Raw genomic sequence first — 55,503 nt, 5'->3', positions numbered from 1 at the left:
AGGCTCTTTGCCGAAGGAACGGCCCGCATCTACTTGGCGACGATCACTGGTTCACAGCGACGGTTCATTGTCTCCCTCTCCGAAGACCTCACCCGCTCCGTCGCCTGCATGTAGCAGGCGCTCTGCGGATCACGATGAGGGCGACGGCGTACTCGCCCTGGACTGACGGTGCACCGCATCCCAGGGTTTGCGCGACCTATTCCGTAGTCATATGCCTCCGTGCGCCGGGTGTGTGCCCCGGCGCGCCCGCCCCCTGAGTGAACGACGGATGGGACAGGCAGCCGTGACCGGTCAAGGATGATCACTGGCGGCCCATTCCGGACAGGCTTCTTACTGCTTCTGGCGATGTGTACCGGCCGCCGCCCCGTGTGCGAGTCCTCCCACGGGGCCCTCTGGCTCGAACGAGGTAGGAACCATGACTGAACAGCAACGTCCGCACCGCGTGGAGAAGGTCCTGGTCGTCGGGGCCGGCGTCAGCGGCCTCACCACCGCGCTGGAACTGGCCCGGGCCCGCGTGGACGGCAAGCAACGGTTCAACGTCCAGGTCGTCGCCGAGCGGCCCGCCGACGAAACCGTGTCCGTGATCGCCGGCGCGCTGTGGGAGTTTCCCCCGGCCGTGTGCGGCCAACACGGCAACCAGTTGTCGATCATGCGCTCCAAGCGCTGGTCGGTCGAGTCGTACAAGGAGTTCCGCAAACTGGCCCCGAACGCCGGTGTCCACATGGTCACAGCCAACTCCTACTTCGGCATCAAGATCGAGGATGACTGGCTCGAGCACACGAAGATGCAAGAGCTGCAGAAGCTCTCCGAAGACGAGGAGATCGACGGCTTCCGCCGGCTGACCCAGGACGAGATCAAGCAAGTTCCCCCGTCCTTCCAGGTGAAGGACGGGTACCAGCTCCACGTACCGGCCATCGACACCCCCATCTACACGCGCTGGCTGCGCGACCAGCTCGACCAGTGCGACAACGTCACCGTCACCTACGGCAAGCGGATCACCGATCGCCTGGTGCCGCAGAGCGCGAAGATCCGCAAGGACTGGGGCGTGGACGCCATCGTCAACTGCACCGGCATGGGCGCCGCTGAGCTGGCCGGCGCCTGCATGGTCCCCCTGCGCGGCGCCCTCGTGAGGGTGCCGATGTCCCGCTGGCCGAAGGGCAAGCAGCCCAAGACCGCGTACGCCATCTCCAAGACCGCGCACCAGCAGGACATGGTCTTCATCGTCCCGCGCGAGACTCACCTGATCCTTGGCGGTCTGGTGGAGCCCAGCGAGTACGACACCCACATCGGCAAGGAATACACACCGGTCAAGGAGATGTTCGACCGCTGCAAGCGGTTCGCGCCCGAGCTGCTGAAGAAGGTCCAGCTCACCGACACAGACGTGGACGTGATCGCCGGGCTGCGCCCGTACCGCGTGGAGAACGTCTGCGTCGAGAAGGAGTACGGCTTCAACATCGTCCACAACTTCGGCCACGGCGGCAGCGGGTTCAGCCTTTCCTACGGCTGCGCCCGGGAGGCCATCGGACTGCTTGACAGCATGGAGGGCGCCTCCTTCCGGGTCGTCGACCTGCGCCCCGCGGCGCTGCACCAGCACGCTGACGCCTACACCGGCCTCGAGACACCCACATTCACCACGGCCCGGCTCGACGGGCAGGAAGTCTCCGTCGAACAGCCCCTCTACGCCTGATCGGCACCCCCCATGGCGGCACCGGGGGGGGCGCCGGTTAGGCCTGGGGCGGGCGGATGTCCTCACGCCGCCCGCCCCGCAATAGAGAGCGATCGTGTCCGGCGGTTGCAAAACGAAGGGGTCTCCGCGACCAGCTCGGGGACAACCAGAACCGGGTCGAGATGTTCGCGGCTGCCCCAGGAGGCGGTGATCCGTACGCCGTGCTTGTCGCCCGACCACACCACGAGCTCACTATCAGGACGAGGCCGTGCGGCAGTTACTCCTTCTCCGGGGACTGAAGCCGTTGCAGCGGGCAGGAGTCGTCAAGACCCGTGACCAGGTCAGTCGGGCCGGCCCCGGTGCTGCAACTGACGGTTCGCTGCGTTTCGAACGCGGTGGGTTCGTCCGTGCTCGGCCAGCAGCCTGATGGCCTCGGGTGAGGTCAGGATCTGCGTGGTTGCGGCCATGCGCTGCAACCAGTCGGATGCGCTGGTCAGCTCCTCAGCGGCCCACGGCTTGCCCAGAGCGATGGTTCTGAGCAGGGACCACTCACGCAGGCGGCGGGTGAGAAAGTCGCGGTCCCCGATCACCTCGCCGAGAGTGTGTGCCCAGGCCGTGAAACGAGGGTCGGTCAGCAGCTCGGCGGCCCGGCGGTCCAAATGACGGCCCACCGCGCTGTCCGCCATCGTCGCGTCCTGATCGCGTAGGACGGCGGCCACCAGTTCGGCCTCGTCCGCCTCGGCGACGGCCTCCAGCGCCTCCAGATAGCGGGCGAAGCGCCGGTGCTCGGCAGGTTCGTCGTGGGTGTGGGGGCCGGTCATGCCGCGATCCCTTCGGGCCGCTCAACCAGCCGGCCGCGCTTGAAGCAGGTACACGCCCACACCAGGGCAACCGGGTGGGGCGCGTTGACCGCCCACCAGCGGGCCCGCGCGGACTCGATCAGCTTGAACACCACCAATAACGTCGCGTTGGCAAGCATGGTCATGGCGGACAGTCTCACTCACCGGCAACCGATCTGTGCGACGGCCTTCGGCAGGTGGCCGGAAGGGGCCCGTGGCGGCAAAAGCCGACCGGGACGAGGAGTACGCCTTACTCCGCTCAGTGATCCGCTTCGGACCCCTGCGATCCCTGCGGACGGTGGTCGCCATCGCTCGGCGCAAACGCTCCTGCGGCCGGCCGACTACGGCACGCCAGCGACCATCCGCAGGACGCACAGCCAAGCCAACGGTACGGGGTTGCCCACGCGGGTCGACCTGCGGTGCGGCTCTCGTTCAGTCCAGGACAGCAAGGTGGTCGGCGGCGCCCCCGCGCCACTCGATCAGAAAAAGGGTCGCGTCATCGCTGGTGCGCCCGCCACGTTCCTGCTTCAGAGTTCGGGAGAGCCGCAGCGCCCACGCCCGCACGCCTTCTTCCGTATGCTCGATGCGGTTGACGCAGCGGATGAGTCGTTCCTCGCCGAACGGTTCTCCGTCGGCATCGCGCTCCTCGATCACGCCGTCGGTGTAGCACAGCACCCGGTCGCCGCGCTGCAGTTGGTACTCGCTGATCGGGGGGTGTTCGCCGCCGAAGCCGACCGGCAGGGTGGTGGGGCTCTCCAGTTGCCGGTCGACCTGATGGTTGCGGACGAGCAGCGGTGCCGGGTGACCGGCATTGACCCATTGCAGAAGGCCGGTCGTGATGTCCAGGTCCATCATCTGCGCGGTGACGAAGTGGTCGGGCCCGAACTGCTCCGCGATGGCCCGGTCCATGAACGCATAGATTTTGGACAGGTCAATGCCGGAGCGCCTGGCATGCCGGTAGGCGCCGATCGCGACGGTCGCCATGGTGGCGGCGTCCAGGCCGTGGCCCATCGCGTCGATCACCGCGGCGTGAAGGATGTCGTCGTTGAGGGCGTAATCGAAGCTGTCACCAGCGATGCTGTAGGCGGGTTCGACGGCCCCGGACACGGCGACCTGCGGTACGGACATCGTCAGCGGCGGCAGCAGGGACCACTGCATCTCCGACGCCACGCTCATCGGTTCGCGCCGCCTGGCCTGAAGAACCGGTCGGTGTAACCGTGCTTGGTGACCAGCATGTCGGCGACGAGGCCGGCGAGCCTGCGCAACAGCCGCCGGTCGTCGCCATCGATGGTGTCCAGGGTGAGGGCCATGACCCCCACCTCGTCGCTGCCGTCCAGCAGCGGCAGGTACACCCGCACGCCGTCGGCCTGCCGTACCTGGACCGCTGCCGCGCGCAGGAAGGCCGTGCCGGCGGGAGAACCACTGATTGCCTCGGGCTCGCCCACAAGCAGCCTCTTGCCCGGCAGCGGCACGAGAAGTTCCTGCGCGTAGTCCTGGAGGAGGATGGAGACGTCGCGGCCGCCGATTCTGGCGACCTCTTCCGCGATCAATGGAGCGATCAACTGCGGCGGCATCTCATGCGCCCGGTCCAGCAGCACCCCCAGCAGCCGCTCACCGAACCCCTCCGACCGGTCCACCATGCCCCGCCCAGGCCCCCGCTCACCTTCCACGACGACCGCCCCCCGTGGGCCAATACCGCTGGTCGAACATCGCCTTCACGAGGCGGTCGTTTCGCCCCACACGCGTTCGCATCACCCGATCATCACCCGCCGATGCCTGAGTCCCCGGCAGAATGGGCACTAACTCAAGTCCCACCCCCTGAATGGTGCACAGAGGACGGGGACACTATCGACCGTATAGTGGCGCTGGTCGACGCGACGCCGCGAAGCGGCATGGTCGCTACTGCGGTGAAACCCCACCACCTGGGCGAGTGAGCAGCCAGGCGCCTTGGCGATCCGCTCGACCTGACCGAGCAGTGCCCGACCACCGGCCCGGCGTCGGTCGGGCCTGCGTCTGTACAGTGCCCCCGGAGCGCACCCCGTATCACCCGAAATTCGCCGTACAGGTACCAGTTGTCCGCCTGGCCGGGTAGGAGTGATCTCCGTACAACCTTCCGGTCTCGCCGGAGGTCTGGCTTCTCGCAACTGCTTTCTGGCAGATGCTTTTGTTCGCCTACATGTCACACATAGGGACCCGCATGAAGAACGCCCTTGCCTACCGTCGCTCGCTGCGCGGTGGAGTCGGTGCGGCCGGTGCCGCCGCCCTGGTCGCGCTGGCGGCCGCCCCCGCCCTCGCGGACGAGGCCGGGCCGGACATGGCCGTAGGGAAGCTCGCTCCGATAACCGGGGTGAAGCCCGCGAGCAGCCCGGAGATACCGCTCTCGTTCAAGAACAACGGCACTGAGCGGGCCGAGCGCGTCTGGGTGTATCTCCACGGCTCCGCGGGGCTGGACTTCGCCAAGCAACACTCCAACTGCACATACGCGGAGTCGGGCGGCTACGACGAGATGCCGGACGGGTACGACGCCATCTGCGCCGTGGAGCAGGCGCTTGAACCCGGTGTGGTGTACGTGCCCGAGAAGGCGCCGCAGTACAACGTCCAGGAGAGGGCGCTGTACGAGAGGTTGGGCGTGTCGGTCCACCTGAAGGATCCGGGCTGGTCGGACCCCGACGGGACCGGCGAAGAGGTGCAGGGCACCGGGCCGGCGCTCAAGCTGGTCGAGCGGAAGGCGGCCGAACCGGCCTCCGACGAGGACTACAGCACTGCGTCGACGCACGCGCTCGTGACCGCCGACAACACGGCCGACTTCTCGCTGACCGGCGGCGAACTGAAGGGCAAGGCGGGCGAGACGATCACCGCCTCTTTCCAGTTCACCAACAAGGGCCCGGCCTGGGTCGACATGAACCGGGTGGTGAGCACCGGAGCGCTGACGATCAAGGTTCGGATTCCGGCCGGTACGACCGTGACGGAAGCGCCGCGCGCGTGCGAGAAGGTGAAGGCGGGCGAGTACGCGTGCATGAACCACATGGGCTGGGTGAGTGAGAAGAGCAGCTGGCCCTACCGCTTCCGTCTGAAGATCGACAAGGTCGTGACGGGTGCGACGGGCACTGCGTCGTTCGTCAAGGCCGAGACGCCCTTCGACACATACCTGGCGAACAACACGGCGGAGATCGTGCTCAACGCCGCGTCGGGGACCACCAGCGGCGGTTCCGGATCCTCGTCCACGGGAGGCTCCTCGTCCACCGGCGGCTCCTCGGTCACCGGCGGTTCCGACTCCTCGTCCACGAGCGGCTCCTCGTCCACCGGCGGCTCCAATTCCGCCTCCGGTGGCGGTTCCGACTCGTCGTCCGGCGGCAGCTCCGGCTCCGCGTCGTCATCGGACGGCGGTTCCTCATCCTCGTCCACCGGTGGCCCGGGCACCTCGACGGCCGGTGGCGACCTGGCCGCCACCGGCTCGGACAACACCCTGCCCATCGCGGGCGCGGGAGCCGCGGCGCTGGTGGCGGGTGGCACCGTCTACTTCGCGGCGCGCCGCCGCCGCGCGTCGTAAGGCCCGGCACAGAAGCCGGCACAGGAAACTGGCGCAGAACGGGGCCCTCCTATGCCCTTGAGTCCATGGGAGGGGCCCGCGCGCCCACTCGCGTCCAGGGACAAGCCGGGCCAGGCGCCTCCTCCTCCCCCGCCCACCGAGGCGTCCATGGCGCACTCGAAGAGGTGGCGCACGTCGTCCGCGCTCGCGAGGTCGCCACAGACGTATGCGGCTCCAGCAGGCCCGGTGCAGATCCCGGGCACGGCGGCTGCTTCAGGCGCCGTTCCCACAGGCTTGGGTCTCTCCGACGCACGCGTTCGTACAGGCGTAGCTGGAGGTGGTGGGTCCGTGGGGCGACGCGAAGGCACTACCGTACGGCCCATTAGGGTGCTAGATGCCCCGCCTGTACCAGATATGATGCGGTTTGTGATCATGCCTGGACGGCTCCGGCGCCGTCGTCCCCCCTACGGCGGCCGGTGGGAAGCTGCCTGGCTGTCACCGGTGATCCTTACTGCCCTCATCGCGGGCCTGGCGTTCTCCACACCGAGGGAGATCGCCTTCAGCCGCCTCCTGCCCGCCGCTCCCGCCCTCGCCGCCGCGATGTGGCCCGTGCTCCCCACGATTCTGCTGGGGGCGTTCTGCCTGCTGGTCATGATTGGGCTCAGCTTCGCCTACACCGACCTGGGGACGCCGTACACGGCGGCTGCGATCATCACGGTCACTTTGGCGGCCGCATACGCAAGCCATGTCCGGCTCCAGCGGGAGGAAGCTCTCTTTCACATCCGGCTCGTCGCCGACGCGGCCCAGAAGGTGCTGCTGCGTCCCGTGCCACGCCGCATCGCGGGCGTCGAGATCGAGTCGCTGTATCTGGCGGCCCAGGAGCAGGCCCGGATCGGCGGCGACTTCTACGAGGCGGCCGACACACCGTACGGGGTCCGGCTGCTCATCGGCGACGTACGCGGCAAGGGCCTGTCGGCGGTGGGGGCAGCCTCGGCGGTGATCAATTCCTTCAGGGAGGCGGCGTACGACGAGCCCGACTTGAGGGGCATCATCCATCGCCTGGAGGTCAGCATCACCCGCTACGGCACAGCCTTCCCCACCCAGGACCTGCCCGAGCGCTTTGCCACCGCTCTGCTCGCTGAAATCCCCCATGGCGGCGGCCACGTCAGGCTCCTCAACTGCGGGCACCCTCCGCCGCTGCTCGTGCACCGCGGAGAGATCCGTGTCCTGGAGCCCACCACCGCCTCTCCGCCCCTCAACCTCGCGACACTCCTCGGCGACCAGTACTGCGTGGATACCGTCGCCTTCGCCCCGGGCGACCAACTGCTGCTCTACACGGACGGTGTCACAGAGACCCGGGACCGCACCGGCGAGTTCTTCCCGCTGCCGGACTGGATGCGGCAGGAAGGCACGATGCCACCCCGTGAGGTGCTCGACCGGCTTCACCGGGCCCTGCTCCACTACAGCGGCGGAAGGCTCGACGACGACATCGCGGCCCTCGCCGTGCAACGACGTGCGGATGCCTAGTTAGGCCGTACAGAATTGCGGGTCCTTGAGCGGGTGGCGACGCCCGGTCGAGAAGCGGTGCTCCGTGGGTCTCAGCATGCTGTGTCAGGGTTGCGAAACCCGGAAACCACTGAGGAAAGGCGTGCCCCAAGGTCGGGCACTGCGAGATTCTCGTGGGTGTGCGTGCGGTGCCAACAGAGCGACTCCGGCGACGCTTGGCCGGTGACCCGGGGAACATTCGTACAAGACCCGCGGCCGTAAGGCACGCGAGGGTGGGGTCATGCGCAGTCACGATTGCATTGCCATCGCCGGGAATCTCTCACCGTCCGGTTTTCGGGGGCTCGCGCCGTTCGCAGAGCGCCACGTTCTGTATGTACTACGGCGGCCGGCTCGGCCGGTACGACCGGGAAGTCCGCCACGATGCCAGCGAGTTGATGATGGTCCTCTAGGACAGCGTCATACCGGGCACCACCATGGATTCCGCCGCCATACAGCCGCCGCGGTTCCCTTCGGCTCCGGCGGATGCATGAGGTCGTATCCAGGCACCCAAGACAGGAGTATGTGACATGGATCTGCGTGGCGCGAAGGTGCTGTTGACGGGCGCCACCGGCGGGATCGGGCAGGCACTGGCGGCGGACCTGGCCGCCCGCGGCGGCGAGGTGGTGCTCACCGGGCGCCGTACCGATCTGCTTGAGCCACTGGCCGCGAAGCTCGGGGCCCGGGCCATCCCCGCCGACCTGGCCGACCGGGACGCGATCGAACAACTGCTGGCCGAGGCGGGCGAGATCGACGTGCTCGTGGCCAACGCCGCGCTGCCGGCGAACGGTCTGCTGGCCGACTACTCCATCGGCGAGCTAGACCGCGCACTCGACGTCAACCTCCGCGCGCCCATCGTGATGGCGAAACTGACCGGGGAACGCATGGCCGCTCGCCGCCGCGGTCACCTGGTCTTCATCTCCTCGCTCTCCGGGAAGACCGCGTCCGGGCAGGCCTCCCTCTACAACGCCACCAAGTTCGGGATACGCGGCTTCGCCCTCGCACTGCGCGAGGACATGCGGCCCCACAACGTCGGCGTCTCCACCGTCTTCCCCGGCTTCATCAGCGAGGCGGGCATGTTCGCCGACTCCGGCGCCACTCTGCCCCGAGGGATCGGCACCCGTTCGCCGCAGGACGTGGCGCGCGCGACCGTACGCGCCATAGAGAAGAACCTCGCCGAGATCGACGTGGCACCGCTGAACCTGCGCCTGATCGCCCTGCTCGGCGGCGCCGCCCCAAGCCTGACCGCCGCCGTCCAACGCCGCATCGGCGCCGACAAGACCACCGAACAACTCGTCAAAGGCCAGCGCCACAAACGCTGACACTCCGGGCTTCAGCGTGCGGGCATCCCGGTCACGGCGCCAGCCTGGGCTGGGCTGGCGTTCAGACGACTCGGTATCGAATCGGCGAAGATCTTGGCTTCAGCGCGTGGCCCGGTCTGCTGCCTCTCGGGTGACATCGGCGTAGAGGCGGAAGAGGACTGGGCGGGCTTCGCCGTGGTCGCGGTCGTGCAGGGCCGCCCAGCACCGGGCGATGAGCTCCCTGGCCCGGGTGCCGGGCCAGGGCTGGGGCAGGAGCTGAGGCGGCAACAGCGGGTCGGGGTCCATGGCGCGGGTGAGTTCGGCGGCCAGCTCGACCGCGATGGTGAGGAGTGCGGAGGGGGAGAGTCCGGCAGGGTCGTTGAGTCGGTCGAGGCGGGGCTGGGCGATGAGGCTGAGGCGGTGGTAGCGGTCGGCGATCTCCTGCAGGGGCCACAGGCTGCGGGTGAGTTCGGCGGGGTCACGGGTGTCACCCCTGCGCAGGTCCGTCGTGGTGAGGAGGGTGAGTGAGCCGTGGGCGCCGAGGCGGTGGGCCGCTTCTTCGACGTACGGCTCCCAGGAGTTGGCGCAGACGTACAGCCCGCCCTGGAGCGGGGCTCCGCCGAGGTGGACGAGCGTCTCGCGCAGGGCGTCGCGGGACGTGCGTGCCGATTCCGGCACCGCGAAGGCTGCCAGGTGCCAGACGCCGTCCCAGGGGGCCAGCCCGGCGTCCTGGCGGAATGCGTGCCGCAGGAAGTCCGCGTTGGGCGTGAAGGCGTGCGTGGTGTCTTCGGTGGCGTGGAGCAGTGCTTTACGGCCGCGGCCTTCGTGGGTGAACCGGTTCTCGGCCACGAGGCGTTTGACGCACAGCCGTACCTGCTGGTCGCTCATGCCGAGGGTCGCGGCGACGGTGTAGAGCTCGTCCGCGCTGACCGTGCCGTCCTCGCGGATCAGTGCGTGGACGAGCATGCGGGTGGGGATCTCGACGTGGTCTGTCACGGTGTACGCAGTCCTCTCGGCCCATCCGCCTCGACGGGGCGGTGCATGGTGGTCACCGCGCCGAATCCCAGCAGCCCGCGCAGGTACGGCGTGTGCTCGGTCCGTACGGCCGTGAAGCCGCGCCGCTCGTACAGGGCCCTGGCGCGCGGGTTGGTGTCGATCACGTCCAGTCTGACGGCCCGGCAGTCCTGCTCCGTCGCGACGGCGGCGACTTCCTCAATGAGCAGGCTCCCGACGCCACGGCCGCGTATGCCCGGGTCCACGGCGATGCCGTCCATGACGAGTTGGCCGGGGGCCGGGCGGCGTTCGAACAGGGCGAGGAGCAGGAGTCGGTGCAGTCCTCGCAGGTGTCCGTACGTGCGCAGCACTGCGGAGGCCGATCCCCCGGTGAGGGCCCGGCCGCCGAGTTGGTAGCCGGCGAGTCCGACGAGCTGCCCGTCGAGGAGCGCGCACACCGCGCGATCGGCGTTCAGGTGGGCGGCGATGAAGGGCACCGCCTTGTCCGGCGGGTTCAGTGCGGGGCCGAGTTTGCGGCCGAAGGCCTCCCAGTACAGCTCGGCCGCCCGCCGCTCGGCGCCGGCCGGAACGCCCCGCCGGACTGTCACCGGTCCCGGCCCCCTGCCTGTGCCTGTGCCTGTGCCTGTCGCATCCAGTGCCATGCCGTGCCCCTTTCTCGCTGCAACCTCAACTCAAAGCTATCATCCTCGTTACGATCGTTCTCGCGATGATAGTTTTCGTCTTGCGCGAACCCGAACAGAGGCGGTCAGATCCCATGGGTCCGAAGATCAAGCCCCGACGGCGCGGGCTCCGCATCGCCGTGTGGTCACTCGTCGCAGTCCTGGTCGTGGCCGCCGGCCTCGCCGGTGTGGTGCTGTGGCAGAACTCCTACGACATGGACGAGCAGCGGGTCTCGATCCGCCACGGCGGCCACACCCTCAACGGCGTACTGGTAACCCCCAAGGACGGCCGCAAGCACCACGGCCTGGTCGTGTACGTCCACGGCGACGGCCCCGTCGGCGCCACCCACGACGACGGTTACAAGCCCATGTGGGAAGCGCACGCGAAGGCCGGGTACGCCTCCCTGTCCTGGGACAAGCCCGGCGTCGCGGGCGCACCCGGCGACTGGCTCGGCCAGTCCATGGACGACCGGGCCAACGAGACAGCCGCCGCCATCGCCTGGGCGCGCGCCCGCCCGGACATCGACGGCGACCGGATCGGGCTCTGGGGCGCCAGCCAGGCGGGCTGGGTCCTGCCGAAGGTCGCCGCCAAGACTCCCGTGAGCTTCGTCATCGCCGTGTCGCCCGCGATCAACTGGCTCCGGCAGGGCCGCTACAACCTCCTCGCCGAGCTGCGCGCCGACGGCGCATCGGCTGCCCGCACCGAGGCCGAGATCGCCAAGAGCGATACCACCCGCCGGCTGCTGAAACGCCACGCGACCTTCGAGGAGTACGTCAGTGCCAGGGGCGCCGAGGCGGACGGCATGACCGCCGATCGCTGGGGCTTCATCTCCAAGAACCACACCGCGGACGCCACTCAAGACCTCCGTGCCCTGAGCGGCGTACCGGTGTTGCTGACCCTCGCGGGCCATGACATCAACGTGGACACCGCCGACACGGAGCGCGTCTACCGCAAGCTGTTGGAGGCAGACGGCGCATTGACGGTAAAGCGCTACCCGGACGCGGCCCATTCACTGGTCAAGCAGTCCATCGAGCAGTCGGACCTCAAGACCACGTACACCGCGCTCTTCTCCCCCCGCTTGCTCTTCGCGGACGGATTCCTGGAGGACCAGCGACAGTTCCTGAAGGATGTCGGCCGAGGCGGCGCCGCGCCGTGGCGTCTTCACACCGGCCCTCTTCGGCTCATGCCGCGATGTGGCAGCTCCTGTGGCCGTATCTGACAGAGAATGGTCATTGCGGCCGCACGCATATGCCTGAACCATGAGCGGCATGCCCGAAGCACGCAGAGTCGTCATCGTCGCCTTTCCCGGCGTGGAACTCCTGGACGTCACCGGTCCGGCCGAGGTCTTCTCCGTCGCCTCCGGCATCGCCGGGGCAGGCCGTCCCGGCTACCGGGTGGAGATCGCGGCGGCCCGCGCCGGCGAAGTGCGCACCTCCAGTGGGGTCCGGGTGGTCGCCGACGTCGCCCTGGAGGAGGTGGGCGGTGAGGTGGACACACTGCTCGTGTCGGGTGCGATCAAACTGGTTGAGGAGGGCGTCGAGCCAGTGATCGACGCCACTGTCGTCGAGTGGCTGCGTACTGCCGCACCCAGGGCCCGCCGGACAGCCTCGGTGTGCGCGGGTGCACACCTGCTGGCCGCGGCGGGGATCCTGGACGGACTGGCCGCCACAACCCACTGGCTGACAGCCGACCGGCTCGCCGCCGACCATCCGCAGATCGTCGTCGACCCGGACCCGATCTTCATCCGGGCCGGGCAGGTGTGGACCTGTGCGGGTGTCACCTCCGGAATGGACATGGCCCTGGCGATGGTTGCCGAGGACCATGGCCAGGCGCTGGCGCTCGCCACCGCCCGGATGATGGTCATGTACGTCAAGCGCCCCGGTGGGCAGAGCCAGTTCAGCGTGCCGCTGTCGATCCACTCACCCGCGGACGACCGGATCGATGGGCTGCGCCGGTGGATCGCCGACCATCTCGCGGACGACCTGTCCATCGAAGTACTCGCCGAGCGGATGCACCTGAGCGTGCGCCACGCCGCGCGGCTGTTCCGGCAGCGCACCGGCAGCACGCCTGCCTCCTACATCGAAGCCGCCCGGGTGGAGGCCGCACGACGCCTCCTGGAGGAGACCGATCGCACCCTGCCCGAAGTCGCAGCCGCCAGCGGCCTCGGATCCGTGGAGACCCTGCACCGGGCATTCCGGCGCCGACTCGTCACCACGCCGGCCGAATACCGGCGCCGCTTCCGTTCGCCGTCCGCTGCCGAGACCGACGGCGCGGTTCCTCTCGGCTCTTCCCGTACGCACGACGCGCCGGACTTCGGCGCGCCCCGAAGAGCGTGAGCCGCGCTCAAGCCGGGGCCCGAACACACTATGGAGGACCATTCATGTCCGATACGAAGATCATCCCCATGCCGGTCCTGGGAAAGCACGCGATCAACACCTACCTCGTGCTCGGCCGACGCCCGGTCATCGTCGACGCGGGAACGCCCGGCAGCGGCCGCAAGATCTATGACCAGGTCGCCCAGCACGGAGTCGATCCCCAGGACATCGCCCTCATCGTCCTGACACACGGCCACATCGACCACTTCGGCTCCGCCGCCGAACTGCGCCGGCTCACCGGTGCGCCGGTCGCAGGCCATGCGGCCGACCTGGGCCCGTACCGCAGGGGACGTTCCCGCCAGCCGTACCTGCCGACCGGGGCGACCGGACAACTCATGAAGCGGAGCAAGGCCATGCACGTCACCGTGGAACGGGTCGAGCCCGATGTGCTCCTCACCGGAGAGACGAGCCTGTCGGACTACGGAGTCGAGGCCCGGATCATGCCCACCCCCGGGCACACCGCCGGCTCGGTGTCCGTCCTCACCGACATGGGGGATCTCGTCGCCGGCGACCTGGTGGCCAACTCCTTCATGGGCCTCATCACCGGCAGACCGGCCAACCCGCCCTTCCACGACGACCCGCTGCGCAACCTCGCCAGCCTGCGCGAGATGCTCGCGCTGAAGCCGGCCAGGCTGCATGTGGGCCACGGCACCGCGCTCGACCCCGAGCGCGTGCGCCACTGGGCGAACAGGGAAGAACACCGACTGCACAAATTGGCAGCGAAGGGCCGCCTGCTTCAACGAACAGAGCCGGTGGGCTCGTAGACGGCACCCGCCTGATCGCCGGCGCCGGCGCTGATCAGCCCCTGCTCATCCAGGCGGCCGAGCTGGTAGGCGACCGGACCCGTACTGCACAGGTTGAGCAGCGTCGCCCCGCATGCCGTGACATCGTGGTGCCATGACCATCGAGGTTCGCCCGGCTTCGGTCTTCGAGGATGTACGTGCCGTACTCGGCCCGAAATCGCCGGGAGCCAACGTCTGCTGGTGCCTGAGCTACCGGATCCCGTCCAAGCTCAACAACGAGCTTCGCGGGCCGGCCCGCGGTGAGTACGTCGCCGAGCTGTGCCGTACACAACCCCCTGCGGGCGTGCTCGCCTACGAAGACGACGAGCCGGCCGGCTGGGCCGCCGTGGCACCGCGCTCGGACACCTCCTTCGCGCGCAACCGTAAAATCCCGCACATCGACGACCTGCCAGTCTGGTCGCTGTGGTGCATCCGCGTACGCCCCGGTCATCGAAAGCGGGGGATCTCGCACGCCCTCATCGCCGGCGCGGTCGAGTTCGCCCGCGCCCACGGCGCACCGGCGATCGAGGCGTACCCCCTCGACAACGGTGACGCCAAGGTCGACATGACGATGGCGTACGCCGGGCTCCGGAAGAACTTCGAGCGTGCCGGGTTCACCCACGCAGCCGACACCACCTCGGTACTTGCCGGTCACCCGCGAGTCCTGATGCGGCTCGATCTGCGCTGAAGACCAGCCCTGAGCCCCGGCGGCCGACATCACGTACCGGCGAACCGTTGGGTGACAACGCTGAAGCTTTGCAGGCACAGGACGGTTCTGAGACAGCCCTGACCGAGGAGACGCGGCTCGTGGGCGATGACGCCGGTGGAACCGGGAACGTCGAAGTCACTTGCGGCCTGTCAGGTCCGGCGTCGACCTCACTCGCAAATTGCGGACAACGGGCCTAGCCTCGGCGGGTGCGATGTTCGACGCGGCGGACTTCCTCCGGGCGCTGACCCCGCACCTGTCGGTTGAGCTTCCGCCCTGACCGGCCACGCGCGTTCCGCACCGGCGAGCGCTCGCCCCCTGCCCCTCGGCCGCTGGTGTCAGTTCCGGGGAACCAGCTCTCGGGCCCGGCCGTCTTCGTCTCGCACGATCTCCATCAGCCCGACCACCGCGTCGCGGTTGACGGGCCCCAGGACACGCGGAAACAAGGCTCCGGGCGCCTGGGCCAGCGGCGAGCCCGGAGCAGGGGCCACCCACTTCACGGAGGCATCGAGCCTCGTCTCATCGATGAGCAGGGCGACGAGCGGACCGGTCACCCCGCCGTGGAAGCGGGTGGCGGCTGCCAAAGTCGCTTCCTCGCTGGGAGAGCAGTGCACGGACCCGTCCTTCGCCAAAGAGGCAGGTGCGTAGGGCAGGTGAGCGTCGGCAAGCCAGTTACCGAGAGCGACTACGTGATAGAGCATGAGCCAGTTATAGCGGGTTCGGCTGCCATGCGTCCGGTACGCCGACACCGCCTCATCCCGGGCGCGCTCTGGTGACCACACCGGGGTCCGCACGGCGTTCCCGCAGGTAAAACCGGGTCGAATCCCTTCATACCCGCCGCGGCGCCCTGGCCGCACGCCGCTTACGGACACTCCGACTTGCTGGCCGTCCGCAAACGCATTCCAGTCACGACCCTGTTGTGTGGCTGAAAGCAGTGCAATGCTGTGACGGCGGTGATCCTCTTTCCCCCAAGGCAGAGATCCCTCACCCTGGCCCGCCCGTGTGCCGCCACGTGGGCGGAGCCACGCCGTCCCTCCCGGCCTCCCCCCGGGAGGGCCGACGTGTGCCCCGAGGGCGGTGGGTGCGCCGTTGTACGTCGCCGCGGCCTTGCCGGCACGGCCGTCCGCACAGCGCTGGCCTCGTACGAAGAGGCGTACCGCGTGACTGCTCACGACGCTCACCACGGACCAGCTACCCGACTCTGTGAACACGACCTGACAACTTTCAGCCGCCAATGTCCCCGATTTCGCCGATCCCGTCGAAAATGCCGTCGAAGTCGAAGTCGAGGTCGTCTTCGTCATGGGGAGCGGCTAGTTGTGTGTGCTGCCCGCCCTTTGGGGTGAGGGGCTGGGCTGTGGCCACGTTGGACAGGCTGAGCACCGCAGCCGCTGCCAAGGCCGCAGCTGCAGTCGCTCTCACGATGTGCTTGGACATCTGGTTCTCCAGTGGGTGCTGGACAGGGTCTCCCGGCCAGCCGATCACCCGTCCCTTCATGCGGCCACCTCGGCGAAGCAGAAGAGTGAGCACCGGAAGAGAGCCCGCCTGCGGCGTCGCGCTACTCCATGCCGTCACGGAGCCGTGTGCGGCACCACCTTGAACTCCGCGTGCAGCCGCCGGTGGTGGTCCACTTCCCGTACGGGTCCGGTCAGCGTGGCCCGTGCCGTCAGCCGCGGATCGGTGCTCGACGCGCTGAAGCGCAGCTCCAACTCCCCCGGCTCCACAATGCGCCGCCCCTCGCGACCGGTGAACGACGCCACGTCGGCGGGGATCGTCGCGTGGATCCGTGCGGCCTGGCCGACGGCGAGGTCCAGGCGGACGTAGCCGATGAGCCGCTGGAGGGGCTGCACCACCGAGGCGACGGGGTCGTGCAGATACAGCTGTACGAGCTCGGTGCCCTCGCGCGTACCAGTGTTGCGAACAGTGCAGGCAAGCCGGAACTCGCCGTCCGTGGCCGCCACATCGCTGTCCACGCCGAGGTCGGTCCACTCGAACGTGGTGTACGTCAGCCCATGCCCGAAGCCGAAAGCCGGCGTCGGGTCGATGCTGGAGACCTCGCTGGAATGGCCCAGGCGCGCCGCCAGGTACGTCGAGGGCTGGGCGCCCGCGTGGCGCGGGACGCTGACGGGGAGCCTTCCGGCCGGGGCGGTACGTCCGCTGAGTACGGAGGCGATGGCCGTCGTACCCTCCTCGCCGGGGAAGAAGGACTGGACGACGGCGGCGGATTCCGTCGCCGCCCGGCCCAGCGCGTACGGCCGCCCGGCCAGCAGGGTCACCACGACCGGTGAGCCGGTGTCGAGCAGCGTGTCGAGCAGCTGCTGTTGTACGCCGGGCAGGGCAAGGGACTCGGCGTCGCACCCCTCGCCGCTGGTGCCGCGGCCGAAGAGGCCGGCACGGTCGCCCAGCGCGGCCACCACGATGTCCGCGCCCCGGGCCAGTTCGGCGGACTCCGCGAACCCGCCGGTGTCGGTGCCGTCGACACTCGCACCGGCCGCCACCACGATCTCGCTGCCGGGGAACTCCGCCGCCAGTGCCTCGCGCAGGGTCGGCAGTTCGATGCCCAGGGGGAACTCGGGGTGCTGGCCGCCGACGTGGACGGGGAAGGCGTAACAGCCCAGGACCGCTGTCGGGGCCTCGGCGTTGGGGCCGATCAGCGCGATCCGGCGCGGGGGCGCGGACCGGTCGAGCGGCAGTGTGCCGTCGTTGTGGAGCAGGACGACGGCCTGTTCGGCGACGCGTCGGGCCAGGGCCCGGTTGGTGTCCGTGTCCAGGTGGATCGTCCCGCGCAGAGCGCCCGCCTTGTCGCCCGCGCCCCCGTCAGGCCCGGTCAGCGCCTCCGGCACCGGGCTCCAGTCCGGGTCGAGGAGGCCGAGCTGCGCCTTCTGGACCAGTACCCGCCGTACCGCGCGGTCCACGAGCGCCTCGTCCACCCGGCCCGCGGCGACCGCGTTCAGCAAGGGCTCGCCGAACGTCTTGACCGTGGGCAGTTCCACGTCGACACCCGCGCCGAGCGCGGCGCCCGCCGCCTCCCCGAAGGTCGCGGCCACACCGTGCAGCGTCTTGAGGAAGGCGATCCCGAAGTAGTCGGCGACGACCGTTCCGGTGAAACCCCAGGTGTCCCTGAGCAGCCCGGTCAGCAGGGCTTCGTCGGCGGCGGAGGGGATGCCGTCGGTGTCGGTGTAGGCGTGCATGACCGACCGTACGCCGCTCTCGCGTACGGCCATCTCGAACGGCGGCAGGATGATGTCGGCGCGCTCCCGTGCCCCCATGCCGACGGGGGCGAGGTTGCGTCCGGCGCGGGAGGCGGAGTAACCGGCGAAGTGCTTGAGGGTGGCGATGACGCCGGCGGACTCCAGGCCCTGGACATAGGCGGTGGCGATGGTTCCGACGAGGTACGGGTCCTCGCCGATGGTCTCCTCGACCCGGCCCCAGCGTGCGTCGCGTACGACGTCGAGGACCGGGGCGAGTCCCTGGTGCACGCCGACCGAGCGCAGGTCCCGGCCGATGGCCGCGGCCATCTCGCGGATCAGCGCGGGGTTGAAGGTGGCGCCCCACGACAGGGGAACCGGGTAGGCGGTGGCGCCCCAGGTGGCGAAGCCCGCCAGGCACTCCTCGTGGGCCAGCGCCGGAATGCCGAAACGATTCGCCTCCGCGATGCGGCTCTGCGTACGCAGCAGGGAGAGCGCACCGAGCGCCGGGTCGACTGGGGCCGTACCGAAGGGCCGGGTCAGCTGGCCGAGGCCGTACGGCAGCAGGTCGTCGAGGGCTACCGGTTCTTCCATGTCGTGCTGGAACGGGGCGACTTCGGCGCCCTCGTCGGACGCCCCCACCCAGACTCCGAAGAGCTGAGCGATCTTCTCCCGGAGGGTCATCGCGGCGATCAGGGCGTCCGCGCGGGTCTCCGCGTCGAGGCCCGGATCGCGCCAGGGGGCTTTGGTCTCTACGGACACGTTGTCGGTCACTTTCCTCCGACTCCCATCAGGCCCTGGACCAGGGCGCGACGGGCGAACAGGTAGACAAGCAGGATGGGGAGCATGGACAGGACGACGGCGGCGAGCAGGCCGGGGATGTCGACGCCGTGTTCCGTCTGGAAGTCGTACAGGCCCATGGTGAGCACCTTGGTCTCGGCGGACTGCGTCAGAACCAGCGGGAAGAGGAAGCCGTTCCACGCCTGGAGGGCGGCGAACACCACGATCGTCGACAGGCCGCTCCTGGAGAGCGGGACCACCAGCTGGAAGAAGATCCGCCGCGAGGAGGCGCCGTCCACGGTCATCGCCTCGTACAGCTCCGGCGTGATGTCGCGCATCACCCCTGTGAGGATCAGCGCGCACACCGGCATGGCGAAGGCTGCGGTCGGCAGGATGACGGCGATGAGGTTGTCGTACAGACCAGCCTTGCTGAACACGTAGAACATGGGGACGATCACGGCCTGCGAGGGCACCGCGAGGCCGAGCAGGAACAGCCGGAAGACCGTGGTGGTGGTCCGGCTCCGGCTTCTGACGATGGAGTACGCCAGCGGCGGCACCAGGAGCACGACGATGCCGACCACCGACACTGTGACGATCACGGTGTTGAGGAAGTACTGCGCGAAGCCGCTGTTCAGGTCGTTGATGTAGTTGTCGAGGGTGAAGTGCTCGGGGAAAGCGAGCGGGCCGTTCGCCGCGTAGTCGGCGCGGGTCTGGAAGGTGGCGATCAGCATGACGTACAGCGGCAGGCCGACGAGGAAGAGCCAGACGAGCGAGCCGAATCCCGCGAGGTAGTTGGGACGCCTCTTCATCACACGCCCTCCATGGTGCTGCGCATCTTGTCGTAGCCCGACAGCCGGACCATGACCAGTGAGACGACGGAGGCGACGAGGACGAGGAGGAGGGCGATGGCGGAGCCCGTTCCGAAGTCGAAGCTCTTGAACGCCTTTTGGTACATGTAGTAGGCGCTGATGGTGGTGTCGGTGCCGGGGCCGCCCTGGGTGAGGATCAGCACGGTGTCGAAGGTCGTGAGCCCGCCCACCACCATCAGGATCACCGAGGTGATGATGCTGTTGCGCAGCTGCGGCAGGGTGATGTGGAAGAACTGCTGGACTGTGCCCGCCCCGTCGATCTGCGCCGCCTGGTAGAGGACCTGCGGGATCGCGCGTGCCGCGCCCTGGTAGAGGAGCGTGTGCAGCGGCGTGAACTGCCAGGTGCTGACGAAGACGAGGACGCCGATGGCGCCGCTCTGCACACCGAGCAGATTGCCGTCGCCGAACAGCCACTTGGCTTGCGAGGGCACACCGAAGTTGGGGTCGAGTACCGCTCGCCACAGCACGGACACGGCGGTGATGGACAGCAGCAGCGGGACGAAGTAGATGGCGGACAGGATCGCCCGGTTGCGCTGGTGGCCCGCGGCCCAGACGCCGAGCAGCATGCTGATCGGCGTCTGGACGACGACGCCGAGCACGGTGAGGAGGAGGCTCAGCCAGAGGCTGTTGAGCATGACGGGGTCGTCGAGCAGCTTCTTCCAGTTGTCGAGTCCGGCGAACTGCGGGGAGCCGAGACCGTTCCAGTTGGTGAAGGCCAGCACGAAGACCATGAGCAGCGGGAGTATGGCGAACAGTGCGAAGAACACGGCGGCGGGCGCCGCCCAGGCGAAGCCCGGGCGGCCCACCCCTGTGCCGGAAGCATTGGTCATTTTCAGGTGATCCCAGGGGGGTCAGGCGGCCGGCAGAGCCTGCATGGCCTTGATGAAGCCGTCCGCGTCGATCTGTCCGTTGAAGAACTGCTGGATGGCGGTGTGGAGGGTGGTGGTCGCCGCGGGCGGGAATGCCTGGTCCCACGAGAGCTGGAACGTGGGGGCCTTCTTGACCAGGTCGTACTGGAACTTCGAGTAGTCCGGGTTGGCGGACCGGTCCAGGAAGGCGGGGGTGTTGGACGTCGTGGGCAGGTTGCCGACTTCGAGCTGGGCCTCGACGAACTCGTCCGAGTACATGAGCTTGAGGAAGTCGGCCACGGCTTCCGGGTGCTCGGTGTTCTTCAGCACCGAGTAGAAGTTGTTGGTGTTGCCGGCAAGGTTGTCCGGGTCGCCCTTGCCCCCTTCGACGGTCGGGAAGGTGCCGTAGCCGAGGTCCTTTTTGACGAAGTCCGGGTAGGCGTCCTGGAGGGTCGCGTACTCCCAGGAGCCCATCAGCTCGAATGCGGCCTTCCCGGTGGCCACCAGGGCCGGCGAGCCGCCGTCGGTGAACTTCACCGAGTCGTAGTTGGTGCCGAACGCGCCGGCGTCGATGAGCTCCTTGAGCATGCCCAGCGCCTTCTTGCTGTCGGTGCTCTCCCAGGCGCTCTTGTCGCCGTCCAGGACCTTCTGGAACAGCTCGGGCCCGGCCACGCGGTCGTATGCGTACTGGAACCACATCTGCGTCGGCCACTTGTCGCCGCCACCGAGCGCGATCGGTGTTTTGCCCTTGGCCTTGAGGGTCTTCACCGCGGCGAGCAGGTCGTCCCAGGTCTTCGGCGCGGAGATGCCGGCTTCCTGGAGGACCGCCTGGTTGTTGAACAGCATGACCGGCTGGGTGCCGCGCATGGGTATGCCGTACGGCTTGCCGTCGACCACGGCCGTGTTGAAGACGGACGGCAGGAAGTTGGACTTCAGGCCGGGGTCCTTGGCGATGAAGTCGTCCAGCGGCATCAGCAGGCCCGCGTCGACGTACGGCTTTATGCTTCCGCCGCCCCAGTTGAAGAAGACGTCGGGGGCCTGCTTGCTGTTGATGATGGTCTGCAGCTTGGCCTGGTAGTCGGCGCCCGGGATCGTGTCGAGTACGACCTTCACCTTGGACGTCTTGTTGAAGCTCTCGACGAGCCGCTTCTCCACCTTGTTCGTCGCGTCCCCGTAGACCAGGACGTGGATTTCGCCGGACCCTCCGCCGGCCGAGCCGCCGGAGTCTCCGCCGCACGCGGACAGAGAGAGCACGATGGTCAGTGCCACGCTGCCGACGGCAGCAGTCCGCAGGAACCGCGCGCGTTGCTTCATCGCCTCGCCTTTCGAAATATTTCGGCACCATTACCGAAACTTCACGAGTCGGGACGCTAGGTTCACCCCGCCAGGGCGGTCAACCCTCGAACGTCGAGTTATCAAAGCGTTACGCTGCCAGGGCAGTTGAACGTGCCTTATGCTCCTCACCATGCGCGATGACGAGGAGACGGGTCGAATCACCCTGGCACAGGTGGCCCAGCAGGCGGGCGTCTCCATTTCGACAGTTTCGAAGGTCCTCAACGGCCGGCAGGACGTGGCCGCACCTACCCGCGTGAAGGTGGAACGCCTCCTGGAGACCCACGCCTACCGGCGGACCACGCGGTCGAGCCGGGAGGCGCCGCTCATCGAAATCGTCTTCCACGAGCTTGAGAGCATCTGGGCGATGGAGCTGATCCGTGGGGTGGAGAACGTCGCCAAGGCCAACCAGGCCGGCGTGATCCTGACCGAGAGCGGAACCCGCCACTCACCGAGTCCCGACTGGATCGAAGGGGTTCTGCAGCGTCGGCCGATCGGTGTGGTGCTGGTCTTCTCAGCCCTTCCGCAGACAGTCAAAGAGCAGCTCAGGGCCCGTTCCATCCCCTTCGTCATCATCGACCCGGCCGGCGACCCGGACCCGGATGTGCCGTCCGTGGGGTCGGCGAACTGGAACGGCGGACTGGCGGCGACGCGCCATCTGGTCGAGCTGGGACACCGGCGGATCGGCATCATCACCGGCCCCGAGGACATGCTGTGCTCACTGGCCCGCCTCGACGGTTACCGGTCGGCGATGAGCATGGCCGGCCTGGAGACCGATCCAGCACTCATTCAGTACGGCGACTTCCATGTCGAGGGCGGGTACGAGCGGGCGATGGAGATGCTGAGCCTGCCACGGCGGCCGACTGCCATCTTCGCGGGCAGCGACCTGCAGGCGCTCGGCGTCCTGGAGGCGGCGCGGGTCAATGGGCTGCGCGTGCCGCACGACCTTTCGGTGGTGGGGTACGACGACGTACCGGTCGCGAAATGGTCGAGCCCGGCGCTCACCACGGTGCATCAGCCGCTCCGGCAGATGGCCGAAGAAGCGGCGCAGATGCTGCTGCGGCTGAGGGCCGGTGAATCTTCCGCGACCAGGCTGGAGCTTGGCACCAGTCTGGTGGTCAGGAAGAGCACGGCGGCGCCGCAGGAGGGCGCGGACACGTAAGAGGCTGTGCGGCAGACCGGCCGTTGAGGGGGACGGGGCCGGCCTGCCGCACGCGCCTCAGGGGGCGGTCAAGAGGCCGATGCCGTGCAGGGGCCTATGGCGGGGGCAGCCGGGCTGCCGTTGGTCATGACCGTGAAGCCGAAGCTTGTTGATGCCCCGGCCGACAGGTTTCCGTTACCGTTCGGCTTCATCGTCATGACGTTGCCGCTGCTGTCCCAGGTGGGCGAGCCGTTCCAGGTCGAAGAGATCTTCTGCGGGGAGGTCAGCGTGACGTTCACGCTCCAGCTGCTGATCGCCGAACTGCCCGCGGTGACCGTCACCCTGCCGTTGTAGCGGTCGCTCCACGTGTCCGTCTTGGCGTAGGACACGCTGCACGTGGCGCCGGTGCCACCACCGCCACCGCCACCGCTGGTACCGCCGAGCGCGGAGAGCACCGCGTCATAGGCCGGCTTCTTGTTGTAGTTGCCGTCGAAGAGCAACGGTGTGCCGCTGCTGCGCCAGGAGTACTTGTCGGTGACACCCCAGACCGTGATGCCCGTGCAGCGGGTGACGGCCAGGCATGCCCGTACGACGTTGCTGTACGCGGCGGCCTGGGTGCTGCCGGAGCCTTCGATGTCCAGCTCGGTGATCTGCACGTCCACGCCGAGGTCGGCGAAGCGCTGGAGGTTCTGCTGGTAGTCGGCAGGAACCGGAGAGGCGCTGTTGAAGTGCGACTGGAAGCCCACGCAGTCGATCGGCACACCGCGCTGCTTGAAGTCCTTCACCATGTTGTACACCGCGTTGCTCTTCGCGTTCACACCGTCGGTGTTGTAGTCGTTGTAGCAGAGCTTCGCGCCGGAGTCGGCGGCGCGGGCGGTGCGGAACGCCTCCTCGATGAAGCCGTTGCCGAGCTTGTCCTGGAACGGGGAACTGCGCCGGGCGCCGCTGCTGCCGTCCTGGAACGCCTCGTTGACCACGTCCCAGGAGTGGATCTTGCCCTGGTAGTGCTGCATCACCTTGGTGATGTGGTTGTTCATCGCCGATCGCAGGTCGGTCGCCGCGAGGCCACCGACCCAGCCGGGGAGCTGGGAGTGCCACACCAGGGTGTGTCCGCGGACCTTCATCCCCCTGCCCTGGGCGTGACTGACGATCTGGTCGGCGGAGCCGAAGGTGAACGAGTTACGGGTGCCTTCGAGGGCGTCCCACTTCATCTCGTTCTCAGGCGTCACCGAGTTGAATTCGGTGTTGAGAGTGGAGGCGTACGCCGCCTCCCCGAGGTGGTTGGCCGCGACCGCGGTACCGAAGTACCGGCCCTTCCCGGCCGCCGCGCCGCCAAGCGTGGAGGCGGCGTTCGCGGTACCGGCTATAGCGACGACGCCGGTGCCGGCAAGCACGGTGGCAGCGCCCAGGACTAAGGCCTTACGTACGTGACCGCGCATACGCGCACGCACCCCACCGATGTCGGACGAACTTCTGATCACGTCGACCTCCATGTAGTTGGACCGAAAGAGTTTCGGTCATGTCACTCCATTGTTTCGGCGACGAGTATCGCCCAGGATCTGTCTCGCAGCCATCACTCGCGCACCAGAACCGCGTGGAGGAGCAGAAATGACCGGTAACATCCCGATCGATCCACGCCGTAGAGCCGTGCTCGGCGCGGGAGCGAGTGCAGTCGCACTGACAACTTTCGCCGGACTGGCGGGAATTGGGAGCCCGGCCGAGGCGGCCACGGCGGAAGGACCCACCGTGCGACGGGGGCTCCCCGGGTCACGGACTCCGGCGTGGAACCTGTGTTGTGTGTCGTGCGGGGTCAGATGCTGGGGTCGGTGAGATAGAGGCCGCGGGCGCAGTCGAGGGCGTCTTCGGGGGTGCCGGCGAAGCCGCTGGTGGGCAGGATGGCGTCTCGGTACTCATCGGTGCTCGCGAGGTAGAGGGCGAAGCCCCAGGTACTGGCGGATCCGCCGTGGCGCAGACGCATCTGTTCGCCGTCATTCAATCGAGGCGTTTGACAGCGAACCCAGTCGTTCAGGCTTCCTTGTCAGCGAACCTGGTCGCTCTTCGGCCCGATGCCTTTGATCCTGGTCGGAGTTCCGTCCGGGGCGAATGAGTGGTGGAAGGTGAAGGCGTGCGGCGCGGAGCCGTGGTCGTGGAGGTGTTCCAGCCTGGAAACCCCGTCCTGCCAGGTGGGTGTCACGCCGTCGGAGACCCACCAGAACACGTAACTCGGGTGTCCTGTCCTCTCGAACCAGTCGTAACGCCTGTTCAGCGCCTCACGGTGCAGACCGGTGTAGACGGCGTCGAAGGCGGAGCGCAGGTCGGTCCAGAGTGAGAGGGTCGCGTCCAGGGCGGTGGTTTCCACCGTACGGCCCTTGCCGTACCAGGTCGGTACGGCGAACTCTCCCCATGCACCCCAGTCCAAGTCGAAGTGTGTGCCCCGGTCGCCGTCTGCCGCTTCAGCACGAGCGAGGTACCCGGGGTGCTGGCTGATCTTCCGGTAGATGGCCTCGCCGCTGTCGTGGAGTTCGCGCGTGAGAGGTGCGGGATCGGCGAGAGGTGACTTCAGGACGCCGAATGTGTACAGCACAAGATGGGGCATGTGTCTCTCCCTGGTTGGGGGTGCCTGGTGTGGACCCGTTCGGTGGCTTACGCCTGGGGGCGACGATTCGTGGGGCGTGACCAACTCATCCCGTCGCGGGTGGCTCAGCCTGAAGGAACTCCTGTGCGACCGTGGGCGATCGCCGAAGACCAGGTGAAGGTAGCTGCCTCTGCGGGCCATGTCGAAGTTGCGTTTTCCCTGTCCAAGTGGCCTCTTGCACCGGTCATTGCGGGGGCTGGGGCGGTGACGGGCGGGGCAGGCTGCGGGATACCAGTGATCCACTTTCGGCCGATCGGTTCGCCCCCCATGCCCGTCCGCACCCCCTGTCCGATAGCCCCGAGTGCCGCCGAACGCGTGCGGTTGAAGAAGATGGCCTACGGCCACAAGACCGAGCACCGGCTGCGGGTGCGTGCACAGGTGGTGCTGCACGCCGCGCGTGGACGCTCCAACGCATGCATCGCCCGGGAGACGGGGCTGCATTTGGACACCGTGCGCCGCTGGCGTGGCCGGTTCGCCCAGGCGGGCCTGCCCGGGCTCAAAGACCGTCAACGCTGCGGGCGTCCCGCCTCGTTCACACCGCTGCAGGCCGCCGAGGTCAAGGCGCTGGCCTGCCGGCTGCCTGCCGAGAGTGAAGCACCGCTCTCACGCTGGTCGTGCCCGGAACTGGGCCGCGAGGCCGCCCGGCGGGGCATCGCCCCGTTCATGTCGGCGTCGACCGGGTGCCCTGGCCTACCTCGCCGCCTACGACGTCCACGCCGCGAAGGTGTTCGGCCGCACTGAAGAACGCACCGGCATCGTCCCGTTCATGAACCTGGCTACCCAGGACATGAGCCAGGAGCCCTACGCAAGCGCCAAGCGCGTGTTCTGGATCGTCGACAACGGCTCCTCCCATCGCGGTCAGAAGGCGGCCGGCCGGCTCACCGCGGCGTTCCCGAACACGGTCATGGTCCACACCCCGTGCACGCCTCCTGGCTCAACCAAGTCGAGATCTACTTCTCTGCCGTCCAGCGCAAGGCCCTCTCGCCCAACGACTTCACCGACCTCACCGAGGTCAGGGACCGGCTCCGAGCCTTCGAAGACCGCTACAACGCCACGGCACAGCCGTTCCAGTGGAGGTGCACCACCTCCGACCTGGACGATCTGCTGGCCAGGCTCGACCGGCACACCGCCGATCACCACGAAGAATCCTCTGTCGCACCGGCAGCGTGTACAACCTCCGAAGGATTTACGACGCTGACCACTAACCTCACCGTTTCACTTGGGGACGGCTGGCTTTGGGGCGGAAACGCGAAAGTGCCTTCCTGACCTGGGACGATGAACCTTGCTGAGGGGTTCTGTCGGTCCAGGCGGAGGGCACTTTCTACGTGCAGGGTATCGGGTTGCGTCCCAGGGTCCAGGTCAGTGCCGATGGTTCGGGGGTGGTCGGGCATGCCGGGGCACGGTTGCTGGCGGATCTCGCTGACGCCACCGGGCTGACCGCCGCGTACTCCGCCGCTCTCAGGTCGCTTCGGCCGCGCGGGACCGGGCATGATCCGGGCCGGATCGCCACCGACCTGGCGGTGATGCTCGCCAATGGTGGCGAGGCCATTGCGGATCTGGCCGTACTGCGGGACCAGGCAGGGGTGTTCGGTTCGGTCGCCTCGACACCGACGGCCTGGCGGCTGCTCTCCGACACCGATGAGAGGGCACTGGCTTCTCTGCGCTCGGCCCGTGCCCAGGCCCGGGAAGTCGCCTGGCTGCAGGCCGCCGAGCACAGTGAGGGCATTCCCGCAGTCCGGGCCGCGGGACGCATGCTGCCCGGTCTGGTCCTGGACCTCGACGCGACGCTGGTCACCTGCCACTCCGAGAAAGAGCAGGCCGCACCCACCTATAAGGGCGGCTTCGGCTTCCACCCGCTGCTGTGCTTCCTCGCCAACACCGGCGAGGCCATGTCGGGGCGGCTGCGGCCCGGGAACGCCGGTGCCAACACCGCGAGCGACCACATCACGGTGCTCGACCAGGCACTCGCGCAGATCCCCGACGCGCACCGGCACGGCACCGACATCCTCGTCCGCACCGACAGCGCCGGATCCGCGAAAGCCTTCCTCGCCCACGTCCGCGACGTGCGGAAACGAGGAATCCGTACCTTCTTCTCGGTCGGATACGCCATCACCGAGCCGGTCCGCCGCGCTGTCCGGGCCATGCCCGAGGGCCTCTGGCATCCCGCCCTGGACCAGGACGGGACGCTGCGTGATGGCGCCGAGGTCGCCGAGCTGACCGGCATGGTCGACATGACCGGCTATCCGGCCGGCACTCGCATCATCGTGCGCCGGGAGCGGCCGCACCCCGGAGCCCAGCTGTCCCTGTTCGACCAGGACGAGGGCCTGCGCCATCAGGTGTTCCTCACCGACACCCCGTACTCCGGTGGCGGCTCCGCCCAGTTCCTGGAGGTCCGCCACCGAGGGCATGCCACCGTCGAGGACCACATCCGGTGCGGCAAGACCACCGGCTTCGGCCGCTTCCCCTCCCGCGACTTCGACATCAACGCCGCCTGGCTCGAACTCAGCCTCGCGGCGATCGACCTGCTGGCCTGGACCCGTGCCCTCCTCCTGGACGGGGAGCTGGCCACTGCCGAGCCGAAGAAGCTCCGCTACCGGCTGCTGCACGTCGCCGCCCGCCTCACCCGCGGCGGCCGCCGCCTGCGCTTGCGGATATCGGCGACCTGGCCCTGGAGAAACGAACTGGCCACGGCCTTCCATCGCCTCGCCGCACTGCCCCGACCCGCCGGCTGACCGGCAAACCCCCGTCCGCCCACGACCCGAAGGACCCCGGAGAACCCGACCACCGCGCCGGGACTCCGCCCTGCCCAAGTACCGAAATCGCTTCAGCCACCCAACAGTTGGTGATCTGCAACGCCGCCTCATCCCAACCGAAACGGCGAGGCTAAGGCCAGAGAGAGAAGGAACGAACTGATGAGCGCTGCTTTCCGGGTCGGCCGAGGCGGATCCGTACGCATGCTGCTGGTGGCCGTCGCCGCCACGGCGTCGGCCGTCAGCTGCACTTCGTCGAGCGGCGGCGATGACTCGGCGTCCTGCGCGCACCGGGTGACGTACGAAGACCGTACGTACGGGGACGTCGCCAACGTCAACTTCGAGATCGGGGAAAAGGTCGGCACGGTCAGTTCCGCGCCCTGCGACGACACGGGGGGCCAGAACGAGGGCGAAGAGACCGCGACCGAGTCGAGCGCCTACGCGATCGAGGGACTCGACACCGACATCGCCATCGCGGTGGGAGACACGCCTGGAGAGGCCGTCTTCTTTGCCGTCGACTCCGGCAAGGGCCTCCCTGCCGAGGTTGAGAAACTGATCGACGGCTCCTGAACCGCTTCCTCCTGGCCGATATCTCGCAGGAACGCCGCGTACGCACCGGTCGGCCGAACAAAGCAACATCCTCAAGTAAGATCAACGGTTGTTTTGGTCGGCTCGTACTGAGAATGGCGAACATCATGACGGAACGACCTCAGTCACGTACGGGACGCCGAGGCACTTCAGCGACTCCTCCAGCAGTATCTGATGTTGCCCGACTTCTATGGCCGAACTGGAACGCTTTCTGGGACGCGGTCACTGGCCTCGTCGAGCTGCCGAACGAACTCACCTTCACCGGATGGGCCGACTTTGCGGCGGCGCTGCCTACCGAAGCACTAAGGCTTCGTGACCTGCTCGACGACTGCCAGGCCGGGTACGGGCCATACCTCGCGGTCCCACGGCGTATTCACTACCTCTGACAGGAGTAGCGTTCGACCTCCGCGGGGACACCTGGACATCCCGTACGAGGTCATCCTCGCGTTGCGACAGGAGTACCTGGGTGCAACAGTTGACGACGAGTTTCCGGCGGAGGTACGCACCGCCAGGTGCCGATGCAAGCCCCCTTCCTACCCCCGCTGAGCCCGGCACAGCCCAGGAGGTATGGGTAGCTGGGCCCCGGCCCTGTGAGGCCGGGGCGCGGTAGGGCGGCCGTGGCTGCCTTCCGCTGTCAGCTCCGGCGCTGCGTGTCCGGGCAGCCGACCTCCACGCAGGCGCCGTACGGTTCGATGGCCGCCCGTCATCCGCAGGTCAAGGATGGACTCCACACTCTCGCCGGAGCGTTGCACGCCGTAGGATCGTCGATGTAGCCGACTGTGCAGTGCCTCCTGATGTGCAACGGCGCCGGGCCGGGCATGCCGTTGAGGGCCTTCGTGATGCGGCGGGTCTGGAGGCGTGCCGTCACATCTTTGGGTGCTCGTCGGTTCTCAGTGAATGGCGGACGCTCCACCGGGGAGCGCCCGCCCACCGAAGGGATGAGCACTGCGATGACAACCATCCTGGTGACCGGCGGCACTGGAACGCTCGGCCGACTCGTCACCGAGCGACTACGCGCAGACGGGGCCGAGGTGCGCGTGCTGAGTCGGCACTCGCGGCCATACGCCGTGGACCTGCGCGAGGGCACCGGGCTGGCCGCAGCAGTAGCGGGGGTGGACACGGTCGTGCACTGCGCGACAACACCACGCGGCGGTGACGAGCAGGCAGCACGCCATCTGATCGAGGCGGCCCGCCAAGCCGGGGTGCGGCATCTGGCGTACATCTCGATCGTCGGCGTCGACCGGGTTCCGCTCGGCTACTACCGGACCAAGCTCGCCGTCGAAGAGCTGATCGAGGCCTCGGGGCTCGGCTGGACCGTGCTGCGCACGACGCAGTTCCACGACCTGGTGCTGCGGGTCCTGCAGAGCTCTGCGAAGTTGCCGCTCATGCTGCTCCCTGCAGGGGTCGCCGACCAGCCAATCGAGGTGGCGGAGGTCGCCGCCCGGCTGGCCGAGCTCGCAACCGGGCCGCCTGCGGGGCGGGTGCCGGACATGGGCGGACCCGAGGTGCGTACGCTTCCGGAGCTGGGGCGGGCCTATCTGCGCGCGAGCGGACGTCGCCGCCCCCTGCTGAACGTGCCTCTGGCAGGCAAGGCCTACCAAGGGTTCCGATCGGGAGGGCATCTGGCCCCGGAGCGGGCCGTGGGCAAGGTCACGTTCGAGCAGTTCCTGGCTCGGCGTTTCCCAGCGCGAGGTTGACGCCGGGGCGGGGCCTTCGTGGTGCATGCGGAACTTGCTGATGAAAATGTGCACCCTTGGACGGCCGTGGGGCTGTCAGTCTCTGCACGCGGCTCGGCGTTGACGTACCGGCATGGGCCGACAGGGTGGGCGAACACCTGCTCCCAGTACCGTCGATCGCCCAGCTCCGCAGGCGGCTGTAGGGGCCCTTCCACGAGCGCCGAACTCCGCAGGCAGGGGGCCGTCTGGCAGGAGCGGCTCGCCCCTGGCGCATTGAGCGTCAGGCAACACGCCAGCATCAACGGCCGACCTCAGCCGCAACGCCTGAGAACCCTGCCATCGACTTGTCGAGCACTCCTCCCACACAGACGCAGCAGACCGGCACTTTGCGGGTCTGGCAAGTTTCAGAAGAAACGGGCTAGTTGTCGATGCCGGTCACCGCTGTCGGGCCGAGCGGAGCCTGGTCCTCGCTGATGCCGGCTTGGCGCAGTGCGGCCGCGACCACCTGCTTCGCTTGCTGTTCCGCGCTGTGGCTGTTGTCAGCTTCTACCTCCAGGCGAATGCTGAACGTGCCGTTGTCGTTCACGGTGAGGATGTCCAGGTCTTCCGATCGGCCCAGTGCGGTGTGCTGAGGATCGGCCGGGCTCAAGTGCTTTACGACAGCGGCCCGTTTGGCCTCGGTCACTTCGTACAGGAACGTGCCCGGGATGGAGATGACGAAGGTGGTCATACAAACTCCCCTTGTTGTGTTGCCAGGCGCCCCGGCTCCCGCAGCGCGGCACGTGCCTGACGGATGTCGAGCAGGAGTGAAGACTTCCTCGGAGGTGATGCCGGTGATGGGGCAGTGGTCCTCTGCACGAGCCCGGGCAAGTGCCTCGCGCCCAGAGCGAGAAGTCTCTGCCGCTCGGCATCGCTCAAGTCCGGGCCGGTCAACGTGGACAGCGGCCGGCGCCACAACCCGTTAGCCGAACGCCCGGCCGCACCAGCCAGAGGACCAAAACTCATCCCCATATCCTGCCCCACCGCAGCGGATTATTCCGGCGACACCTGGCCATCCAAGGCCGCATGGCACGGAGGTGCGAGGCGGCGGACCTGACCAGCGATCTTTAACACAGCCCCGCGCCTGCGCCATCAACTCCATGCGATGCAGCCAGTCTCGACAGCCCAAGGCCGGCCAGCAGGGAGAACGTTGCCTGAAGCGGCATTGGCCGAGATGGCGGTAACCAGGTACGCAGAAGGGGCGGCCGCCCGATTTTGGCGTGCCGCCCCTTCTGCGCGTGTCTCAGGTCGTCGGTTCGTCACGAATACTCGTGGGGCTCCACAGCCGTCGCCGCCGTTTTGGGAAGCGAACTCCAGAGTCGTCAGGCAATACGCGCCTTGAACGTGAATGCTGCACGCGTCCAGTGCCGGCTGTGGTCGGCCGGCCTGGATTGAACAGCCCTGATGCGTGACACGCAGACACACTCGTGTGAGTGGGGTACAACCGGCTCTGCCAGGCCGGCCGAGGGTGCGCGCCGGCGTGGCACCGGGCTTCTTCCTCCTGATGGCGCAGTAGCCGCTCCTGTTCCGCCAGCTTGTGCGGGGTTGCGGACCACCGGGCGTCACACCGGTCGCAGAACCCAGGGGCCGGCCGAGCGGACCATGACGAACCCGGGAAACGGCAGGGTGATACGTCCCCGCAGGTCACCCTCCCGGTCCGCCGACATCGGATGACCGCGGGTGTCCATGCAGACCAGGTGAGTCCAGTTCTCGTTCCCCGCCAGGGTGAAGGCGAACGTTCGGCGCGGGCCCGCCCAGCGCAGAAGTGTGTGCCCGGTGCCGCGCGTCTCACCGGAAAAGTCGAGGACGCCGATCTCCTCCTCGGGCAGAGTGCGCAGATACCCTTGGGGCCAGACCCGACGAGCCCGCGCCAAGACGCTTCACGAGCACATGGGTGTACTCGGCGGGAAGAATGAACGGCAGCGGCTTCGACCCATAGGTGGAGATCCCGATCGAGGCGTCCCGCGACCTGAGGTCGGGGGTCTCGATCGCCCCTGTGGCCGAGAAATAACTGAACGGCCCCCCTGAGCGAAGCGTCAGGAAGGCGGGCTTCCCAGCCGGCCGGGGTACCGGGACGAGCCTGCCACGCCAGCCCCGCTCGGATATCCCCGCGAGTGATGCCCGGTTCCGCTGCGCCACCATGCCTCCTGTGAAGATGAAGGCCGGAGCCTACCGCCCCTACGCCACCGCACCACAGCTCACGCCGCTCCGAACTTGCGTCGCCATGTGGGTCGTCCCCCAGCTGCGTCCACCACCACCCTCAGAACCTCCGAGGTGGAGTCACCGGCTGACGGTGGACGTACTCGCTGAAGTACTCACCCCAGTTCGTCGCGCTCGACAGTGCGGGTGACGACCATGGGGGGCCGCGGCGAGCGAGTTCGCGGGTGGGTGAACCGGTGGACCATGCCACCGCAGAGCACGCGGCTCAGGGGGCGCGCTGGCCTCCGCGCACGCCCGAATCGCCCTCCCGGCCCCCACAGGCTGACTCAGCGGCCGAGACCTCGTAGTGCGCCCGGGCGGAGGTTTCCTACCCTCAGGCGGAGACGATGTTTTCCGCGTACAGGCCACTTCGAGCCTGCATGACGTCGAAGTGCACGTTCTGCCCTTCGAGCAGCGAGAAAACGTTTCGCTCAGCGATGTACGAGAAGTGGGCGAACACTTCAGCGCCGTCTGGCTGCTCGATGAAGCCGAAGCCCCTGGCTGCGTTGAACCACTTCACGGTGCCGGTGGCCATGCCGTACCTCCTTTTGCGCAGCGGCGATCATTACCTACCCGCCCGAAGCGCACCAGAAGAAAAGGGCTCCGCCGGTACAGAATGCCGACAAGCGCGCGCTTTAAGTATTCGGGTTACACCACCGAAACGAATTTCAACAGTAGCATGGTGCGAGCGGTCAAGCACATAAAGCCATATTGCTCCCTCCGTCTACCCGTAAAGCCTCTCCCGCGGATTGCCGCATTTCTGTTCCGCCGGGAATACATAATTGTTTTTCCGGCCGGCCCCGCCCCGCGGACCAAGACGACGTACGATTCATCACCGAAGTTACTTTTGTGACCCGAGGCGGCGGTCTCCCGGCACCCGAAGACCGGCGTTTCCAGCAGGGGCCGACGGTAGTAAAATCCCGTGCCATGTCGAACGCCGATGATCTGCTTGCCGACGTTGCCGCCACGGTGGAGTCCGAGCACAGCAATCAGATGTCCCTCACCGTGGTTGCCGGTGGTGCCGTCATCACCGGACGGCTGGCTCCCGAAGCTGTGTGGAGGGAACGAGTGGCCGAGGTGCTGAAGGACTCCGATCGGCTGGGTCCCTTTTCAAGCATCTTCATGGCCCCCAGCATCAAGCCCCGTCCCGAGCAGGACGCGCCTCCCACGCACCTGCATTTCCATGTCGCGAGGATCCTCCAGGGCAACATCGGAATTCCCGAGACCGGTGGGATGTACCGCATCGCCATCAAGGATGTGAGCGCATGGACGGTAGGTGACTTCAGCTACTCCGATCACTGAGCAGGTCACCCGCCCCGCTCCCGAACAACCGAGGGCCCCGACCAACCGGTCGGGGCCCTCAACGCTGTCTGCCTCTGCCTCGGTTCGAGGTACGCCGCCCAGTTACACGGGTGCCGGTGTGCCGAGCAGTGCCGGGGTGCCCAGCAGTGCCGAGGCCGCCGCGATCGGGGTGAGCATTACGGCGGGAGCGAGGCTCGGAGCTGTGCGGCACGTGAAGCCGAGGCGGGTCATTGCCCTGGTCACTTCACTCGCGGTGAAGTCGCGCCGGTCCTGTCGCGTGATGACTTCCCCTACTTGCTTGACGGGGTAGTGACGACGGCCGATGATCACGGACTCCCCCACGACAGGTTCGGGCTTGATGCCCTTCATCGACGCCTGCACGTCGGTCTTGACCAGGTCGAAGGGGAAACGGGCGATGACGCAGCGCATATTGCCTCAGCAGGGTTGAAAGGACGGGCAGGTGGTACCGGCGGGTGGAGACCGGCGAATCGGTGCTGGCCCTAGGCAGCCGCGCCCAGCAGGGGCTGCGGCCCGGACTTTCCGGCCGCCGCGCGGGAGTTCGCGCCCGTACGCCGCGTCTGGGCGGGTCGGCTGCGTCGGCCCCGGTTCGAGGAATCGCCGCGCTTCGGGCGCTCCACCACCGGCGCTGCAATCGTGACGGGAACACCTGAAGGAGCCTGTGCGCCGGTGATACGGCTGAGTTCCGCCTCGCCCGAACTGACCTGGGCCGTCTGCGGGGTGATGCCCGCGGTCCGCATCAGCCGGGACATCTCGCGGCGCTGGTTGGGCTGCACCAGCGTGACGACGCTGCCGGACTCACCGGCGCGGGCGGTACGGCCGCCGCGGTGCAGGTAGTCCTTGTGGTCGGTGGGCGGGTCGACATTGACCACAAGATCGAGGTTGTCGACGTGAATGCCGCGGGCCGCGACGTTGGTCGCCACCAGCACGGTCACATGCCCGGTCTTGAACTGGGCGAGGGTGCGGGTGCGCTGCGGCTGGGACTTGCCGCCGTGCAGCGCGGCAGCCCGTACACCGCTGTTCAGCAGGTGCTCGGTCAGCCTGTCCACCGCGTGCTTGGTGTCCAGGAACATCAGCACCCGCCCGTCGCGTGCGGCGATCTGCGTGGTCGTGGCGTTCTTGTCAGCACCCTGCACGTGCAGCACATGGTGCTCCATCGTCGTCACCGCGCCCGCCGAGGGGTCCACCGAATGGACCACCGGGTCGTGCAGGTAGCGGCGTACGAGGAGGTCGACGTTACGGTCCAAGGTGGCCGAGAACAGCATCCGCTGCCCCTCGGGGCGTACTTGGTCGAGCAGTTCGGTGACCTGGGGCATGAAGCCCATGTCGGCCATCTGGTCGGCCTCGTCGAGCACCGTGATGGCAACCTGGTCCAGGCTGCAGTCGCCGCGCTCGATGAGGTCCTTCAGCCGCCCCGGCGTCGCCACGACCACCTCCGCGCCACCGCGCAGCGCACCGGCCTGACGGCCGATCGACATGCCGCCGACCACGGTCGTCAGCCGCAGTCTCAGCGACCGGGCGTACGGGGTGAGCGCGTCGGTCACCTGCTGGGCCAGCTCACGAGTCGGTACGAGCACCAGCGCCAGCGGCTGACGCGGCTCGGCCCGCTGCCCCGCCGTCCTGGCCAGCAACGCCAGCCCGAAGGCCAGAGTCTTGCCCGAACCTGTGCGCCCGCGGCCCAGGACATCGCGCCCGGCCAGCGAGTTCGGCAGCGTGGCACCCTGAATCGGGAACGGCACCGTGACCCCCTCGGCACCGAGCGCGGCCAGCAGCGGCGCGGGCATCTCCAGATCCGCGAAGGCCTCGGCAGCCGGCAGAGCCGGCGTCATGGTGACCGGCAGGGCGAACTCCCCCTGCACCGCGGCGGGACGACGCCCGTAGCCACCAGAACGGCTCGGAGCGCCGGAACGGGCCGGAGCACCGAAGCGGCTCCCGCGTCCCGCACCGGCGGAACCGCTGGTGCGGGCAGGGGAATGGCGGTCGTTCGTGCGAGCTGTGCGGTTCACGTAGAACCTTCCTCGATGCGGCACGTATCAAGGAATTCCCGGCGCGGATAAACAGCACAGAGAATCGCAAGAACGAGCCGAAATAAATACGAAGACGAAACCGGGCCGATGTGAGACATCTGAGGCCGGTTGCGTCGAAGATGATCCGGCACATACATGCCAAGGCGAAGGCGGGATGCGGGATCACGGGGGCTCGGACGGACCTGTATCCGGAGCCATGGGCGGAGCGTCCGCCGCACGGTGAGACAACCAGAGCACTTCAGGTGGCGTCGCTCGCGGAACGTACACGACGCGGTGGGTGTGCCCTGGGGAAAGCAACGAGCTGGGGCCCGCACCCCAAGGTGCGGGCCCCAGCTACGCCGTACGCTTCAGCGTCAGGCGGGAACGATGTTCTCCGCCTGCGGGCCCTTCTGGCCCTGCGTGACGTCGAAGCTCACCTTCTGGCCTTCCTGCAGCTCGCGGAAGCCCTGGGCGGCGATGTTCGAGTAGTGGGCGAAGACGTCAGCGCCGCCACCGTCCTGCTCGATGAAGCCGAAACCCTTTTCCGCGTTGAACCACTTCACGGTGCCAGTAGCCATGTCATATCTCCTTGGGGGCAGTACCCGGGCCCGCACTGTGCGAGCCCCGAGTCGCCGCGATGATCGCCCCGTCCGGAAAACAACTCCGGCATACAAAAATGCACCCGCCGGCACAGTGGGCCAGCAAATGCACTTGAAGTTTTTTGGGAACCACAACTGCAACTGAGATCAACAGTAGCACGGAGAAATCGCCTGGGGGCGGTGCGTAATATCACTCCCCCTGGCGCGCCATAAACCCTCACGGCGCATTGCGCTAATTTCTGTGCCTGCCGCGATAGATATTCACATGCGAGCAGCCGCGGGGTCCCGTGTTCGATCCCCGCTGCCGAACCCGCTGTACACGAGACTGTTGGTTGCAACGAGCCCGATCGAGGGCCGTGGCGATACGACGATCCCTGGGATCGCCCGCCGGTCACGGCCAGGCTCCGCACCGTTCAGCGCGGGCACCCGCGTGACGCCGGCAGGCGCTCCAGCATCAGGCCGCGGACGGAGGGTGAGAGGAGTTGCCGGAGTTGCCGGCGCGGCGATATTCGGCGTTGATGCGCTGGGCTTCCTCGAGTTGGTCTTCGAGGATGACGATGCGGCAGGCGGCGTCGATGGGGGTGCCCTGGTCAACGAGTTCACGCGCCCGGGCGGCGATACGGAGCTGGTAGCGGGAGTAGCGGCGGTGACCGCCCTCGGAGCGCAGCGGGGTGATCAGGCGGGCTTCGCCGACGGCGCGGAGGAAGCCCGGGGTGGTGCCGAGTATTTCGGCGGCCCGGCCCATGGTGTAGGCGGGGTAGTCGTCGTCCTCGAGACGGCCGAGGGAGTTGTCTGCTGTCATTTCACCTCACTGGTCGAGTACTTGTGGCGGGAACGCGTGGAGGGGCCTTGGTGCCGTACGGCACCAAGGCCCCGAAGGAATTTCAACACCATCTGCCGGCCCTATTACTGCGCCGGCCTTCTGTGTCCGCATGCCTGCCCGAGAAGCTGCTGGGCGGGGGTGCGGGGATCGCGGTGCGTGACCGGAGACCACCTACCAATCTGAGGTCTTGCGGTACCCAGGCGATGCTGCCGCCCGGGCGATCCTGATGGCGCTCGAACTCCTCCGTTCTTCCCTCTGGAAGTAACTACTTTCCAAACCGGTACTGCTACGCGGGTACTACTCGTTACTACTGGGTACTGCTCGGTACTGCCGGTGATGCAACTGCTCGTGGCATTGACAGCCACTTCGTCCGGCAGCCAGCCCCGTCGCCCGTCGTGCGCTTGCTCTGGCTTAGAACCCCACTGCCGGACCTCTCAGAACGCGCGCCCGCAGCCGACGCCTTCCCTGAGAGACCACTGAGTACTGCACTGCTGGGTACTGCCACCTACAGAACTTCTTACCGCGTTACTGCTCATGACGGCCCCTGATCACTGCGGGCCACCCGGTCCGGCCGTCAGTTCCGTCGCCATCCTGCAACAACCCTGGCTTCGGAACTCCACCACCGCACCGTACTGCGCACTACTGCCCGGCAGTTCATCTCTGCCGGGCCTTGCTCGATCTCGGCTACGAGAGAAACCATAACCACGCGAGCGCCCAATGTCTACTCCAGCCGCCATAGATTTCCGTGAGCAGACAACAGAGGAAGCCTGAAGCTTCCAGCAGCGGTCGCGGATGACCGCCTCACCGAACGCACCTGGCTGCGTGAGGGCCTGCGCCAGGACGACGACCCGTGCGATGCCGACGACATCGCCCACCACGCCACCACGCTGCCGGCCACCACGAGCCCCAGCAGATCCTCGACGCCCAGCAGACCCTGGGCCCAGCTGCCAGGGGTCCAGGTAGCCGCCCCTGTTGATTCCCATCGCATACCTTCTCCCGCTTCCGTCGGCGGTGTACATATATGGATGATCCGGACAGTCCGCTCACGTGGGCAGCGGTGGCCGCAAGGGCAACGACCGCGAGTCGGCGGGCAGCGTCAGCTGCGGACAAGGCCGACCAAGCCCTTGTGGCCCACTCCCGGTGCGCTCAGCGCCAGCCAGCCGTGGCCGCGTATCGGGGTGTCGGCGCCGATCCGGGTGGGGTCCACCGACAGATGACGGCACGCCGTGGCAGCGTCCGCCGTGCCCTCGTTGGGCTCGGCCTCGTCATGCTCCGGATCGAAGTACTCTTCGTCGACGAGCAGGTCTTCCCAGGGCAGTGGCTCACCGACCCACTCGGGATCGTCCTCGCCCGTGTACCGGCGCCGGATGCGTCCTCGCTCGGCGACCACCCAGACGTTCGATCCACCCGCTTCGTCCTCGAAGAACATCTGGGCTTCGCCGCAGTGCGCGCTCAGCCGTTCCACGGCACCCATCCACTCGTCCCAGTCGACGCCGACCACGTCCTCCAGGTTCCCGGTGATCAGCCGCCAGCCGTCGAGTTCCGGCGTGACGAACACCGGAATCGCTCCTGGCCTGTGCGGCAACCGCGCCACATCCGCCCCTTCATCGAGCGTTACAGGAAACCGGTCGTGCAGTTCCAAGGCTGTGAACAGACCCTCGTACCGCTCGCCTGGAACCGCGAACCACCAGCTGTCCGAGAGAACCGGGGAGGGCTCCTCGTAACAGGACCTGAGAAGAGCCCGGCGGGCCAACAGCATCCTGTCGCGCTCGCCCAGACGGTCAGTGAATCCGGCTTCCAGCAAGGCATCAAGTCTGTTCTCGATCATGAGGCAGGAGCATAGGTCGACCCGCTGACAACGTCGCCCGACGCCTGCACTCCCCCATCGGCCGCACGTGGCCACTCAACGCCCACCGCCTGCCGGCGGCGTCGCATTCCGCTGGCCGAGCTCCGCGATCGTCCGCTGATCAGCCTGCCTCGTGGTACAACCGGGCTTGCGCGCAGGTCGGGTTCCAGCCGCGTATCGCCTTCGAGGCTGCCGCTCCGCGGCTGCTTGCGCAACTCGCCACCCACGGTCTCGGCGAGGCGGTGGTTCCGCGCCTCCCGACCAACGTGGCGTCAGCTTTCGGACTGCGGACCCTGGAGATCACGGAACCGCGGCCTGCACGGCAGGATCGCGCTGGCCTGGCGAACGGACAATCGCGCCGACCCCGCTGCCGCGGCCTTCCTGGACCTGCTTCGTGCAGCACTAAACGCGCCGGGGAGCGAAGTAACCAGTTGAGGCAAACGCCCCAAAGGCCAGAGCGGCCCTTCAGGCAGCGGCCACAGGCCGCACCACGCCCGGCCGTGCAGCTTCCGCAAACGTCACTGCGGACGTCGCGAAGACAAGGCCGACAGCTGGCCGGACGAATACCTCTGCCGGAACTGCTCGGACGACGCGGCAGCACATGTAGAGCCGGTACGCCCCCCTGTGCCAGGATCAACTGCTTTGGCCACCACGACAGTTGAGCATTCGTGCCTCTGTAATCGGCCAGTCGCGACTCCCGCAGTCGCTCTGGCTCTGGCTCACTTGATGAAGACCGCCCGCGCAATCCCATCGGGGGCAGCGCTCGCCTCGGCGATCAGCTCACCTTCGGCGGACCAGATGCCCGAACGGCCGGACGTGCGGTCGAAACCGCCACCGGTCGGCCCCGCGAAGGCCGCCACGGCGACCCACACACCGTGGTCCGCAGCGACCCGGCGGGCGCGTTCGCTGTGGACCTCAGCCTCGTGATCGGCGTGGACGACGCCAGCTACGTAGCCGTCGATGCCCAGCGCGGCCGTCTTCGCGGCGTGCTCCGGGATACCGGTGTCGCGGCAGACGGCAAGCCCCAGCCGCCACCCGTCCACTTCGACCACGGCGGGCTCGCCGGGCACGAAGTGGATGGCCTCGCTGCCGTGCAGGTAGACCTTCCCATAGGCCACGCGTACGCCGTGTCCATCCACAGCCAGTATGCCGATGCGCGGACCAGGCACAGGCGCACCGACCAGGGCGAGCGTCCCGGTCTCGGCGCACGCAGCGACGATCGGAGCCAGCCGTTCATCGTCTGGGTAGACCGGCGCCGCGTCCAGCTCGTATCCCGTCAGTGACATCTCGGGGAACACCACCACCCGCGCGTCCGCCGCCCGCACGGCCTCCGCGTGTGCCAGGGCGTTGGCCGTCACGTCGTGAGCCGCGCACCTCGGCTGCGCTACCGCGATGCTCAACGGTTGCTCCACCTTGAACTCCCTTCGTTCTGTTGGCAGAACCGCTTGTCTGCTCTTCCGGCCGCGCCCATAGGAGCGGTGCCAACTTGACGATGCGTCAGCTCTGCTCCGCTTTCGACATATCCGGGCTGAAGCCTAGGCGACGCTTCACGACGTTGTCGGGGGGCGATTTGCGTCGTGCCGGCCCCCATGGAACGGCAGAGTGGCCAGGTCCTGACCTTGCGCGGGTCGAGGTCTTCAAAGATCCGGGTGCGATCTAGGGGTTGTCCCCGATGCCCGCGCCGAGGTCGCTCGCCTAGCGTTGCGGGCAGTGCAGCTCTTCGGCCGACCGGCCCATTCCGCACCGAACTCGCGTGTTACGGAGACCCGATGAAGGCAGTCGTCCAGGACCGGTACGGCTCACCTGATGTCCTGGGGGTCAGGGAAGTCGACAAGCCGGTGGCCGCCGACAATGAGGTGCTGGTACGTGTTCACGCGGCCGCGGTCAACGCGCGCGACTGGCACCTCATGCGGGGCGACCCGTACATGGCGCGCATGGTGCTCGGGCTCCGCGGGCCGAAAACGAAGATTCGTGGCACGGACTTCGCGGGTCGCGTGGAAGCGGTGGGCAGGGACGTGAAACGGTTTCGCCCCGGTGACGAGGTGTTCGGCGAAGCGGAAGGGGCGTTTGCCGAGTACGTGTGTGCCCCGGACGGGGTGGTGGAACCAAAACCGGCCAGCCTGACATTCGCACAGGCGGCCGCGATGCCACTGGCGGGGAACACCGCCCTCATGGGCCTGCGCGACCTGGGGCGGGTACAGCCCGGACAACACGTCCTGGTCAATGGTGCGTCGGGCGGCGTCGGAACGTTCGCCGTGCAAATCGCCAAGGCTGTTGGAGCTGAGGTGACCGGCGTGTGCAGTACGAGAAACCTGGACCTGGTCCGGTCGCTCGGCGCGGACCGGGTCATCGACTACAGCGGCGAGGACTTCACCCGGAACGGGCGGCGGTACGACGTCGTGTTCGACCTGGTGGGGAACCGTTCGTTGACCCAGTGCCGACGTGTCCTGACACCCTCAGGAACGCTCGTGCTGTCCGGCGGAGGTGTGTCCGGCGGAGGCAGCCTCGTCGGACCAATGGGTCTCCTCATCAGGGGCCAGGCGCTGTCACGCTTCGTGCGCCAACGACTGCTCGTACTCACGGCGACGCCGAGCAAGGAGAACCTGTCAGCGTTGCGGGGACTCGCCGAGTCGGGAAAGGTTGCCCCGGTCATTGACCGGACGTACACGTTGAGCGAAGTACCCGAGGCCATCCGGTACCTCGAAGTGGAGCACGCACGCGCGAAAGTCGTCATCACCGTGTGAAGCGAGACAGACCACCCGTTGCGCAGACCTTCGAACGGGCCCGGGCGCGCATGTCCTGATCCGCCACGCCGTCGTGTTCGGGCGTGCCCCTGAAGGGTGTTTGCGCGGCGTCGGTCAAGGATCCTACGTACACGCAACGGCGAGGACCAGCGAAGCGGTGGCCAGCGCAAGGAAGCTCCCGGGGAAGACGATGTTGTGGAACACCCGGGCGCGGACGTGGACCGCGATGGCGCCGATGAAGAACAGGACAAGACCGATCGCGGCGGCTGTTCCGATGAAGTGGACGCCCAGGAGACCGAGGAGGAGCCCGGCAGCTCCGGCCGCCTTCAAGGTGCCAAGCATCGGAATCCAGGACTGCGGGACACCTACTTCAGCGGAGTTGGCCAGGACGAACTTGGCTCTCGCGAAGTCAGCGATGGCTATCACGGCATTGACCGAGATGGTGATGACGGTGACGACTGCATAAGCGGTGAACATGTGAATGCCCTCTGTTGAGGCGAGAACTCGGTAGGTGCGTGCTCGCTGCGTGTCAAGCCTCACCGCTCCCCTGCATGGCGTCCAATACCCGCATCTATAACCTGGCGGCATGGACGTCGACACCCGGCTGCTGCGCTACTTCATCGCCGTCGCAGAGGAAGGCAGCCTGAGCCGCGCCGCGGAACGGCTGTTCGTGTCCCAGCCTGCGCTGACCAAGCAGATCAAGCAGCTGGAGGCTCAGCTCGGCGCGCAGTTGTTCACGCGGTCCCGGGCCGGTATGGCTCTCACCGAACCGGGCCGTGTCCTGGCGGAGCGAGTGCCCGCCCTGCTGGCCGACTGGGGCCAGATGATGCGGGACACGAAGAGCGCGGCCGACCAGGCAGCCCGCGTGATACGGGTCGGTTTCGTGGCCAGTGTCGCCAACGAGGCCACTCAGCGCATCATCGCGGCGTTCGCGCGGCGCCGACCGGGTTGGAGGGTCGAGATGCGGCAAGCCGCATGGTCGAACCCGAGCGCCGGGCTCGCGTCCGGGGACGTTGACGTGGCCTTGCTGCGGCTGCCCTTCCCGGGCGAGGACACTCTGCGGGTGGAGGTGCTGTTCACCGAACCGCGCTGGGTGGTGCTGCCCACGGCACACCCCTTGGCCGTACGTGAGCGGATCGTGTTCCGCGATCTGTGGGACGAGCCGTTCGTGGCAGCCCCGCCCGAAACAGGCTCATGGCGGGATTACTGGCTGGCCACCGACGCACGCGACGGCCACCCGGTCCGCATCGGGGCCGTCACCAACCAGCCGGACGACTGGCTCAGCGCGATCGCCAACGGCTATGGCATCGCCCTCGCCCCCGAATCCGCCGCCCGCTTCTACGCGCGCCCCGGCGTCACCTACCGGCCCGTCAGCGGTGTCAGCGCCACCGGGGTCGGCGTTGCCTGGGCGTCCACCGCCGACACAAACCCTGTCGTTCAGGACTTCGTCCGCTGCTGCCTTGCCGTCGATCTTCGCGATGGGTGCGGCTATCGCCAGGTCCCGGTAGCCGTCACCGTTGAAGTCGCCCCGTAGCCCGGAGGGCGCGACGGTGAGGTGCGGGTCTTCTTCTCCTGCGGCATGCCGGATGCCGGTGTGGCGTCCGAAGTTGACGTCTGGGGCCGCTTGGCCCCGTGGACACCTGACGGCCTACGACGGCCCCGGCGGAGTACAGCACCAGGCCGATCCCGGCCAGTACGTCTATGACCGGTACGAACAGACCGACCAGCAGTCCCGCCGCCCCCGCGGCCTTGGCCGCCCCGAGCCAGCGGCTCCACAACCCACTTGGCGCGTAAGAAGACCGAAGCGGCCGAGAAGCCCATCATTGCGGCTGCCAGGACAGTGACGACTACGTAGTGGTGGACATCAGCAGTGCTCCTCAGCAGGTGAACACCGGTGCGGGCTCGCTCCCGCCCGGCAGGGCGCGACTGCCGTAGTCATTTCACGGCGTAGTCGGCAAGCGGGCCCTCCAGCAAGTCGAAGACGCGGTGGGCCGAGACGGTCACCGTTTCGGCGATCCGCGCGTTGCTCTGACCGTCGAGGGTCAGGGACAGGATGTGCTGGAACAGGATGCGGTGGGCGCTGCCCAGTTGGGCTGCCGCCGCCCGGGGGGTGATGTCGTCGGGGGCAGCTCCGGTCTCGGCGGCGAGGAGCGTGGCGAGTGCGTCCTCGCGCTGGTCGTGCATGTCGCGCAGGCGGGCGAGCAGCGTGGGACTGTCCGCGATCATCCGGGCGAAGGCCTCTCCACAGAACCCGGTCACGGGGTCGTGCCGTGCGGCCCCGTCGAGGAACTCGATGCGCAGTGCCGTGAGCGCCGACTGCCCCTCGGCCCGGCCTGCGACGGTACGGGCAAGACCCGCGACGAAGTCGTCCTGGTGATCGAAGGCCAAGTCCTCCTTGCGGGCGAAGTAGTTGGTGACCGTCTTCTTGGCGACCCTGGCGGCCGCCGCGATCTCGGCGATCGTCGTGGATTCGAAGCCGTTCTCGATGAACAGCCTGGTCGCCTGGTCGGAGATCAGCTGCCGGGTCTCTTGCTTCTTGGACTCGCGAAGCCCCATCGGTTCGATACTCATGGAGCAATCTTACACTCGTCGCAACTTTACGCTTGACGAACGCGGGGCGTTCGGACTAAGTTTACGTGCGTAGTAAGTTCGACGGACCATCGGCACAAACCCCCCGCAGGCAGGCCTACTGACGCCCGCACCGCCCCTTTCTCCGTTCCCCGTTGCCCGGAAGGCTTCACATGACCGATTTCGACGCCGGCGCCGAGTTCGACCGCCAGGTCAAGACGATGGTCGACATGGGCTATCCGGCCCTCGCCGGGATGGCCGAGAGCGCGTTCCGCGATCTCGTCGAACCCCTGCGCAAGCCCGTTCTCGCCAGGGCGGCAACACTGCAACCGCCGACCGAAAGCCGGGTTCCGTTCCTGCTGGTTGTCACCAGGGCCCTCGTACCCCTCGAGGAGTCGGTCCCGCTGACCACGCTCGCCGGCAAGAGCCGACCCGGCGTCATCGAGCGCTTCTACGCTCCGGGCGAGCTGGAAAGGTTCGTCTCGCTCAAGGACCTGGCGATCCCGGAGGGCGAGGTGTACGTCGCCTTCGACATCGACCGGGGCGAGGAGTTCTGCGACGTCGTCCCTCTTGACGCCCTGGCCACGGTCGCGGAGCGAGACCGCACCCCGCTCACCATCGAGGAAGGCATAGCGTTCATCACCCAACACCCCCGGTCTCTGGCCAAGAACAAATGCTTCTCCCTGGGCGGCAGCCGCCTCGGAGACCGCCGGGTCCCGGCCCTGTGGATCAGCAAACACGCCCCGAAGCTGGGATGGTGCTGGGAGGGCAACCCGCACACCTGGCTCGGCCTCGCCTCTGCCGGCAGCCGCAGTCCCGGCCACACCAGCTGTGACATCCCCTGACCCGTCAGAAGCCTGGACCCCCCAGCCCCGCGACGGCGGCGGACTCCAGCCCCCGCGTCCGGTAGCTGTCGGCGTCGAGCGTGATCACCTCCGCGTGATGGGCGAGGCGGTCGACCGCCGCCGAGGCGACCCCGGCATCGCCGAACACCTCCTCCCAGCGGCCGAACGGCCGGTCACTGGTGACGATCAGCGAGGCCCGCTCGTAGCGGTGCGAGACGAGTTGGAAGAGGAGATGGGACGCCTCACCCTCCAGGGGTACGTAACCGACCTCGTCCACGATCAGCACCGGATAGTCGTCCAGCCGCGCCCACTCCTTCGCCAGCCGGCCCGCTGCCTTCGCGTCGCCCAGGCGTGCGGCCCACTCGGCCGCCGTGGCGAACAGCACCCGGTGACCGGCCTGGCACGCCCGTACGCCCAACGCCACGGCCAAGTGTGTCTTGCCCGTCCCCGGAGCGCCGAGGAACACCACATTGCCCTTGCGGCCTACGAAGTCCACCTTGCCGAGCCTGGCGAGGGTCTGCGGGTCGGGCGACCGCAGGTGAGTGTCGTCGAACATCTCCAGGACCTTGCGGGCGGGGAACCCGGCCGCCTCGATGCGCTCCTGCGCCGCGGAGCCCGGCTCCTCCTCGCTGCTGCCGTCCCGCTGCCGCGGCAGAACCACCGGCGGTGGATCGTGAGCAGAGCCGGCCCTGCTCTCATGCGAGGCCATGGGGCCGGACATGTACGCGAGGATCGCCGCCGAGGCGATGAACGCCATATGGATCACCGTTCCCCAGAGCAGATCGTGCTGGGGTGTGTGGTGCACATCCACGAACATCTGGAGCAGGTGCACCGACGAGATCCCGACGATGGCGGTGGCCAGCTTCACCTTCAGCACATTGGAGTTGACGTGCGAGAGCCACTCGGGCTGGTCACGGTGGCCCTGGAGCCCGATCCGGGAGACGAAGGTCTCGTACCCTCCGACGATCACCATGATCAGCAAGTTGGCGATCATCACAACGTCGACCAGCTTCAGGACTGCGAGCATGACGTGGGTCTCGTCCGCCCGCCCGCTGACGACGTGGTCGATGAGATGCCACAACTCGTTGAAGAACTTGTAGACGTAGACCCCCTGCGCGGCCACCAGGCCGAAGTACAGCGGCGCTTGGAGCCACCGGGTCGCGAACAACGCGCACCCGAGCGTCATCATGGTCGACGGGGACGAGGCGGAACGGGACAACGGCACCTCCAGCAGCGGGAAGAGATTCATATTCTTGTGGGCCACCACAGAAAATCTGAATTCACACCACCCTTTAGGGTTAATAGAATTCCAGTAGGACAACACCGCGCAGGGAGCCACACCGCGGGGCCGCCAGGCCCCGCACCCGGCGAATCGTTCATCCGCGTACGCCCGCCGTATCGCCCTACGGCTCTCTATTCCTGTCGGTCAGTACGGGGCCGGGTCAGGTGATCCGCGATGCGTTCTCCCCACGTGCGGATGTCGGCGCGCGTCCGGGACACATGCAAGTCCGCGTGCGGCAGCGCATCGGCCAGTGCCTCCGCCGTCGGCAGCGGGTGGCCCGGGTCATCCACCCAGGCCAGGATCAACGTCGGCCGGCGCAGTGCGGAGAGCGCCGCGGGTGAGGGCAGGTCGGACAGCGCCAGGCCGCGCAGGACGGACGGCAGTACCCGCTCGGCGGGCGTGGGTGGGAACGTGGGAACGTCCGCCACGACTGCGGGGCGTGGCTGTTTCCGCTTGGCGGCGAGCCAGGCGTCCACTCCCTCTCGTTCGATGGTGTCAGCGGACGTCCTGTTGGTCCGCGCATATGCCTGGCGCGTCGTCCAGGCGGTGGGCGGGATGAGCAGGACCAGGCGGGAGAACCGGTCCGGCGCCCGTACAGCGGCGTGCAGCACGCTGCCGCATCCCATCGAAGCGCCCATGGCGTCGATGGGCTCCGTGACGCACAGGTGATCGAGCAAGGCCAACAGATCGTCTGCGAGCGAGGTGTAGGTGTAGTCGCTGTCCACGGGTTCGCCGGTGGACCGGCCATGTGCCCGCGCGTCACAGCGAACCAGGCGCCGCCCCCGGTCCAGCACCGGCACCCAGTCGAACAGGCCCATTCGGTCCTCAACGGCCTGGCTGACCAGGCCGCCGTGCGCGTACACGGCGAGAGGGCCCTCACCGGCGTCGTCGTAGACCAGCTCCGCCCCTCGGTGGCGGAAGCGGCTTTCTGTGACCGCGTGCCTTCCCACTGTCCTCATAGCCGCACGATTCTTCCTGGCGTTGAGCATCCGTACTCAGGACTCCGCAGCCGCGGTGCGAGTGGGTGGGCTCATGACGACGAACGACGACGTGATCACGAGCGACGCCCCGGCAGCCGTGCCCGCCCCTTCCACCCAGGGCAAGGGAGTCAGCGGCCCGCTCGTCGACGCCGGTTTCGCGGCGCTCTGCGCGGCGGCTTTCGCGGGCCTGGCCGCCCTTTTCGTACCGAAGAGCGGACTCGTAATCGCGCAGTACGTTCTGCTCGTCCTGGCGCCGCTCCTTGTCCTTCTCGACGGCGGTTTCTAAGGCGCTCAGTCAGCGTCCGCCGTGGATACTTCAGCTGCCACGGCCGGAACGGGCGACCCGTCGGCCACGGGAAGGGTGACCCGGAGCTTCGACTGGCCGTGCGGCAGTCGCTCCCAGTCGTCCATGAAGCAGGCGACGAGGCCGTACTTCCCGGCCAGCCGGATCAGCGTCTCCGTACGGTAGTAGAAGTCTTCGCCCAGCACCTGGTGTTCGGTTCCCTCGGTGCGGTCGAAGGTGAAGTCGAAGAAGCCGCCGGGCGCCAGCACCCTTCCGACGTGTGCGAGGCATTCGTCGATGACCTCCGGCGGGGAGTGCGAGAAGACGCTGTGGGCGTGCACCACCGTGAACCAGGCGTCGGGCAGGAAGTCCAGCTTCAGGTCCTCGACGGGGGTCAGATACGGCAGCCTGTCCTGAAGTCCGTACCGGACCAGAGTCTTCTTCGCCTCGATGAGGATGTCGGGCGAGATGTCGATCCCGTAGTAGTGGCCGGGCTCCAGGTGCTCGATGAACCGCCAGCCGGCGCGCAGATTGCCGCAGCCGATCTCCAGCATGCGGTCCTGCGGCGTCAGCCCGTGCCGCACCAGGTAGTCGAACTGCATCTGCCCGATGGCCAGCCAGCGATCGTACGAAGGTCCGCCGCCGACCGCCGCCTCCGGGCTGCGCGCCGTGTCGGACGCCATCACCGCCCTGTAGTACGCGACGTGGTTTCCCCGGTGCCGCAGCCGCAGCCACCGGTCCCGCCCCGCCCGGCGCACGTAGGGCAGCACGCGCCCCGGATGCCGCAGCGCGTATCGCACCTTGTGGCCGAGTCGTGAGCGGTTCGCCGACAGACGCGAAGCGGGTGTCTGCTGCATGACGGCCTCCGTGCCATCGGTGGGTGAGCTGCCCCTCGTCGGATGCTAACCAAAGGCGCGCGGGCTCGCTCCCTCACTCGTTCGGGACAACCGTTCAGCCGAGTGCCTTCCCCGCCTGGTGGGCCCACCGCGACCACCCGCAGCGTGGAGGGGAACAGGCCGGCGAACCGTCACCCGCCGTACCCCCGAGCGAGGCGAGGCCATGCAAGAGACACGCTTCATCGTCGGCACGCCGTACCGCGTGCCGCTCGAGGCGCGCGAGCGCCGCTTCGTTGTCGGGGCGGCCGCGCGGCCCCTGCCCCTGGCGGCCGTCGCCGCCGCCTTCGCCCTCATCCACCTCGCCCTGGTCGCGCCCGGTCTCGGACTGGGCTGGGACGAGACGGTGTACGTCAGCCAGGTGAGCCCGCAGGCACCGCCGGCGTTCTTCAGTGCGCCGCGGGCCCGTGGCATCACCTACCTCGTCGCTCCCCTCACGGCTCTCACCACCTCGACCGAGGCCCTCCGCGTGTACCTGGCCGTGCTGGCCGGCTGCGGCTTGTTCCTCGCGCTGTGGGTGTGGCGGCGGCTGCTGCCCACCGCCGTGCTCGCGGTCGCCGGAGGACTGTTCGCGAGCCTGTGGGTCACGATGTTCTACGCCGGGCATGCGATGCCCAACCTCTGGGTCGCGTACGGCGCCCTCGCCTCGGCCGGGTGCCTCCTGCGGGCTGCCCGGGACCCTCGGGACCACTGGGCCCTGACCGGTATGGGCGCCGCAGTGGCGTTCGCCGCCCTGATGCGTCCGTCCGACGCGGTGTGGCTGGCGCTGGCACTCGCCGTGGCGGCCCTGGTGATGCCGCGTACGCGTCGCCGGGGGCTGCTGGTCGTCGTGGTGGCCGCGGGCGTAATCCTCGGCTGCGCCGAGTGGGTGATCGAGGCGTACGTCCACTACGGCGGTCTCACCGCCCGGCTGCGGCGGGCCAGCGAGATCCAGGGGCACCTGGGCTGGTATTTCGCCGTCGACGACCACGTGCGGGCCCTGGGCGGGCGGGCGCTGTGCCGGCCGTGCGACGTGCCCTGGCGTCACCCTGCCTCGGCCCTCTGGTTCTTCGCCCTGCCCCTGCTCGTGGCGGGCGGTGTGTGGGCCGCTGGCCGGGCGCGCCGCCGCGCCCCGATCGTCCTGGCGACGATGGTGGGCCTGGCGCTGGCGGCGCCGTATCTGTTCACCGTCGGGTACGCGGCGCCGCGTTTCCTGCTGCCGGCGTACGCCCTGCTGGCCCTGCCCGTGGCGCAGTGCCTGGTCCGGGTGTGCGGCCCCGCGGTGCGGTGGCGGCGTACCGCGGTCGGGATCGTCACAGTGGCCCTCGTCGGTCATCTGGCGATCCAGTACGTCGTGGTCGACAGGATGGCGGACCGGGTACGGCGCAACACCGCCGACCTCACCCGGATCACCGCCGAACTGCGGGCCCAGGGCGTGCGCCCGCCGTGTGTGGTGAGCGGCGAAGAGGCGATCCGGGTCGCGTTCCGTACCGGCTGCGCCTCCCGCCAGGCCGGTGGCCACGACGGAAGCATCACGCCGCGGGCCCTCGCCGCCACGGCGCTCCGGCAGCCCGTCGCGGTCCTGGTCTCCGAGGGGCGGCGCCCTCCGGCGTACGCCCGCGAGTGGCGCCTGCACCCGCTTCCCGACCTGGGCCGCCGGACCGGCCTCCGGGCCTACCTGTCCGGTGAAAGGCCGACGGACGCGCAGCGATCCCTGCCCGGCGACGGCCGTGGTGACACCGGTGGATGGCCGCGTCCGCGGTGGTGACGGTCGTACCGCCCCGCGATGTGTCAGGTCCGCGCAAGGGGGACGGAGCCGGCGCGGAACACATCCAATGACCCCTCCTGGGCGTTGTGCATGAGCAAGCGCGTTCTCATGTGACCGCCCCTGAGGGGCGTTTGGAGTACTGATCTTGAAAACCAACCGTGCGGCCATTCTTCGCGTGGCGTCAGTCGCTGTCACCGCAGGGGCCGTCCTGACGGCCGGGCCGTTGTCCGCCCCGGCGCAGGCCGACACGCTCAGGCCGCCCACGATCGCCGCCAGGGGCGGCTTCGTTATGAACAACGGCACGGGGAAGACGCTCTTCGCCAAGGCCGCGGACAAGCGCCTTCCCACCGGCTCCACCGCCAAGATCATGACGGCCCGGGTGGTGCTCGCGCAGAGGAACCTGAATCTTGACTCCAAGGTCACGATCCAGAAGGCGTACAGCGACTACATCGTCTCGAAGACCGCGTCGTCGGCCCGTCTGATCGTCGGCGACAAGGTCACCGTCCGCCAGCTCCTGTACGGGCTCATGCTTCCGTCCGGCTGCGACGCGGCGTACGCACTGGCCGACAGGTTCGGCAGCGGTTCCACGCGAGCGAAACGTGTGAAGTCGTTCATCGGCAAGATGAACGCGACCGCCAGGAGCCTCGGTCTGAAGAACACACACTTCGATTCCTTCGACGGCATCGGAAGGACCTCGAACTACTCGACACCACGCGACCTGACGAAGCTCGCCAGCAATGCGATGAAGTACCCCTTGTTCCGTACGGTCGTGAAGACGAAGTCGACCAAGCAGAAGGTCACGACGAGGAACAACGGTTACCGCTTCATGTCCTGGACCAACACCAACAACCTGCTCGGCACCTACTCGGGCACCATCGGGGTCAAGACCGGCTCGGGCCCGGAAGCCAGGTACTGCTTGGTCTATGCCGCCACTCGGGGCGGCAGGACAGTCATCGGCACGGTGCTGGCCTCGTCTTCGCATGCCCATCGCACTGACGATGCGAAGAAGCTGATGAACTACGGCTTCAAGAAGTAGCCGAGCGGCCCGCCAGGGGGCGGGTGATGAGCCTGCCCCCATCTGCCCGCCGAGCGCGGGCTGCTTTTGAGCGGAAACGGGCGGCAGCCCGACTTCGCCTCCAAGGCGCCCGGCTTCGTCATCTGCCGCGAGGACTCGTGATCGCGTCGAGCAGTACTACGCCGCCGTACCACTGCTGTTCGCCGAAGCCGAGGAGTTCGACTCCAGCCGACGACCCGGCCCTGCCCGCTGTACTCGCCATCCGCAGCCGGCCTTCGCGGCAGAGGGCACAGCGCTGGGCCAGGGTCTCGGCGCTGCCGTCATGGCAGCCCTGGCCTCCCACGCCCGCGACCACGGTGTCCACACCGTCTTCCTCGCATGGGCCCAAGGGGTGACCACATGTGGTCGGGCAGGCACTGTCCGCGCCGGCCGAGGTTTCGCAGGCGGCTGCGTACTCTGGGATCAGGATGTCCCGCAACGTCGGGGGAGGTACGTGATGACCCACGGTCACCGATTTCACCTAGATCAGGATGGGCACTCCATCAGCGTCCAGGTCGGACGGCCCTCCGACGGCATCGAGGTCCTGGTGGACGGCAAGGTCGTCGCCTACCGGAAGGGCCGGCCCAAAGGCGCCGCGGTCCTGGAGGCGGAGCTGCCCGAGGAGCCGCCCCGGCCCTTCCGCATCGTGGTGGAGGACATGAGCGGCGAGCCTCTCTGCGTGATGGAGACTTCCGGCTCGCGCTTCCGCATGCCACAGGTTCCCTTGTGGAGCAGGCCGGACGAACCGCCGGCGCGCCGCAAGCCGTCGGTCCGTCCCCTGAGGCGCCTGCGGAGGATCCTGCGGCGCCTGTGAAGCCCACACACGAGACGTCGCGTCGCTCCACAGATGCCGCCCGGACAGGGCGTGCCGGCCGGCACTACTCTCCGGTGGCTCCGTCGATCCGCTCGCGCAGCAGGTCGGCGTGGCCGTTGTGCCGGGCGTACTCCTCGATCATGTGGGTGAGGATGTAGCGCAGCGTGTACGCCTCGTCCCGCCACTCCACCGTGACGTCGAGGGACTCGGCGGCCTCCACGATCGCGCGGGATCGCGCGCACGCCGCGTGCCAGACCTTGAACGCCTCGTCGGGATCGGCCGAGTCGATGGCGAATTCGGCGAACGTGCCGTTTACCTTGCCCGGCCAATAGCCCGTGACATCCTCGCCGTTCCACACGACCTGGAACCACATCCGCTCGACCTCGGCCATGTGCCGGACCAGTCCGAGCAGAGACAGGCCGGACGGCGGTATCGCCCTGTCCCTCAGCTGACTGGTGGTCAGGCCTGAGCACTTCATGGCCAGAGTCTCGCGTTGATACCGCAGAAAGCCGGTGAGCGAGGCGCGTTCGCCCGCTGTCCGGGAGGGGCCGGTCCGCTGGTTCCAGGGGCCCGGTACGGCAGTTCCGCCACACCGCGCACTGCGGCGGCAGCCACCCCCGGCGGACGCACTGTCGGTTGCGGCAGCTAACTTGTTGAGGGCGCGTCAAGTAGATGTGCCGTTACTCCGCCACGAGGGGACCCAAGCCCACCATGTCCACGCCACCGCCGCAGGGCGGCTACAACCCGTACCCGCAGCAGCAGGGCCAGCCCCCGTACGGCCAGCAGCCCTACCAGGGGCAGCCGCAGTCCCCGTACGGTGCGCCCGGCGGGCAGCCCCCGCAGCCGCCCCGGCGTAACCGCGGCCTCTCGCCTGTCATAAAGGGCGCGAGCTTCGTCGTCGCCGCGATCGTCGTTCTCATCTACGTCTTCTTCTTCAAGGACCACAGCACCACCACACCCGTCCCCGACGCCACTCCTGACACCACGGCCTACAGCGCGGACGTCGGCGACTGCGTGATGGAGAAGGGGACGGAAGCCCGCCCGGACATCGAGATCGTCGACTGCGCCGGTCCGAAGGCGGAGCTCAAGGTCACCGAAGAGGGCATGAGCGTCGACACCCTCGAATGCAAGCCTGGCGAAAGCAAGTTCACGATCACTCAGCGCGGGCGCATCGACGTCGCCCTCTGCCTGGAGCCGCTCAAGAAGTAGAAGTACGAAGCAGCCCGAGGAGGCCGCGGGCCGCCGGGCTCGTGGACTCCTCGTGGGGCAGCGCGGTCACACTGCTGTACGTCAGCCGCCCCGCGCCCGCCAGCGGGACGGCGCGCAGTCCCGCCGCCTCCGGTTTGCACGTGAAATGCTGGGGAACGAGCGCGACGCCCAGCGACTCGCGGACCAGGTCCAGCAGGCTGTGGACGTCATTGACCTCCAGCAAGACCTGCCGGCCGATCCCGGCGGCGGCGAACGCCGCGTCGCCGACCCTGCGCGGCCCCCAGTCGGAGTGGAAGTCGATGAAGGGCTCGTCGCGCAGCTCGTCCCAGGAGACCTCCCCCGCCCCGGCCAGCCGATGATCCGGGTGGCAGAGCAGCAGCATCGGCTCGTCCGTGAGCGGCAGCGTCCGTACGGTCCGGGGTGTGTCCCCGCAGTCGATGGCGAAGGCGAGGTCGAGCCGCCCGCTGCCGACCTCCTCGACGATCTGCGCGGAACCTGCCTGCCGCAGCCGGATCTCAACCTGTGAGTGCCGCTGATGGAAGCGCGCCAGCAGCCCCGGTACATGCACGCCCGCGATGCACTGCTCGGTGCCCACGGTGAGCGTGCCGCGCAGCAGCCCCTGGACCGCGGCCACGGCATCCTTGGCGGCGCGGGCTGCCGCGAGGGTACGCCGCGCCTCGGCCAGCAGCGCGCGCCCCGCGTCGGTCAGGCCCACCGACCTGGTGGTACGGGCGAACAGCGCGGTGCCGAGGTCTCGCTCCAGCTCCCGCACGGCCGCCGACAGCCCGGACTGCGACACCATGAGCCGCTGCGCGGCCCGGGTGAAGTGGCACTCTTCGGCCACGGCGACGAAGTACTCCAGGTGTCTCAGTTCCACAATTCAGAAGCGTAGCTTCTCAATGCATTCGCATTCTTCTGTTGGACGGGATGACGGTCGCCCGGCAGTCTGGGTAGGCGGCGCGCTCCGCGCCGCACTCCCCCGCCGGCCCGCACTTCCCCAGAGGAGACCCACGTGTACTCCGCCCACCCCGGCCGATACGACACCATGCCGTACCGCCGCGTCGGCAACAGCGGTCTGAAGCTGCCGGCGCTGTCACTCGGCCTGTGGCACAACTTCGGAAGCGACCGCGGCCTCGACACCCAGCGCGAGATCCTGCGGTGCGCCTTCGACCTGGGCGTAACGCACTTCGACCTCGCCAACAACTACGGCCCGCCGCCCGGCGAGGCGGAGACCGCCTTCGGCCGCATCTTCGCGGAGGACTTCGCGGCGTACCGGGACGAGGTCGTCATCTCCACGAAGGCCGGGTACCTGATGTGGCCGGGCCCGTACGGCGAGTGGGGCTCGCGGAAGTACCTGCTCGCCTCCCTCGACCAGAGCCTGCGCCGGATGCGGCTCGACCATGTCGACATCTTCTACTCGCACCGTTACGACCCCGACACCCCGCTCGAAGAGACGATGGGGGCGCTGCACACCGCCGTCCAGCAGGGCAAGGCCCTTTACGCGGGTATCTCCAACTACCCCGCCGAGCAGACACGGCAGGCCGCGACGATCCTGCGCGAGCTCGGTACGCCCCTGCTGATCCACCAGCCCCGGTACTCGATGCTGGACCGGGATCCGGAGGACGAACTTCTCCCCGCCCTGCGGGAGGTGGGAGCCGGGGCCATCGCGTACTCGCCGCTCGCCCAGGGGCTGCTCACGGACCGGTACCTGGACGGTGTCCCCGAAGGCTCCCGCGCCGCCGGTACCAGCCCGTTCCTGACGGCGGACGCGGTGACGGACTCGCTGGTGTCGCGCCTGCGGTCGCTGAACGAACTGGCGCGTGAGCGCGGCCAGTCACTGGCGCAGCTCGCGCTCGCCTGGGTGCTGCGCGACGACACGGTGACCTCGGCGGTCGTCGGCGCGAGCAGCGCCAGGCAGCTGCGCGACAGCGTCGAGACCATCGCCCGGCTGGAGTTCAGCGAGGCCGAACTCCTCAGCATCGAGGCGATCCTCGCCAAGGACTGACGCGAGAACGGATACGCCCCTGGCCCCGG

54 protein-coding genes and 4 pseudogenes are annotated in these 55,503 nt (G+C 68.1%); 25 read left to right on the top strand and 33 right to left on the bottom strand.

The features are described 5' to 3' along the window. Positions 1-415 precede the first annotated feature (415 nt). Positions 416-1,687: an FAD-dependent oxidoreductase gene (locus J7E96_RS05780; RefSeq protein ID WP_215128124.1), complete on the top strand. Its 1,272-nt coding sequence runs from the start codon at positions 416-418 to the stop codon at positions 1,685-1,687. Between the two features lie 320 nt (positions 1,688-2,007). Here J7E96_RS05780 and J7E96_RS05775 read toward each other — a convergent pair whose 3' ends face one another. The 3 genes and pseudogenes from J7E96_RS05775 to J7E96_RS05765 form a co-directional block, all read right to left on the bottom strand. Continuing rightward, complete coding sequence (locus J7E96_RS05775) at positions 2,008-2,487, bottom strand: hypothetical protein (RefSeq protein ID WP_215128122.1); 480 nt, start codon at positions 2,485-2,487, stop codon at positions 2,008-2,010. Further along, positions 2,484-2,618: pseudogene (locus J7E96_RS05770) on the bottom strand (IS256 family transposase); the annotation flags it as partial. The gene J7E96_RS05775 and the pseudogene J7E96_RS05770, both read right to left, overlap by 4 nt. 319 nt (positions 2,619-2,937) lie before the next feature. Beyond that, a pseudogene (locus J7E96_RS05765) lies at positions 2,938-4,145 on the bottom strand (PP2C family protein-serine/threonine phosphatase). 557 nt (positions 4,146-4,702) lie between these two features. On the opposite strand from J7E96_RS05765, the gene J7E96_RS05760 reads away from it, so the two are divergent. The 3 genes from J7E96_RS05760 (at position 4,703) to J7E96_RS05750 (ending at position 8,898) form a co-directional block, all read left to right on the top strand. Further along, positions 4,703-6,055, top strand: a complete 1,353-nt coding sequence (locus tag J7E96_RS05760; RefSeq protein ID WP_215128120.1) for an LPXTG cell wall anchor domain-containing protein — start codon at positions 4,703-4,705, stop codon at positions 6,053-6,055. Positions 6,056-6,466: 411 nt separating this feature from the next. Beyond that, positions 6,467-7,561 (top strand): PP2C family protein-serine/threonine phosphatase, encoded by a 1,095-nt coding sequence (locus J7E96_RS05755; protein WP_251069473.1) that lies wholly within the window; start codon positions 6,467-6,469, stop codon positions 7,559-7,561. Between the two features lie 545 nt (positions 7,562-8,106). Continuing rightward, positions 8,107-8,898, top strand: a complete 792-nt coding sequence (locus tag J7E96_RS05750; RefSeq protein WP_215128116.1) for an SDR family oxidoreductase — start codon at positions 8,107-8,109, stop codon at positions 8,896-8,898. Between the two features lie 99 nt (positions 8,899-8,997). Here J7E96_RS05750 and J7E96_RS05745 read toward each other — a convergent pair whose 3' ends face one another. Together J7E96_RS05745 and J7E96_RS05740 are read right to left on the bottom strand one after the other, a co-directional pair. After that, positions 8,998-9,873 (bottom strand): PaaX family transcriptional regulator C-terminal domain-containing protein, encoded by an 876-nt coding sequence (locus J7E96_RS05745; RefSeq protein ID WP_215128114.1) that lies wholly within the window; start codon positions 9,871-9,873, stop codon positions 8,998-9,000. Further along, complete coding sequence (locus J7E96_RS05740; RefSeq protein WP_215128112.1) at positions 9,870-10,532, bottom strand: GNAT family N-acetyltransferase; 663 nt, start codon at positions 10,530-10,532, stop codon at positions 9,870-9,872. Before J7E96_RS05740 ends, J7E96_RS05745 begins: the two co-directional genes overlap by 4 nt. Positions 10,533-10,645: 113 nt before the next feature. Between J7E96_RS05740 and J7E96_RS05735 the strand changes: the two genes are divergently transcribed. The 4 genes from J7E96_RS05735 to J7E96_RS05720 all read left to right on the top strand — a co-directional run bounded on the left by J7E96_RS05735 (position 10,646) and on the right by J7E96_RS05720 (position 14,396). Next, the gene (locus J7E96_RS05735) at positions 10,646-11,770 is read left to right on the top strand and encodes a S9 family peptidase (RefSeq protein WP_215128110.1); all 1,125 of its coding nucleotides are present in this window, start codon (positions 10,646-10,648) and stop codon (positions 11,768-11,770) included. Between the two features lie 49 nt (positions 11,771-11,819). Continuing rightward, positions 11,820-12,887, top strand: coding sequence for a GlxA family transcriptional regulator (locus tag J7E96_RS05730; RefSeq protein WP_215128108.1), 1,068 nt, complete (start codon positions 11,820-11,822; stop codon positions 12,885-12,887). A 44-nt stretch (positions 12,888-12,931) separates the two neighbouring features. Next, on the top strand, positions 12,932-13,690 hold the full coding sequence (locus tag J7E96_RS05725) for an MBL fold metallo-hydrolase (protein WP_215128106.1): 759 nt from the start codon (positions 12,932-12,934) through the stop codon (positions 13,688-13,690). A gap of 133 nt (positions 13,691-13,823) precedes the next feature. Then, complete coding sequence (locus J7E96_RS05720) at positions 13,824-14,396, top strand: GNAT family N-acetyltransferase (protein WP_215128104.1); 573 nt, start codon at positions 13,824-13,826, stop codon at positions 14,394-14,396. Between the two features lie 356 nt (positions 14,397-14,752). On the opposite strand, the gene J7E96_RS05715 is transcribed toward J7E96_RS05720, so the two are convergent. From J7E96_RS05715 to J7E96_RS05690, 6 genes are all read right to left on the bottom strand, one after another. Then, a complete protein-coding gene (locus tag J7E96_RS05715; RefSeq protein WP_215128102.1) occupies positions 14,753-15,115 on the bottom strand; it encodes a DUF952 domain-containing protein in 363 nt (120 codons plus the stop codon). A gap of 523 nt (positions 15,116-15,638) precedes the next feature. Then, entirely contained in the window at positions 15,639-15,908 is a 270-nt protein-coding gene (locus tag J7E96_RS05710; RefSeq protein ID WP_215128100.1) for a hypothetical protein, read from the bottom strand. 74 nt (positions 15,909-15,982) lie between these two features. Continuing rightward, positions 15,983-18,373: a glycoside hydrolase family 3 N-terminal domain-containing protein gene (locus J7E96_RS05705; protein ID WP_374196638.1), complete on the bottom strand. Its 2,391-nt coding sequence runs from the start codon at positions 18,371-18,373 to the stop codon at positions 15,983-15,985. After that, positions 18,370-19,188, bottom strand: coding sequence for a carbohydrate ABC transporter permease (locus tag J7E96_RS05700; protein WP_215128098.1), 819 nt, complete (start codon positions 19,186-19,188; stop codon positions 18,370-18,372). The genes J7E96_RS05705 and J7E96_RS05700 overlap by 4 nt, the downstream gene beginning before the upstream one ends. Further along, complete coding sequence (locus J7E96_RS05695) at positions 19,188-20,078, bottom strand: carbohydrate ABC transporter permease (protein ID WP_215128096.1); 891 nt, start codon at positions 20,076-20,078, stop codon at positions 19,188-19,190. The genes J7E96_RS05700 and J7E96_RS05695 overlap by 1 nt, the downstream gene beginning before the upstream one ends. A 21-nt stretch (positions 20,079-20,099) precedes the next feature. Further along, positions 20,100-21,410, bottom strand: coding sequence for an ABC transporter substrate-binding protein (locus J7E96_RS05690; protein WP_215128094.1), 1,311 nt, complete (start codon positions 21,408-21,410; stop codon positions 20,100-20,102). 139 nt (positions 21,411-21,549) lie between these two features. On the opposite strand from J7E96_RS05690, the gene J7E96_RS05685 reads away from it, so the two are divergent. Then, positions 21,550-22,590 (top strand): LacI family DNA-binding transcriptional regulator, encoded by a 1,041-nt coding sequence (locus tag J7E96_RS05685; protein ID WP_215128093.1) that lies wholly within the window; start codon positions 21,550-21,552, stop codon positions 22,588-22,590. A gap of 68 nt (positions 22,591-22,658) precedes the next feature. Here J7E96_RS05685 and J7E96_RS05680 read toward each other — a convergent pair whose 3' ends face one another. The 3 genes from J7E96_RS05680 to J7E96_RS05670 form a co-directional block, all read right to left on the bottom strand. Then, on the bottom strand, positions 22,659-24,008 hold the full coding sequence (locus J7E96_RS05680; protein WP_215128143.1) for an endo-1,4-beta-xylanase: 1,350 nt from the start codon (positions 24,006-24,008) through the stop codon (positions 22,659-22,661). 371 nt (positions 24,009-24,379) lie between these two features. Next, positions 24,380-24,547 carry a hypothetical protein gene (locus J7E96_RS05675; protein WP_215128091.1) on the bottom strand — a complete coding sequence of 56 codons (168 nt, stop codon included), beginning with the start codon at positions 24,545-24,547 and terminating at the stop codon, positions 24,380-24,382. A gap of 60 nt (positions 24,548-24,607) precedes the next feature. Beyond that, positions 24,608-25,165 carry a DUF3291 domain-containing protein gene (locus tag J7E96_RS05670; RefSeq protein ID WP_215128089.1) on the bottom strand — a complete coding sequence of 186 codons (558 nt, stop codon included), beginning with the start codon at positions 25,163-25,165 and terminating at the stop codon, positions 24,608-24,610. A gap of 306 nt (positions 25,166-25,471) precedes the next feature. Between J7E96_RS05670 and J7E96_RS37110 the strand changes: the two genes are divergently transcribed. The 6 genes from J7E96_RS37110 to J7E96_RS05645 all read left to right on the top strand — a co-directional run bounded on the left by J7E96_RS37110 (position 25,472) and on the right by J7E96_RS05645 (position 30,239). Next, positions 25,472-25,945: a helix-turn-helix domain-containing protein gene (locus J7E96_RS37110; protein WP_251069472.1), complete on the top strand. Its 474-nt coding sequence runs from the start codon at positions 25,472-25,474 to the stop codon at positions 25,943-25,945. A 177-nt stretch (positions 25,946-26,122) separates the two neighbouring features. Further along, entirely contained in the window at positions 26,123-26,470 is a 348-nt protein-coding gene (locus J7E96_RS37105) for a hypothetical protein (protein ID WP_251069471.1), read from the top strand. 59 nt (positions 26,471-26,529) lie between these two features. Further along, positions 26,530-27,936: an IS1380 family transposase gene (locus tag J7E96_RS05660; RefSeq protein ID WP_215128087.1), complete on the top strand. Its 1,407-nt coding sequence runs from the start codon at positions 26,530-26,532 to the stop codon at positions 27,934-27,936. Positions 27,937-28,116: 180 nt separating this feature from the next. Beyond that, entirely contained in the window at positions 28,117-28,524 is a 408-nt protein-coding gene (locus J7E96_RS05655) for a DUF6281 family protein (RefSeq protein WP_215128085.1), read from the top strand. A 113-nt stretch (positions 28,525-28,637) separates the two neighbouring features. Next, positions 28,638-28,928, top strand: a complete 291-nt coding sequence (locus tag J7E96_RS05650; protein ID WP_308295854.1) for a barstar family protein — start codon at positions 28,638-28,640, stop codon at positions 28,926-28,928. Between the two features lie 564 nt (positions 28,929-29,492). Continuing rightward, a complete protein-coding gene (locus J7E96_RS05645; protein ID WP_215128083.1) occupies positions 29,493-30,239 on the top strand; it encodes an SDR family oxidoreductase in 747 nt (248 codons plus the stop codon). Between the two features lie 397 nt (positions 30,240-30,636). Here J7E96_RS05645 and J7E96_RS05640 read toward each other — a convergent pair whose 3' ends face one another. The 3 genes from J7E96_RS05640 to J7E96_RS05630 all read right to left on the bottom strand — a co-directional run bounded on the left by J7E96_RS05640 (position 30,637) and on the right by J7E96_RS05630 (position 32,991). Next, entirely contained in the window at positions 30,637-30,948 is a 312-nt protein-coding gene (locus tag J7E96_RS05640; RefSeq protein ID WP_215128081.1) for a hypothetical protein, read from the bottom strand. An 871-nt stretch (positions 30,949-31,819) separates the two neighbouring features. Beyond that, positions 31,820-32,131 carry a hypothetical protein gene (locus tag J7E96_RS05635; RefSeq protein WP_215128079.1) on the bottom strand — a complete coding sequence of 104 codons (312 nt, stop codon included), beginning with the start codon at positions 32,129-32,131 and terminating at the stop codon, positions 31,820-31,822. A gap of 659 nt (positions 32,132-32,790) precedes the next feature. Then, entirely contained in the window at positions 32,791-32,991 is a 201-nt protein-coding gene (locus J7E96_RS05630; protein WP_215128077.1) for a cold-shock protein, read from the bottom strand. A gap of 392 nt (positions 32,992-33,383) precedes the next feature. On the opposite strand from J7E96_RS05630, the gene J7E96_RS05625 reads away from it, so the two are divergent. Then, positions 33,384-33,758: a hypothetical protein gene (locus tag J7E96_RS05625; protein WP_215128075.1), complete on the top strand. Its 375-nt coding sequence runs from the start codon at positions 33,384-33,386 to the stop codon at positions 33,756-33,758. Between the two features lie 102 nt (positions 33,759-33,860). On the opposite strand, the gene J7E96_RS05620 is transcribed toward J7E96_RS05625, so the two are convergent. The 6 genes from J7E96_RS05620 to J7E96_RS05595 form a co-directional block, all read right to left on the bottom strand. Beyond that, positions 33,861-34,187: an SCO5918 family protein gene (locus J7E96_RS05620; protein ID WP_215128073.1), complete on the bottom strand. Its 327-nt coding sequence runs from the start codon at positions 34,185-34,187 to the stop codon at positions 33,861-33,863. Between the two features lie 71 nt (positions 34,188-34,258). After that, on the bottom strand, positions 34,259-35,782 hold the full coding sequence (locus J7E96_RS05615) for a DEAD/DEAH box helicase (RefSeq protein ID WP_215128071.1): 1,524 nt from the start codon (positions 35,780-35,782) through the stop codon (positions 34,259-34,261). 374 nt (positions 35,783-36,156) lie between these two features. Continuing rightward, positions 36,157-36,360, bottom strand: a complete 204-nt coding sequence (locus J7E96_RS05610; protein ID WP_034275260.1) for a cold-shock protein — start codon at positions 36,358-36,360, stop codon at positions 36,157-36,159. A 475-nt stretch (positions 36,361-36,835) separates the two neighbouring features. Further along, entirely contained in the window at positions 36,836-37,183 is a 348-nt protein-coding gene (locus J7E96_RS05605) for a MerR family transcriptional regulator (RefSeq protein ID WP_215128069.1), read from the bottom strand. 1,117 nt (positions 37,184-38,300) lie between these two features. After that, positions 38,301-39,032: a hypothetical protein gene (locus J7E96_RS05600; RefSeq protein ID WP_215128067.1), complete on the bottom strand. Its 732-nt coding sequence runs from the start codon at positions 39,030-39,032 to the stop codon at positions 38,301-38,303. Positions 39,033-39,769: 737 nt separating this feature from the next. Next, on the bottom strand, positions 39,770-40,450 hold the full coding sequence (locus J7E96_RS05595) for a carbon-nitrogen hydrolase family protein (protein ID WP_251069469.1): 681 nt from the start codon (positions 40,448-40,450) through the stop codon (positions 39,770-39,772). A gap of 369 nt (positions 40,451-40,819) precedes the next feature. On the opposite strand from J7E96_RS05595, the gene J7E96_RS05590 reads away from it, so the two are divergent. Beyond that, complete coding sequence (locus J7E96_RS05590) at positions 40,820-41,794, top strand: NAD(P)-dependent alcohol dehydrogenase (protein ID WP_215128063.1); 975 nt, start codon at positions 40,820-40,822, stop codon at positions 41,792-41,794. 123 nt (positions 41,795-41,917) lie between these two features. Here J7E96_RS05590 and J7E96_RS05585 read toward each other — a convergent pair whose 3' ends face one another. Further along, positions 41,918-42,271 (bottom strand): DoxX family protein, encoded by a 354-nt coding sequence (locus J7E96_RS05585; RefSeq protein ID WP_215128061.1) that lies wholly within the window; start codon positions 42,269-42,271, stop codon positions 41,918-41,920. 109 nt (positions 42,272-42,380) lie between these two features. Here J7E96_RS05585 and J7E96_RS05580 point away from each other — a divergent pair, with 109 nt between their 5' ends. Then, positions 42,381-43,328, top strand: coding sequence for a LysR family transcriptional regulator (locus tag J7E96_RS05580; RefSeq protein ID WP_215128059.1), 948 nt, complete (start codon positions 42,381-42,383; stop codon positions 43,326-43,328). Here the strand turns inward: J7E96_RS05580 and J7E96_RS38390 are convergent. The 3 genes and pseudogenes from J7E96_RS38390 to J7E96_RS05570 form a co-directional block, all read right to left on the bottom strand. Beyond that, positions 43,290-43,382, bottom strand: a pseudogene (locus J7E96_RS38390) (hypothetical protein); the annotation flags it as partial. The gene J7E96_RS05580 and the pseudogene J7E96_RS38390 sit on opposite strands and share 39 nt — an antisense overlap. 61 nt (positions 43,383-43,443) lie before the next feature. Next, positions 43,444-43,618: pseudogene (locus J7E96_RS37100) on the bottom strand (DoxX family protein); the annotation flags it as partial. Between the two features lie 111 nt (positions 43,619-43,729). Then, positions 43,730-44,365, bottom strand: coding sequence for a TetR/AcrR family transcriptional regulator (locus J7E96_RS05570; protein WP_251069468.1), 636 nt, complete (start codon positions 44,363-44,365; stop codon positions 43,730-43,732). 170 nt (positions 44,366-44,535) lie between these two features. On the opposite strand from J7E96_RS05570, the gene J7E96_RS05565 reads away from it, so the two are divergent. Further along, complete coding sequence (locus J7E96_RS05565; protein ID WP_215128057.1) at positions 44,536-45,207, top strand: DUF5701 family protein; 672 nt, start codon at positions 44,536-44,538, stop codon at positions 45,205-45,207. Between the two features lie 4 nt (positions 45,208-45,211). On the opposite strand, the gene istB is transcribed toward J7E96_RS05565, so the two are convergent. Together istB and J7E96_RS05555 are read right to left on the bottom strand one after the other, a co-directional pair. Continuing rightward, on the bottom strand, positions 45,212-46,456 hold the full coding sequence (gene istB / locus J7E96_RS05560; RefSeq protein WP_215128139.1) for an IS21-like element helper ATPase IstB: 1,245 nt from the start codon (positions 46,454-46,456) through the stop codon (positions 45,212-45,214). 164 nt (positions 46,457-46,620) lie between these two features. Then, positions 46,621-47,448 carry an alpha/beta fold hydrolase gene (locus J7E96_RS05555; protein WP_215128055.1) on the bottom strand — a complete coding sequence of 276 codons (828 nt, stop codon included), beginning with the start codon at positions 47,446-47,448 and terminating at the stop codon, positions 46,621-46,623. A gap of 73 nt (positions 47,449-47,521) precedes the next feature. Here J7E96_RS05555 and J7E96_RS05550 point away from each other — a divergent pair, with 73 nt between their 5' ends. Continuing rightward, positions 47,522-47,755: a hypothetical protein gene (locus J7E96_RS05550; RefSeq protein ID WP_215128053.1), complete on the top strand. Its 234-nt coding sequence runs from the start codon at positions 47,522-47,524 to the stop codon at positions 47,753-47,755. A gap of 5 nt (positions 47,756-47,760) precedes the next feature. Here J7E96_RS05550 and J7E96_RS05545 read toward each other — a convergent pair whose 3' ends face one another. Next, positions 47,761-48,609, bottom strand: a complete 849-nt coding sequence (locus J7E96_RS05545) for a class I SAM-dependent methyltransferase (protein ID WP_215128051.1) — start codon at positions 48,607-48,609, stop codon at positions 47,761-47,763. Between the two features lie 202 nt (positions 48,610-48,811). Between J7E96_RS05545 and J7E96_RS05540 the strand changes: the two genes are divergently transcribed. Beyond that, positions 48,812-50,392, top strand: a complete 1,581-nt coding sequence (locus J7E96_RS05540) for a hypothetical protein (RefSeq protein ID WP_251069467.1) — start codon at positions 48,812-48,814, stop codon at positions 50,390-50,392. 175 nt (positions 50,393-50,567) lie between these two features. Then, on the top strand, positions 50,568-51,428 hold the full coding sequence (locus tag J7E96_RS05535; RefSeq protein WP_215128050.1) for a D-alanyl-D-alanine carboxypeptidase family protein: 861 nt from the start codon (positions 50,568-50,570) through the stop codon (positions 51,426-51,428). A 118-nt stretch (positions 51,429-51,546) separates the two neighbouring features. Here the strand turns inward: J7E96_RS05535 and J7E96_RS05530 are convergent, their stop codons facing one another. Then, positions 51,547-51,771 carry a hypothetical protein gene (locus J7E96_RS05530; protein ID WP_215128048.1) on the bottom strand — a complete coding sequence of 75 codons (225 nt, stop codon included), beginning with the start codon at positions 51,769-51,771 and terminating at the stop codon, positions 51,547-51,549. A gap of 132 nt (positions 51,772-51,903) precedes the next feature. On the opposite strand from J7E96_RS05530, the gene J7E96_RS05525 reads away from it, so the two are divergent. After that, a complete protein-coding gene (locus J7E96_RS05525) occupies positions 51,904-52,260 on the top strand; it encodes a hypothetical protein (protein WP_215128046.1) in 357 nt (118 codons plus the stop codon). 64 nt (positions 52,261-52,324) lie between these two features. Here J7E96_RS05525 and J7E96_RS05520 read toward each other — a convergent pair whose 3' ends face one another. Then, positions 52,325-52,738 (bottom strand): DinB family protein, encoded by a 414-nt coding sequence (locus tag J7E96_RS05520; protein WP_215128044.1) that lies wholly within the window; start codon positions 52,736-52,738, stop codon positions 52,325-52,327. A gap of 233 nt (positions 52,739-52,971) precedes the next feature. On the opposite strand from J7E96_RS05520, the gene J7E96_RS05515 reads away from it, so the two are divergent. Continuing rightward, complete coding sequence (locus J7E96_RS05515) at positions 52,972-53,469, top strand: hypothetical protein (protein WP_215128042.1); 498 nt, start codon at positions 52,972-52,974, stop codon at positions 53,467-53,469. On the opposite strand, the gene J7E96_RS05510 is transcribed toward J7E96_RS05515, so the two are convergent. Next, positions 53,459-54,346 carry a LysR family transcriptional regulator gene (locus tag J7E96_RS05510; protein ID WP_215128040.1) on the bottom strand — a complete coding sequence of 296 codons (888 nt, stop codon included), beginning with the start codon at positions 54,344-54,346 and terminating at the stop codon, positions 53,459-53,461. The two genes, J7E96_RS05515 and J7E96_RS05510, sit on opposite strands and share 11 nt — an antisense overlap. A gap of 135 nt (positions 54,347-54,481) precedes the next feature. Here J7E96_RS05510 and J7E96_RS05505 point away from each other — a divergent pair, with 135 nt between their 5' ends. After that, positions 54,482-55,474, top strand: a complete 993-nt coding sequence (locus J7E96_RS05505) for an aldo/keto reductase (RefSeq protein ID WP_308295852.1) — start codon at positions 54,482-54,484, stop codon at positions 55,472-55,474. The last annotated feature ends 29 nt before the right edge of the window (positions 55,475-55,503 follow it).

The sequence above is a fragment of the Streptomyces sp. ISL-96 genome (assembly GCF_018614035.1).
GTDB lineage: Bacteria > Actinomycetota > Actinomycetes > Streptomycetales > Streptomycetaceae > Streptomyces.
The sequence above is the reverse complement of the archived record's forward strand: the minus strand, read 5'-3'. Positions and strand labels throughout refer to the sequence as shown.

Excerpts from the sequence above, each read along its gene's own strand:
- J7E96_RS05780 (WP_215128124.1), top strand. The coding sequence starts at position 416 with ATGACTGAACAGCAACGTCCGCACCGCGTGGAGAAGGTCCTGGTCGTC.
- J7E96_RS05775 (WP_215128122.1), bottom strand. The coding sequence starts at position 2,487 with ATGACCGGCCCCCACACCCACGACGAACCTGCCGAGCACCGGCGCTTC.
- J7E96_RS05760 (WP_215128120.1), top strand. The coding sequence starts at position 4,703 with ATGAAGAACGCCCTTGCCTACCGTCGCTCGCTGCGCGGTGGAGTCGGT.
- J7E96_RS05755 (WP_251069473.1), top strand. The coding sequence starts at position 6,467 with ATGCCTGGACGGCTCCGGCGCCGTCGTCCCCCCTACGGCGGCCGGTGG.
- J7E96_RS05750 (WP_215128116.1), top strand. The coding sequence starts at position 8,107 with ATGGATCTGCGTGGCGCGAAGGTGCTGTTGACGGGCGCCACCGGCGGG.
- J7E96_RS05740 (WP_215128112.1), bottom strand. The coding sequence starts at position 10,532 with ATGGCACTGGATGCGACAGGCACAGGCACAGGCACAGGCAGGGGGCCG.
- J7E96_RS05735 (WP_215128110.1), top strand. The coding sequence starts at position 10,646 with ATGGGTCCGAAGATCAAGCCCCGACGGCGCGGGCTCCGCATCGCCGTG.
- J7E96_RS05730 (WP_215128108.1), top strand. The coding sequence starts at position 11,820 with ATGCCCGAAGCACGCAGAGTCGTCATCGTCGCCTTTCCCGGCGTGGAA.
- J7E96_RS05725 (WP_215128106.1), top strand. The coding sequence starts at position 12,932 with ATGTCCGATACGAAGATCATCCCCATGCCGGTCCTGGGAAAGCACGCG.
- J7E96_RS05720 (WP_215128104.1), top strand. The coding sequence starts at position 13,824 with ATGACCATCGAGGTTCGCCCGGCTTCGGTCTTCGAGGATGTACGTGCC.
- J7E96_RS05715 (WP_215128102.1), bottom strand. The coding sequence starts at position 15,115 with ATGCTCTATCACGTAGTCGCTCTCGGTAACTGGCTTGCCGACGCTCAC.
- J7E96_RS05710 (WP_215128100.1), bottom strand. The coding sequence starts at position 15,908 with ATGAAGGGACGGGTGATCGGCTGGCCGGGAGACCCTGTCCAGCACCCA.
- J7E96_RS05700 (WP_215128098.1), bottom strand. The coding sequence starts at position 19,188 with ATGAAGAGGCGTCCCAACTACCTCGCGGGATTCGGCTCGCTCGTCTGG.
- J7E96_RS05695 (WP_215128096.1), bottom strand. The coding sequence starts at position 20,078 with ATGACCAATGCTTCCGGCACAGGGGTGGGCCGCCCGGGCTTCGCCTGG.
- J7E96_RS05690 (WP_215128094.1), bottom strand. The coding sequence starts at position 21,410 with ATGAAGCAACGCGCGCGGTTCCTGCGGACTGCTGCCGTCGGCAGCGTG.
- J7E96_RS05685 (WP_215128093.1), top strand. The coding sequence starts at position 21,550 with ATGCTCCTCACCATGCGCGATGACGAGGAGACGGGTCGAATCACCCTG.
- J7E96_RS05680 (WP_215128143.1), bottom strand. The coding sequence starts at position 24,008 with ATGCGCGGTCACGTACGTAAGGCCTTAGTCCTGGGCGCTGCCACCGTG.
- J7E96_RS05675 (WP_215128091.1), bottom strand. The coding sequence starts at position 24,547 with ATGCGTCTGCGCCACGGCGGATCCGCCAGTACCTGGGGCTTCGCCCTC.
- J7E96_RS05670 (WP_215128089.1), bottom strand. The coding sequence starts at position 25,165 with ATGCCCCATCTTGTGCTGTACACATTCGGCGTCCTGAAGTCACCTCTC.
- J7E96_RS37110 (WP_251069472.1), top strand. The coding sequence starts at position 25,472 with ATGCCCGTCCGCACCCCCTGTCCGATAGCCCCGAGTGCCGCCGAACGC.
- J7E96_RS05655 (WP_215128085.1), top strand. The coding sequence starts at position 28,117 with ATGAGCGCTGCTTTCCGGGTCGGCCGAGGCGGATCCGTACGCATGCTG.
- J7E96_RS05650 (WP_308295854.1), top strand. The coding sequence starts at position 28,638 with ATGGCGAACATCATGACGGAACGACCTCAGTCACGTACGGGACGCCGA.
- J7E96_RS05645 (WP_215128083.1), top strand. The coding sequence starts at position 29,493 with ATGACAACCATCCTGGTGACCGGCGGCACTGGAACGCTCGGCCGACTC.
- J7E96_RS05640 (WP_215128081.1), bottom strand. The coding sequence starts at position 30,948 with ATGACCACCTTCGTCATCTCCATCCCGGGCACGTTCCTGTACGAAGTG.
- J7E96_RS05630 (WP_215128077.1), bottom strand. The coding sequence starts at position 32,991 with ATGGCCACCGGCACCGTGAAGTGGTTCAACGCAGCCAGGGGCTTCGGC.
- J7E96_RS05625 (WP_215128075.1), top strand. The coding sequence starts at position 33,384 with ATGTCGAACGCCGATGATCTGCTTGCCGACGTTGCCGCCACGGTGGAG.
- J7E96_RS05620 (WP_215128073.1), bottom strand. The coding sequence starts at position 34,187 with ATGCGCTGCGTCATCGCCCGTTTCCCCTTCGACCTGGTCAAGACCGAC.
- J7E96_RS05610 (WP_034275260.1), bottom strand. The coding sequence starts at position 36,360 with ATGGCTACTGGCACCGTGAAGTGGTTCAACGCGGAAAAGGGTTTCGGC.
- J7E96_RS05605 (WP_215128069.1), bottom strand. The coding sequence starts at position 37,183 with ATGACAGCAGACAACTCCCTCGGCCGTCTCGAGGACGACGACTACCCC.
- J7E96_RS05600 (WP_215128067.1), bottom strand. The coding sequence starts at position 39,032 with ATGATCGAGAACAGACTTGATGCCTTGCTGGAAGCCGGATTCACTGAC.
- J7E96_RS05590 (WP_215128063.1), top strand. The coding sequence starts at position 40,820 with ATGAAGGCAGTCGTCCAGGACCGGTACGGCTCACCTGATGTCCTGGGG.
- J7E96_RS05585 (WP_215128061.1), bottom strand. The coding sequence starts at position 42,271 with ATGTTCACCGCTTATGCAGTCGTCACCGTCATCACCATCTCGGTCAAT.
- J7E96_RS05580 (WP_215128059.1), top strand. The coding sequence starts at position 42,381 with ATGGACGTCGACACCCGGCTGCTGCGCTACTTCATCGCCGTCGCAGAG.
- J7E96_RS05570 (WP_251069468.1), bottom strand. The coding sequence starts at position 44,365 with ATGAGTATCGAACCGATGGGGCTTCGCGAGTCCAAGAAGCAAGAGACC.
- J7E96_RS05565 (WP_215128057.1), top strand. The coding sequence starts at position 44,536 with ATGACCGATTTCGACGCCGGCGCCGAGTTCGACCGCCAGGTCAAGACG.
- istB (WP_215128139.1), bottom strand. The coding sequence starts at position 46,456 with ATGAATCTCTTCCCGCTGCTGGAGGTGCCGTTGTCCCGTTCCGCCTCG.
- J7E96_RS05555 (WP_215128055.1), bottom strand. The coding sequence starts at position 47,448 with ATGAGGACAGTGGGAAGGCACGCGGTCACAGAAAGCCGCTTCCGCCAC.
- J7E96_RS05550 (WP_215128053.1), top strand. The coding sequence starts at position 47,522 with ATGACGACGAACGACGACGTGATCACGAGCGACGCCCCGGCAGCCGTG.
- J7E96_RS05545 (WP_215128051.1), bottom strand. The coding sequence starts at position 48,609 with ATGCAGCAGACACCCGCTTCGCGTCTGTCGGCGAACCGCTCACGACTC.
- J7E96_RS05540 (WP_251069467.1), top strand. The coding sequence starts at position 48,812 with ATGCAAGAGACACGCTTCATCGTCGGCACGCCGTACCGCGTGCCGCTC.
- J7E96_RS05525 (WP_215128046.1), top strand. The coding sequence starts at position 51,904 with ATGACCCACGGTCACCGATTTCACCTAGATCAGGATGGGCACTCCATC.
- J7E96_RS05520 (WP_215128044.1), bottom strand. The coding sequence starts at position 52,738 with ATGAAGTGCTCAGGCCTGACCACCAGTCAGCTGAGGGACAGGGCGATA.
- J7E96_RS05515 (WP_215128042.1), top strand. The coding sequence starts at position 52,972 with ATGTCCACGCCACCGCCGCAGGGCGGCTACAACCCGTACCCGCAGCAG.